Source organism: Actinomadura oligospora ATCC 43269 (assembly GCF_000518265.1).
Lineage (GTDB): Bacteria > Actinomycetota > Actinomycetes > Streptosporangiales > Streptosporangiaceae > Spirillospora > Spirillospora oligospora.
In genome coordinates, this window is the sequence record NZ_JADG01000018.1 from 56,331 (window position 1) to 110,614 (window position 54,284).

Genomic DNA, 54,284 nt, shown 5'->3' on the forward strand with positions numbered 1-54,284 from the left:
AGCACCTGCTTTACAGGCAGGCCCGACTCTCCTGCTTCGGCGCCACCCCTGGCGTGCCCTCGATGGGATTCGAACCCATACCATCCCGGCCCTCAACCGGACGCCTCTACCAATTGGACTACGAGGGCGTAGTGCGGCTCCGGGGATTCGAACCCCGATCCTCCGGCTCCTGAAGCCGACGTCTCTGCCTGTTGGACTAGAGCCGCGCACGTTTGGTGGAATTTCGGCGTCACCGGGGCGCGGGCCGGAGTCAGGAAGTGGGATACCGGCCGGTGCGAGCGTGTGACGCCCTGGGCAGTCGATAAAGCTCAAGCATCAGCCGGTCCTCCCCTCAGAAGTTTCGTTGTCCGTTGCGGACGTGACCTACAGTGCCATCGCGCACCTTGGCGCGCAACGCATTAACGCCCCGCCGTGGAAGGGCGTTAACCGTGGGGTACCGGTCAGCAGCAGTACACGTTGTCGGCGGCGGCGGGGGCCGCGCTCACACCGGTGACCGCGGCCGTGAAGCCGACGCTCATCAGGACCGCCAGGAGGGCGGCGGTGATACGACGACGCATGGGGACTCCCTTGCCAGATCGGGCGCGTTGCCACACACGCTAAGCCAGGTATATGCCCTGATCAAGGGGGCAATTCCGGTGGCCACTCCCGGTGTTCGCCAGGTGTTTATGCGTGACGCATCCTGTGGAGAAGCAAGCGGAATCCGGCGGTTGTGTCAGAGGTCTAGGGTGAGGCGGCCTTTTGTGGCTCGGGAGACGCAGGTGAGCATGGTGTTGTCGCCGGGTGGGTCGGAGGGGGCTCGCTGGTCGACGTCGCCGGACAGGACTCGGACCTTGCATGTGCCGCAGAAGCCCTGGCGGCAGGAGTAGGCGACGTCGGGGAGTTCTTCCTTGATGACGTCCAAGGCCGAGCGGGTCGGGGGGACGTTCAGGACGCGGCCCGAATGCGCGAGTTCGACTTCGAAGGCGCGGCCGTTGGTGATGGGGGCGGGGGCGAAGCGTTCGTAGTGGAGGGTCGCGTCGGACGGGAAGGCGGCGCGGATGGCGTCGATCATGGGGGCCGGGCCGCAGACGTGGACGGCGGTGCCGGGGGTGGCGTCGGCGAGGAGGTCCCCGGAGGACGGGATGCCGTCGGTGTCGTCCGTCCGGATGGTGATGCGGTCGGCCGGGAGTTCTGCCAGTTCGTCCAGGAAGGGGAGGGTTTCGCGGGTGCGGCCGGTGTAGATGAGGCGCCAGTCGGCTCCGGCCCTGTGGGCGGCCTGGACCATGGGGAGGACCGGGGTGACGCCGATGCCGCCCGCGATGAACAGGTAGCGGTCGCGGGGGATCAGGGGGAACGCGTTGCGCGGGCCCTGGATCCTGAGGACGTCGCCCTCGGTGATCTCGTCGTGGATCTCGACGGAGCCGCCTCCGCCGTCCGGGAGGCGGCGGACGGCGATGCGGTAGGCGCGGCGGTCGGACGGGTCGCCGCACAGGGAGTACTGGCGGCGGCGTCCGGACGGAAGGTACAGGTCGAGGTGGCAGCCGGGGTGCCAGGCGGGCAGGACGGCGCCGTCCGGGGCGGCGAGGGTGAGGGCGACGACGTCCTCGGCGACCTTCCGGACGGATCGGACGACCAGGGCCGTCGAGCGGTCGACCTCGCGGACCGGCGGCAGGACGGGCGGGCGCAGCGAACGCACCCGCTGGATGCCGGTGAAGAAGGCGTTGAGCGCGACCCAGAACGGGTCGCGGGCGCGGCGTCCGTACAGGTCGGCGGGGTAGGGCATGCGGCTCATCGCAGGGCGGCCTGCGCGGCGGGGGACGAGGCGAGGTAGGCGATGGCCTGCTCGGTGGAGCCCTCGTTGAGCGGGCTGTAGCCGCGGCGCAGGTAGCGGCCCACGGACGCGCCGACCATGCGGCCGCTCGGGGTGAGCCCTGCGAGCCCGGTGCGGCGCATGTGCCGGACGCCGCCCTTGATCCGGCCCTGGACGATGGGGTCGGCGGCCATGAGGTAGCGGTGTCCGCGCTGCCAGAGCGAGGTCAGCATGGTGATCGACTCGGCCATCGCGCGCAGCCGGACGGAGTAGCGGCCGTCCAGGTGCATGAACAGCTCGTGCGCGACGTGCCGGTGTTCGACCTCCTCGGCGCCGTGCCAGCGCAGCAGGTCGAGCATCATCGGGTCGGCGCCCGCGCGGTCGAGTTCCTCGGCGTTCAGGATCCAGTCGCCGAGGACGCCGGTGAAGTGCTCGATCGCGGCGATGAGGGAGATCCGCTCGTTGAGCCAGGCGCGGCGGCGGTCGCCGGTGAGGCCGCGGTCGCCGAGCATGCTCTCGAAGAAGAAGTCGACCTGCCGGACGAACGGCCGCACGTCCAGGCCCTGCTCGACGAAGTGGTCGAGGACGGCCTCGTGGGACGCGGCGTGCATGGCCTCCTGGCCGATGAAGCCGAGGACGTCCTCGCGGAGCCGGTCGTCCCGGACGAGCGGGACGGCCTCCTTGAACACCCGGACGAACCACTCCTCGCCGGCCGGGAGCAGCATGTGCAGCACGTTGATCAGGTGGGTCGCGACGGGGTCGCCCGGGATCCAGTGCAGCGGCACCGTGGACCAGTCGAAGCGCACGTCGCGGGCCTGCAGGACGAGGTTGTCCGGCTCCCCGAGCTGGGCGGTCATGGGCGGCTCCGGCGGGACGGCGGGTCTTATTGACGAACTGTCCAGAAAGGTACCCCGGGCGCTCGACCGGTGACAACGTATCGATCAGGTGAGGCACATCACCCGGGAACGTGAGGTGTGCCGTCCCGCATCGCGGGGAAGCGGTGGCGGGCGGCGGTGGTGCCGCGGGTCATGCGGGTGATGTCGGCCTCGGGCAGGGTCTCGGTGTCGTCGTCGATGACGACCTCCCAGCGGCAGTGCGGGACGCGTCCGGCGGGGTTCCGGGGCGGACGGTGGACGGGCCGGATGCGCGCCTTCGGGTTCACGGCCTGCGCGGTGATGTCGAACGTGCCGTCCTCGATGGTGTGGCACATGCCCGTGACCGAGCGTTCGCCGAACGGCTCGACGTCGAGCAGCGCGCCGCACGAGCGGAGCTGGAAGAACCCGTGGGTCTCGTCGATCAGCTCGTACTCGACGTCCATGTAGTGCTGGGCGAATCCGGGGTCGAGCTGCAGCACCTTGAAGATGGCCGAGACGCCGTCGCCCTCGATCCGCATGATCTCGCGGATGCGCTGCGTGTAGATCGGGCTCGCGCCCTTCCACTCCTCGATGGCGATCTCCTCGACGGCCTCCTGCCCGTAGCGGAGGCCGACGGCGGTCAGGCAGGAGCGGTCGAGCAGGTGGACGATCAGCGCGTACTCGCGGACGAGCCGGACGAGCGCCTCCCGCGACAGGTCCTCGAAGCGGAAACCGGGGTCGAAGTCGCCCGAATAGTCCGTGCGGTACTTGCGTTCGGTCATGGCCTGAAATGTAGTCTGGACAGGTGTCCAGAACAACCGATCGCTTGTTCGGTAACGCCCCCTCTCCCCTCCTCCTGGACGGCCGTCTCGTCCCCGGCTCCGGCGGCGCGTTCGACACCGTCGATCCCGCGACGGGCCAGGTCATCGGGCAGGCCGCCGACGCCACCGCCGACGATCTCGACCAGGCGCTGACCGCCGCGCGGCGCGCGTTCGACGCGTCCGGCTGGTCGTCCGATGTGAAGTTCCGGGCCCACTGCCTGCGGCAACTCCGGGACGCCCTGCGACGCCACTCCGACGAACTGCGCGAAATGACCATCAGCGAAGCGGGCGCACCGCGCTTCCTGACGTTCGGTGCGCAGCTCGACGCCCCGGTCGCGGACCTCGGCTGGTTCGCCGACCTCGCCGAGTCCTACGCCTGGGAGACCGACCTCGGACGCGCCGAGCCGATGGGCATGGCGTCGCACCGGCGGATCGTCCGGGAACCGGCCGGGGTCGTCGCGGCGATCACGCCGTGGAACTTCCCGCACCAGATCAACCTGGCGAAGGTCGGCCCGGCGCTGGCGGCGGGCAACACCGTCGTGCTGAAACCCGCGCCGGACACGCCTTGGTGCGCGGCGGCGCTCGGCGTGCTCGCGGCCACCGAGACCGACCTTCCACCCGGCGTGCTGAACGTGGTCACATCGTCCGACCACGCGATCGGCGCGCGCCTCGCCGCGGACGAGCGCGTCGACCTGGTCTCGTTCACCGGCTCGACCGACACCGGACGGGCCGTCATGGCGTCCGCCGCGACGACGTTGAAGCGGGTGTTCCTGGAGCTCGGCGGCAAGTCCGCGTTCATCGTGCTGGACGACGCGGACCTCAGGGCGGCCTGCTCGTACGCGGCGTTCGCGGGCGTCACGCACGCCGGACAGGGCTGCGCGATCACCACGCGCGTCCTCGTCCCGCGCGACCGGTACGACGAGGCCGCCGCGATCATGGCGAAGACGCTGACGCGGCTCGGGCCGGGCGATCCGTCCGACGACGGGACGATCTGCGGGCCTCTGATCTCGGCGCGGCAGCGCGACCGGGTCGAGGCGTACCTGCGGCTCGCGCTCGACGAGGGCGGCGCGTTCGCGTGCGGTGGCGGACGTCCCGACCGCGACGGCGGCTTCTGGATCGAGCCGACGCTGGTCACGGGCCTGACGAACGACAGCCGCACCGCGCGCGAGGAGATCTTCGGGCCGGTGCTGGTGCTGCTGCCGCACGACGGTGACGACGACGCCGTCCGGATCGCGAACGACTCACCGTTCGGGCTCTCCGGCGCGGTGCACGGAAGTCCGGAGCGCTCGAACGCGGTCGCCGCGCGCCTCCGCACCGGGACGGTCAGCGTGAACGGCGGCGTCTGGTACGGCGCGGACGTCCCGTTCGGTGGATACAAGCAGTCCGGAATCGGCCGCGAGATGGGCGTGGCCGGGTTCGAGGAGTACCTGGAGACCAAGGCGATCGCCGAAGGGGCGTGACGATGGGCGACACGATGGGACGGTTCGAGGGAAAGGTCGCGATCGTCACCGGCGCGGCGGGCGGGATCGGCGCGGCCTACGCGCGGGCGCTCGCCGCCGAGGGCGCGTCGGTCGTCGTCGCCGACGTGAACGACGCGGGCCAGGACGTCGCGGACGAGATCAAGGGCCTGTTCGTCCACGCGGACGTGTCGGACCCGGCGTCCGTCCAGGCCATGACCGACGCGACCGCCGAGCACTTCGGCGGCGTCGACCTGCTGGTCAACAACGCCGCGATCTTCGGGACGATGAGGCTCGACTTCCTGTTCACCGTCGACTGGGACTACTACAAGCGGTTCATGGCGGTGAACATGGACGGCGCGCTGCTCTGCACCCGCGCGGTCATCCCGCACATGCAGGCGCGCGGCGGAGGCGCGATCGTGAACCAGTCGTCCACGGCGGCCTGGCAGTACTCCGGGTTCTACGGCCTGGCGAAGGTCGGCGTGAACGGCCTGACGCAGCAGCTCGCGCACGAGCTCGGCTCGATGGGCATCCGGGTGAACGCGATCGCGCCCGGCCCGACCGACACCGAGGCGAACCGGACCGTCGTCCCGGGGACCATGGTGCAGAAGATCGTCCGGGACCGCCTCGCCCTCAAGCGCATGGGCACCCCCGAGGACCTGACCGGCATGTGCCTGTTCCTCCTCTCGGACGAGGCGCGCTGGATCACCGGGCAGATCATCAACGTGGACGGCGGCGAGGTGTTCCGGGCATGACGGTCGGCTTCGTCGGACTCGGCCAGATGGGCGCGCCCATGGCGAAACACCTGGTCAAGCGCGGTCTCATCGTCTACGACACCCGGCCCGAGGCCCTCGCGCCACTCGTCGCCGAAGGCGCGAGAGCGGCGGCCGACATCACCGAACTGGCCGCCGAATCAGACCTCGTCTCGGTCATGGTCCGGGACGACGCGCAGGTGAACGAGGTCGCCGCCGAAGCCCTCCCCGCGATGCGGCCGGGCGGCGTCCTGGCGATCCACTCCACGATCCGCGCCCGCACGGCCGAGGACCTCGCCGCCCGCTCCGACACCGTCCACGTCGTGGACGCGCCGGTCAGCGGCGGTTTCATGGGCGCGGCGGACGGCACCCTCGCCGTCATGGTCGGCGGCTCGGACGAGGCGTTCGACGCGTGCCGCGAACCGTTCGGCGCGTGGGCCGACCTCGTCCTGCACATGGGTCCGATCGGGGCCGGAACCCGGACAAAACTGGCCCGCAACCTGCTGCATTTCACCGCGTTCACGGCGGCGGCCGAGGCGCAGCGGCTCGCCGAGGCGTCGGGCGTGTCGCTGCGGAAGCTCGCCCGGATCGTCCGGCACACGGACGCGATCACCGGCGGCGCGGGCTCCATCATGCTGCGCCCCACGACCGCTCCCCTCGCGGGCGACGACCCCTTGCGACCGATCCTCGACCACGTCCGCGCGCTCGGCGAGAAGGACCTGACGTTCGCCCTCGAACTCGCCGCCGAGCTGGACGTCGACACCCCGCTCGCCCGCCTCGCCCTGGCCCGCCTCGCGACCGGCCTCGGCCTCGCCCCGGAGGACCACGATGGATGAACGCCGCGCCCGCGGCCTGGCCAGAATGCGCGAGGTCTACGGCTGGGAGGTCGGCGACGCGCCGGGCGACTTCTTCGGCATCACCGTGGACCACCTCTTCGGCGACATCTGGACGCGTCCGGGCCTGTCCCTCCGCGACCGGCGTCTCCTCCTCATCGGCATGCTCGCAGGTCAGGGCCTCAACGACGTCCTGGACATCCAGATCCCGGCGGCCCTGGAGAGCGGCGACCTCACCCCGGACGAACTCCGCGAGACCGCCATCTTCCTGACGCACTACATCGGCTGGCCGCTCGGCTCCAGGCTGGCGGTGCAGGTCGACACCCTTGTCGCCAAAAGACAGAAACACCAAGCCTCCGAGTAAGGAGAACCTCACCGTACAAACCAGAACGAAAGGAGCGTCCCGGGCGTCCAAGGCCCATGCGTGCCCTGGCTTGTGGTTCCGCGCTCATGGCCGCGACGCTCACCCTGACGGCCTGCGCCTCCTCGCCGATCCGTTCCGGCCCCCTGCGGCCTCCACCGCTCAAGCTCGTGGCCTACGACTCGTGCGACGCGCTCCTGCACGACCTGCGCGAGTCGGCTCCACAGACCCCGGGTCCGGTCGCCCCGCAGCCACCAGGCAGAGTTGAAGTCCCTGATGGGACGGGCGACGCCTACGCCGCCGCACCCGCCCCCAACGGTCCCGCGCACTCCGGCACCAACACCTACGAGCCCGACGCGGACGAGCCCGACACCGTGAAGACGGACGGCCGCCGCATCGTCACGCTCGCGGGAAACCGGCTCCACATCATCGATGCCGCGAGCCGGACGCTCACCGCGCGCCTGTCCCTGCCGGAGGCGCAGCCCGGCTCGTTCACCGGGCACGACGGCCAACTGCTGCTCAGCGGCGACCGCGCGCTGGTGATCTCCTCACGGACCCTGTTCCCGCCACCCGGCGTCATCACGCCACGCGCCTCCACACCCGACACCATGCCGCCCCGGCCACGCGTCCAGACGATCCTCACGCTGGTCGATCTGCCCGGAATCCCGAAGGTCGTCGGGACGATGACCGTGAACGGCTCGTACGTGGACGCCCGGCAGACCGGCTCGACGATCCGGCTCGTCGTCCGCTCAACGCCGAGCGTGGCCGTCCCCCTGAGCACACCGCAGAACCAACCGCGCGACCCGTCCCCGCCCCAGCGACCACGGCTGGACGACTGGCTCCCCACCGCGACCGTGACCGCGCCCGGCGTGCCGCAAAAGCAGTATCAGGAGCCCTGTGACCAGGTGAAACGTCCGTCCGCGCCGACCGGCGGCGGCCTGCTCAGCGTGCTGACCGTCGATCCGGCCAAGGGCTTCGCCGACCCGCAGCCGATCAGCGTCCTCGGGGACGGCCAGACCGTCTACGGCAACGGAAAGACCCTGTACGTCGCAGGCTCCTCGTTCGGCGGGCCAGGCCGGACCCACCTCCACCGCTTCGACGTCGGCGGAAGCGGACGGCCCCGTTGGGTCGCGTCCGGGGTCGTCCAGGGAACCCTTCTCAACCAGTACGCGCTGTCCGAGTACCAGGGCGTCCTTCGCGTCGCGACGACGGCCGGCGACGTCAGTGGCATCAGCACGTTCACCCGGAGGGGCGACCGCCTCACCCAGATCGGCCGGCTCGGCGGCCTGGGCCGGAACGAGCGCCTCTACGCCGTCCGCTACCTCGGACGTATCGCCTACGCCGTCACCTTCCGCCAGGTCGACCCGCTCTACGAACTCGACCTCGGCGACCCCGAACACCCCCGCAGCCTCGGTGAACTCAAGGTCGACGGCTTCTCGTCCTACCTGCACCCGACCCCGGACGGCCACCTGATCGGCGTCGGCCAGAACGTCACCGGACGCGGAACCCCGACCGGAACGCTGGTCTCGGAGTTCGACGGATCCACCCCGCCGCGCCGTATCGCGTCCCACACCGAGAAGGGCAGGCTTCCCTCCACCGGCATGGACCCGCACGCGTTCCTCTACTGGCCCGCGACCGGCCTCACCGTGATCCCGACCCAGCCGATCGGAGCGCCCTCCCCGCCCGGCGGCGCGGTCGCGCTGACCATCGACGCCCGGGGCATCCGTCCCGCCGGTTTCATCCGACAGGACCTGGTGAGCCGCGCCGTGGTCGTCGGCGACACGCTCTGGACGTTCTCCGACCAGGGCGCGCTCGCGTCCGGCCTCACCGACCTGAGGAAGCGCGCCTGGCTCGGGTACGCCTAGCGACCCGCTAGCGGAGGCCGACCTCGCGGTCCAGCGCGGTCTGGATCAGCCGGTCGACCAGGGACGGGTAGTCCAGCCCGGTCGCGGCCCACATCTGCGGGAACGCCGACGTCGGGGTGAAGCCGGGCATGGTGTTGATCTCGTTGAGGACCCAGCGGCCGTCGGTCGTGTAGAAGAAGTCGACACGGGCCAAGCCCTCGCAGTCGAGCGCCTCGAAGGCGCGGACGGCGACGCGGCGGACCTCGTCGATCGCGTCGGCGGGCAGGTCCGGCGGGATGGACAGGGACGTCGAGCCGTCCAGGTACTTGGTCTCGAAGTCGTAGAAGTCGTGCTGGTTGGCCATCCGGATCTCGGCGGGCACGCTGGCCTCGGCCGGGGCGTCGCCGACGCCCTGCAGGACGCCGCACTCGATCTCGCGGCCCTCGATCGCCGCCTCGACGATCACCTTCGGGTCGTGCTCGCGGGCGGTCTCGATCGCCGCCTCGATGTCGGCCTCGTCGGCGACCCGGGTGATGCCCATGCTGGATCCGGCGCGCGCGGGCTTGACGAAGACCGGCAGGCCCAGCTCGGCGATCTCGTCCAGCTTGCGCTTGCGCTCGCGCCGCCACTCGCGGTCGGTCATCGTCACGTACGGGCCGACCGGCAGGCCCTGCGCCTGCCAGACCAGCTTCATGAAGCCCTTGTCCTGCCCGACCGCGCTCGCCAGCACGCCCGCGCCGACATACCGGACGCCCGCCAGCTCGAGCAGGCCCTGGAGCGTGCCGTCCTCGCCGTAGGGTCCGTGCAGCAGCGGCAGAACGACGTCGACCTCGCCGAGCGTGCGCGGGACCTCGCCGGGCTCGACGACCAGCAGGCCGCGCGACTCGGGGTCGAACGGCAGCGCGAGCGCGCTGCCCTCGGTTCCCACCTCGGGCAGGCGGCCCTCGGTGATGGCCAGGTCGAGATCCGCCGGAGGCAGGACCCACCTTCCGTCACGGGCGATTCCGACCGGGACGACCTCATAACGGTCGCGGTCGATCGCGGCCATCACCGCACCCGCGGTGACGGCGGAGATGGCGTGCTCGGAGCTCCGCCCGCCGAACACCACCGCCACCCGGACCTTGCGTGAAACCTGGGACATGGTGTCCGACCCTACCGGTGATCAGGCGGTATCGGCCACGCCCGTGATCGTTTCCGGCACCGCACCGGCACGGTCCCGCGCCGCGCCGGTCTCCCGGCCGGTCACGCGGGCGACGGTGTCGAGGGCCTTGCCGACGTCGCGGACGAGGTCGGCCGCGTCCTCCAGCCCGACGGTGAACCGGACGGCGGCCGGGTCGGCTCCGGGCGTGCCGGTCGCGGCGTGCGCGACGGTCGTCCGGACGCCGCCGTCCGCGCCCGCGACCAGCGCGAGCCGGACCGCGTCCACGAGCGCCTGACCTGCGGTGAGACCGCCGTGCGGGATGACCGTCACCACTCCCCCGAACCGCGTGCCCTCCGGCCCGGAGTCGAACAGGCGGCGCGCGGCCTCGTGCCCCGGGTGCTCCGGCAGCCCCGGATACGCAACCGACCGGACGGCCGGGTGCTTGACGACCGCGGCGGCGAACACGCTCGCCGTGTCGCACTGCCTCCGGACGCGCAGGGGCAGCGTCTCCAGGCCCCGCCGCAGCAGGAACGCCTCGTCCGGGGCCAGCGACGAACCGGTCTCCACCCGGACGCGCCGGACGACCGTCATCACGTGCGCGCCGCCGACGACCACGCCGCCGGACGCGTCGCCATGCCCGCCCAGGCTCCCGGACGCGTCGTGCACGACAAGATCGGCGCCGTGCTCCAGCGGACGGCACACCACCGGCGTCGTCCGGGACGAGTCGACCGCGAGCAGCGCCCCGCGCGCGTGCGCGAGCTCGGCGAGTCCGGGCAGGTCGGCGACACCGAGATCGGGGTCGGACAGCGTCTCCGCCCACACGAGCCGCGTCGTCGGACGCATCGCCGCCGCCATCTCGGACGGCTCGGCGAACGTCGTCTCCACACCGAAACGCGCGAGCAGCCCCGTCAGCACGGACCGCACCGGCCCGTGAACCCCAGCCGGGGCCACGACATGCACATCGGACGTCGCGCAGGCCAGCAGGACGCCCGTTACGGCCGCGGCCCCCGACGGGAACGCCTCGGCGACGACCGGACCGTCCAGGCCCGCGCCTTCCAGCGCGGCGACGGCGGACGCGAACGCCAGCGCCGACGGGTTGTCGACCGGTTCGGCGGCGGTCTCCGACGCGGCGAGCTCGGCGTGCTCGGCCGCGCCCGCGTAGGCGAAGGCGGCCGTGCGCCACACGGGCGCGCCGACCGGGGCCTGCTGCGGGACGGCCGCTGCGGCAGGTGCGCGGCGCGGGTGTTCTCACCCTGCCGGGAACCAGAGGGACTACGCATCGTCCCCAGTGTGTCACGGACAGTGCTAATCCTGCTTGGGCGTCACGCCGTAACGCTCGGGTTTCGGTGACCGGGTGATCAGCGCGAGGCCCGCCTCCTTGACCGGCTTGCCCTCGTGCACCACCGCGACCACCTCCTCGGTGATCGGCATCTCGACGTCGTTCCTGCGGGCCAGCTCCAGCACCGCCTTGGACGACTTGACGCCCTCGGCGGTCTGCTTGGTCACCGCGATGACCTGCTCGGGCGTCATGCCGCGGCCCAGGTTCTCGCCAAAGGTCCGGTTCCGGGACAGCGGCGAGGAGCAGGACGCGACCAGGTCGCCCATCCCGGCGAGGCCCGCGAAGGTGTGCTCGTCCGCGCCGAGCGACGCGCCCAGCCGGGCGATCTCGGCGAGCCCGCGGGTCATCAGGACGGCCTTGGTGTTGTCGCCGAAGCCGAGCCCGACGGCCATCCCGACGCACAGCGCGATCACGTTCTTCACCGCGCCGCCCAGCTCCACGCCGATCACGTCGGTGGAGGTGTAGGTGCGGAAGTACGGGGTCATCGTGGCGGCCTGGAGCCGCTCCGCGCCCGCCATGTCCAGGCAGGCGGCGACGGCCGCGCCGGGCTCGCCGACGGCCAGCTCGCGGGCCAGGTTCGGGCCGGAGAACACCGCGACCCGCTCCTGCGGCACGCCCGCGACCTCCGCGATCACCTCGCTCATCCGCTCGGCGGTGCCGAGCTCGACGCCCTTCATCAGGCTGACCAGCAGCGCGTCCGGCGGCAGGAACGGGACCCAGGTGGCGAGGTTGGCGCGCAGCGTCTGCGCGGGGACCGCGATCCCGACCACGTCCGCCCCGGCGAGCGCCTCGGCGACGTCGGTGGTGGCGCGCAGGTCCTCCGGGAGGGGGATGCCGGGCAGGTAGTCCGGGTTCTCGTGCCGCTCGTTGATCGCCTCGACGATCTCCGGACGGCGTCCCCAGAGCGTCACCTCGCTCCCCGCGTCGCACATCAGCTTGGCGACGACGGTCCCCCACGAGCCGGCCCCGAGCACGGCGCACCGGAAGGTCACTTGCCCTCCCCCCGCTCCGCGGAGGCGATCCCGGTCTCGGCGGCCCCGGTGGGCTTCGTCGTGCCGTCCGGCTCCCGCCCGGCGGCGCGGCGGCGCTCCTCCAGGACCTTGTGGTGGTCGTAGAGCTCGGCCGGCGGCTCCTCGCCGCGCAGTTCGCCGAGCAGGTCGGTGATCTGGCGCATGATGTCGTCGGTCGCGGCGCGCAGGGTCTCCTTGGAGAGTTCCTCGCCCTCGTACTTCGACAGGTCCACCGGCGGCCCGGCGATCACGCGCATGGTCTTACGGGGGAACGGGTGGAAGCCCTTCTTCAGCCGTCCGCGCAGCCCGGTCGGCTCGCCCTTCTTGTACGGGAGCAGCTCGTGCGCGCCCCAGTTCGCCACCGGGACGACCTTCGCGCCGGTCTTCAGCGCCATCCGCGCCACGCCGGTCTGCCCGGTCATCGGCCACAGCTCGGGGTCACGGGTGCAGCTTCCCTCGGGATAGAACATCAGGCACTGGCCGTTGCGCAGGGCCTCCTCGGCGTCCCGCAGGGCGAGGGCGGCGTCGGCGCGGTCGCGGTAGACGGGGATCTGGCCCGTCCCGCGAAAGACCGTCCGGACGATCGGGACGTCGAAGAGCGTCGACTTGGCGAGGTACACGGGGTAGCGGCCGGACTCGTAGACGAAGTGCGCGAGCGCGAGCGGGTCGGACTCGGAGACGTGGTTCGCGGCGATGATCACGCCGCCCTCCCCCGGCACGTTCTCCCGGCCCCGCCAGTCCCTCTTGAGCAGCCCGAACAGCAGCGGGCGAAGGATGACGATGGTCAGCTTGCGCCAGCCGGGCGAATAACGGTGCCCCATGCCCGTCCCTCCTGGTACCAAAACCCGCGCCGGGATGAACGCGGGGTGTCCTCAAGTGTCGCGGTTGCGAGCGCATAAAGTCGAATGGCCATGTCTACAGCAGAACGTGCCGTGCCCCGCCCCGGCTGGACCCTGGTCGTCCCGGTCAAGGTGCTGGCCAGGGCGAAGACCCGGATGGCGGACGGCGCGGGCCGTCACCGCGAGGCGCTGGCGCTCGCGGTGGCGGGCGACACGGTCGCGGCGGCGCTCGCCTGCGACCGCGTCCGGGCTGTGATCGTCGTCACCGACGACCCGCTGCCCGCCGCCGAACTCGCCTCCCTGGGCGCGACCGTCGTCCCGGACGAACCGGACGCGGGCCTCAACCCCGCCCTGGTCCACGGCGCCGGACGGGGCCGCGAGCTCCACCCGGACGCGGGCGTCGGCGCGCTCTCCGCCGATCTCCCGGCCCTCCGCCCCGCCGAGCTCGGCCGGGCGCTGGACGCGGCGTCCGCGACCGCCGAGGCGTTCGTCCCGGACACGGCCGGCATCGGCACCACCCTCTACACGGCCCGTCCGGGCGTGCCGTTCGCCCCGGCGTTCGGCGGCGACTCACGGACCGCGCACCGCGCCCGGGGCGCCCGCGAGCTGCTGCTCGAGGACATCGACAGCGTCCGCCGCGACGTGGACACGCCCGCCGACCTGCGGGACGCCCTCAGGCTGGGCGTCGGCCCCCGCACGGCGGCCGTCGCGGCCCTGCTGCCCGAACCCGTGACCGGCAGCTAAGGGCGTGTCAAAGCCACCTGCACGCCGCTCGCCACGGGCGCCGACTTTGAGGACCCGTCCTGCGCGTGTCACCCCGCGGCCGGGACAGTAGGGTCGGGGCCATGCAGGCGACGGTGCGCGTGTACGACCCCGAGACCCGCTCCGGCAGCGTCCTGCTGGACGACGGGTCCGCGCTGGACTTCGGCGCCGAGGCGTTCGACGCGGGCGGCCTGCGGCTGCTGCGCCTCGGCCAGCGCGTGAACCTCGCGGTCGGCCCGGACGGCCACGTCACCGCGATCACCCTCTCCACCTTCCCGCTGCCCTGACACCCCGCGTTCCGGCTGCCGGACCGGCCGCCGGAACGCCCTGACACGCATCGACGCCCGGCCCCGCCTGAGCGGAACCGGGCGTCGTCGCACGCGGGTGGCGCTTACTTCTTGCCGGCCACCAGGTTCTTGAAGTCGGCTCCGGCCTTGAACTTCGGCACCGACGTCGCGGGAACCTGGATGGTCTTGCCCGTTGCGGGGTTCCGGGCCGTGCGGGCAGGCCGGTCGGCCTTCTCGAACGAACCGAACCCGGTGATCGCGACCTTGTCGCCCTTGGCGACCGAGGTCTGGATCACCTCCAGGAACGCGTCGACGAACTCGGCGGCTTCCTTCTTGTTGCTGCTCATCCGCTCAGAGAGGGCGTCGACCAGCTCACGCTTGTTCATGGGTTACTCCTCTAGTTCCCCCCTTGCCCGAACGAAACTAAGGGAGCCATGGCACCGACACAATCACCTGAACGCGAGAGTTCCCGTGTCGCAGGCGTTTTGGTCGGTCTCGCCCCCGTCTCACGCGGGCGCCGGACCGGATCCGGCCACGGGGAACGCTAGCGGGCTTCCGGGGAAGACGAGAAATCGGCGGCACGTCCGGAAAGGAAGGCGTCCAGCCTGCGGGCGGCCAGGTCAGCGTCACGTTTGGCCAGATCGGTGATCGCCAGGAGCTGCCGTATGAGCCGCCTCCGGTCGTCCGCGGGCAGCGGCGCGACCCGCCGGTGCGCCTCCCGGAGCCGCTCGGCGAGCCGGGTCAGCTCAGGGTCGTCCCAGGCGGGTCCGTCCCACGGATCGCCGCTCACAGCGGGCTTCCTGCCACGCTCGGCCCCCTTCGCGAACACGTCCGGCCTGCCCCGCACACCACGAATTCTCGTCGGTGCGGGGGCAGGCTCGTGCGCGCGGGGTGCCGTCAGGAGGCGACGCCGCAGGTCAGCGATGTGAAGGTCAAGAAGTCGTCGGGAGCAGGGCCGGACGGCGCTCTTCGAATTCGGTGATCTGATCGGCGTGGCGCAGGGTCAGTCCGATGTCGTCCAGGCCCTCCATGAGCCGCCAGCGGGTGTAGTCGTCGATCTCGAAGGACGCGACGACGTCCCCGGCCCTGACCTCGCGGTTCTCCAGGTCCACGACGATCTCCGCCTGCGGGTCCCGCTCGGCGCGGGCCTGGATCGCCTCGACGGTCCCGGCGGGCAGGACGACCGGCAGCAGGCCCATCTTGGTGGAGTTGTTCCGGAAGATGTCGCCGAAGCGCGGCGCGATCACGACCCGGAACCCGTACTGCTGGAGGGCCCAGACGGCGTGCTCGCGGGACGACCCGGTACCGAAGTCCGGCCCGGCGACCAGCACGGACGCGCCGTCGTACTCCGGCTTGTTCAGCACGAAGTCCGGGTCCTCGCGCCAGGACGAGAACAGGCCCCGGTCGAATCCGGTGCGGCTGACCTGCTTGAGCCAGACGGCCGGGATGATCTGGTCGGTGTCGACGTTGCTGCGGCGCAGCGGGACCGCGCGCCCGGTGTGCGTGACGAACTTCTCCATGGTCCTTGGTGTCCTTACAGGTCGGCGGGCGCGGCCAGGCGGCCGGTGACGGCGGTGGCGGCGGCGACGGCGGGGCTCACCAGGTGGGTGCGTCCGCCGGGTCCCTGCCGTCCTTCGAAGTTGCGGTTGGACGTGGAGGCGCTGCGCTCGCCGGGGGTGAGCTTGTCGGGGTTCATCGCCAGGCACATCGAGCAGCCCGCCTCGCGCCACTCGGCGCCCGCCGCCGTGATCACCTCGTTCAGGCCCTCGTCCTCGGCCTGCTTCTTGACCTTCATCGAGCCGGGGACGACCAGCATCCGGACGCCGTCCGCGACCTTCCGGCCGGACAGGACCGACGCGACGGCCCGCAGGTCCTCGATGCGGCCGTTGGTGCAGGAGCCGACGAAGACCGTGTCGACCGCGATGTCGCGCAGGGGCGTCCCGGCGGTCAGGCCCATGTACCGCAGGGCCCGCTCGGCGGCCTGGCGGTCGGTCGGGTCGGCGATGGCCGCCGGATCCGGCACGGAATCGCCCAGCGGGAGGCCATGGCCCGGGTTGGTGCCCCAGGTGACGAACGGGGTCAGCTCGGAGGCGTCGATGACGACCTCCTTGTCGAACACGGCGTCGTCGTCGGTGCGCAGGGACGTCCAGTACTCGACGGCCTCATCCCACGCCTCGCCCTGAGGCGCGTGCGGACGGCCCTTGAGATAGGCGAACGTGGTCTCGTCCGGGGCGATCATCCCGGCGCGGGCGCCCGCCTCGATGGACATGTTGCAGACCGTCATCCGGCCCTCCATCGACAGCTCGCGGATCGCCTGGCCGCGGTACTCGATGATGTGGCCCTGGCCGCCGCCGGTGCCGATCCTGGCGATGATCGCGAGGATCAGGTCCTTGGCGGTCACGCCGTCCGGCAGCGAGCCGTTCACGGTCACGGCCATCATCCTGGGCTTGACCTGCGGCAGCGTCTGCGTCGCGAGGACGTGCTCGACCTCACTGGTCCCGATGCCGTGGGCGAGGGCGCCGAACGCGCCGTGCGTGGAGGTGTGCGAGTCGCCGCACACGACCGTCATGCCGGGCTGGGTCAGGCCGAGCTGCGGGCCGATGACGTGGACGATGCCCTGCCCGTCGTCGCCCATCGGGTGCAGCCGGACCCCGAACTCGGCGCAGTTCTTGCGCAGCGTCTCCACCTGCGTCCGCGACACCGGGTCGGCGATCGGCGCGAGCAGGTCGGTCGTCGGGACGTTGTGGTCCTCGGTCGCGATCGTCAGGTCCGGGCGCCGGACGGGACGTCCCGCCATCCGCAGGCCGTCGAAGGCCTGCGGGCTGGTGACCTCGTGGACGAGGTGGAGGTCGATGTAGAGCAGATCCGGTTCGCCCTCAGCACGTCGCACGACGTGCGCGTCGTACACCTTCTCGGCCAATGTGCGGCCCATCGCTCCACCTCACCTGTCGTCCTGCCGGACGCGCCCATGCGCCCGGCGACCTTGTTCCGCCCCGACTTGCATCTCACATCGCGAGACGGCAATATCAAGACATGGACAACTCTAGCGGAGTCGGCGTTCTCGACAAAGCGGTTCTCGTGCTGAACGCCCTGGAAGCCGGGCCGGCCTCCCTCGCCCAGCTCGTCCAGACGACCGGCCTGGCGCGGCCGACCGCCCACCGGCTCGCCGTCGCGCTGGAGCACCACCGGCTCGTCCACCGGGACACCCAAGGCCGGTTCATCCTCGGGCCAAGGCTCGCCGAACTGGCCGTCGCGGCGGGTGAGGACAGGCTCCTCGCGATCGCCCAGCCCGTCCTGGCCCAGCTGCGCGACATGACCGGCGAGAGCGCCTCGCTGTTCCGCCGCCAGGGCGACGTCCGGGTCTGCGTGGCCGCGGCGGAACGCTCCAGCGGCCTGCGCGACACGATCCCGGTCGGCGCGGCGCTCCCGATGACCGCCGGTTCGGCCGCGCAGATCCTGCTCGCCTGGGAGGAGCCGGACCGCCTGCACCGCGGCCTGCGCGGCGCGAAGTTCGAGGCCACCACGCTCGCCCAGGTCCGGCGGCGCGGCTGGGCGCAGAGCGTCGGCGAGCGCGAGCAGGGCGTCGGGTCGGTCTCCGCTCCGATCCGGGGCGCGGGCGGCCGGGTGATCGCCGCCGTCTCGGTCTCCGGCCCCCTGGAGCGCCTGACCCGCACCCCCGGACGCCTGCACGCCGCCCCCGTGACCGGCGCCGCCGAGAAGATCAGCGACGCCATGCGCCGCACCACCAACTGATCCAGCCGAGCGCCCCCGGGTTCGCCCGGCCCCCGCGACGACGCCGGGCCCTCCCCTGGGGGCCCGGCGTTCACGCGTTCTTCGAGGTCAGGCGCCCACGACGCCGTCGATGCCCTCGCGGAGGAAGTCGGCGTGGCCGTTGTGGCGGGCGTACTCCAGCAGGACGTGCACCATCACCATGCGCAGGGAGACCCTCTTGTCCCAGCGCGGCTGGAAGCCGGTCACGTCCAGGGACTCGGCCTCACGCTCGATGCGGCGTGAGGTCTCCGCCTCGTCCCGCCAGGCCTTGAACGCCTCCGCGCCGGTGCCCGTGCTCGCGTCGTAGGCCGCCTGGAAGTCGAAGAGTTCGTCCGACCAGACCATGGGCGCCTCGGCGTCCTCGAAGACCCGGCGGAACCAGGCGCGCTCCACCTCCGCCATGTGCCGGACGAGCGCGAGCAGGGAGAGCGTCGAGGGCGGCATCGAGGTGCGCCGCAGCTCCTCGTCGGAGAGGCCCGCGCACTTCATGGCCAGGGTCGCGCGGTGGTATTCGAGGTAGGCCCGCAGCGTGTCGCGCTCGTCACCGGTGATCGGCGGGGCCACCCGGTCGTCGTCGGTCATGCCAGGTCCTCTCCATGGTCGGGAAACCGTCATGATCGCAACAGCGGGGGCGGCACGGACCAGACGGCGATAAGCGAAGTTTGTCAGCTTGTGCCGTTCCGGTATGCCGGGACGGCGCCGTCGCTTGTTGGATAGTGCCGGTATTCAATGCCCCTCCTGCTGGATAGTGACGATATCCAGACTCGGCAGGCATCAAGGCGAGGGGCGTGGAACGGGTGCAGATCTCCGAACTCAGCGACCGCAGCGGGCTGACCGTTCAGACGATCAAGTTCTACATCCGCGAGGGCCTGATGCCGAAGGGCACCTCCACCACCGTCACCCGCGCCGAGTACGACCAGCGGCACCTGGAGCGGCTGCGGCTGATCCGCGCGCTGCGCGAGGTCGGGGACCTGCCGGTCGCGTCCATCAAGAAGATCGTCGCCTCCATGGAGGACGAGTCGGTCGGCCTGCACGAGCTGTTCGGCACCACCCAGTACGCGCTCGGCCCGCACATCGTCCCGCCGAACGACCCGCACTGGCGGGCCGCCCGCGAGGACGTGGACATGCTCGTCCGCGAGCTCGGCTGGGAGGTCGGCGACCGCGCCCCCGCCCGCGCGCTGCTCGCGCAGACCTTCGTGGCGCTGCGGCGGCTCGGCTTCCCGGTCACCCTCACCGACCTGCGCCCCTACGTCACCGCCGCGACCTCGGTCGCCGAGCACGAGATCAACCGGGTCGCGCTCGACAACCCGCGCACCCTGACCGTCCACGCGATGCTCGCCTCGACCGTGATCTACGAGCAGGTCCTCACGGCGCTGCACCGCCTCGCGCAGGAGGACGTCTCGGCCCGCCGCTTCGCGACCGGCCCGTCCTGACCCGGCCGCCTCCTGACCGGCGCGTGCGGAGCGCGCGGGAAACGCCATTCCGGCGCGGTTTCGGCCGCCTTGCGCGTCTCGCCTGACCTGGGGACGAGCAGGCTTTCCCGCTACTGTGGCGCGCGCCACTTCGACACTTTTCCCGTATATCGAGTCGGAATTCTCGCCACGTTCCTGGACGTAATATGTGAATTCCCGGATCGAAAGAGGCGAAGTGATCGGCCGATGAGCGCCCAGGACACCCCCGACCAGCCGTCCCGCTGGACCGAGCGCCTGCTCGCCGAGGGCCGCGACCCAGACCCCCGGTTCACCCTCGCCAACGAGCGCACGTTCCTGGCCTGGATCCGCACCGCGCTCGCCCTGATCGCGGGCGGCGTCGGGCTCGCGATCAGCGGCCACCTGCTCAGCACCCCGCTCCGCGACGGCCTCGCCGCGGCGTTCGCGGCGGTCGGCGCGCTGGTCGCGGCGACGGCGTTCCGCCGCTGGCTGCGCACCGAGCGGGCCCTGCGCCGGGACGAGACGCTCCCGCCCCTGGTCCTCGCGCCCCTGATGTCCTACGGGCTCGCCGCCGCGGCCGTCGCCGTCCTGGTCGCCCTCCTCGCCACCCGATGACCGCTCCGGGCGCTCCCCGCACCGCGCCGCCCGGCCTGTGGGATCCGGGGGCGCAGCCCGAACGGACCTCCCTCGCCTGGACGCGGACGACCGTGGCGTTCATGGGCGCCGGCCTGCTGTGCGTGCGGCTCGCGCCGAATGACCTGGGCGCGGCGCTCGCGGCCGTCGCGGTGTTCGGGCTGGCCGCGCTGCACGTCCACCGGACGCGCCGGAAGCGGCGGGGGCGCGGACGGCGGCTGCGCGAGGGCCGCACGGTCGCCGATCCCGCGTCCGTCCTGCTGCTGACCGGCGTGACCGTCCTGCTCGGCGTCACGGGCGTCGTCTTCGCCCTGCACTGAGCCCGTGGGCTGAGTCATGCGTGCCACGCATGGGAGCCATGTGAGATCTTCGCTGGTGGTATGGCTCGGCCGGGCCTAGCGTCGTCGACGTTATGACACGTATCGCCTTTCTCGGCCTGGGGCGCATGGGCGCCCCGATGGCCTCACGACTGCTCAACGCCGGCCACGACCTGACCGTCTGGAACCGCACGCCCGAACGCGCCGCGCCGCTCGTCGAACGCGGCGCGACGCTCGCCGCCACGCCCGCCGAGGCCGTCGCCGGACGCGACCTCGTGATCACCATGCTCACCGACGCCAAGGCCGTCCACGACGTGCTGCCGGACGCGGGGATCGCGCCCGGGACGCTGGTCGCCGAGATGTCCACGATCGGCCCGGACGCCGTCCGCGAGCTGCGCGAACGGCTGCCGGACGGCGTCGCGCTGGTCGACGCGCCGGTGCTGGGCACGATCCCGCACGCCGAGGCCGGCGAGCTGGTGATCATCGCGGGCGGGACGGACGCCGACGTCGAACGCGCCACGCCCGTGCTCGGCGTCCTCGGGACCGTCCGGCACGTCGGGCCGTCCGGACGCGGCGCGGCGGCGAAGCTCGTCGTGAACAGCGGGCTCGTCGCCGCGTTCGGCGCGATCGCCGAGGCCGTGGACCTCGGGGCGCGGCTCGGGGTCGGCCGCGAGACCGCCCTCGAGCTGCTCGGCATCGCGCTCCCGCAGGCCGAGCGGACCCGCGTCCGCCGCCCGGACGCGCCGGTCACCTTCACCGCCGGGCTCGCCGACAAGGACCTCGGCCTCGCGCTGGACGTCCTCGGCCCGGACGCCCCCGTCCTCACCGCCGCCCGCACCCACACCGCGGACGCCGTCGCCCGCGGCCTCGGCGACGCCGACATCACCACGCTCGTCCCGGGCGAGGAGACCTCCTGATGCGCGTCACGATCGACAACCCGCCCACCGTTCCGGCGACCAACGGCTACTACTCGCACGTCGCGCACGTGACGTCCGGCCCGCTGCTGTTCCTGTCCGGGCAGGTCGCGTTCGGCGAGGACGGCGAGATCGACCGCCCCGGCGACATGACCCGGCAGTCCGAGGTGATCATGTCGATCATCGAGCGGCTGCTCGCCGCGCACGGCGCGACCTTCGCGGACGTCGTCAACGTCCGGACGTTCGCGACCGACCTGTCCCGGCTCGGCGAGTACGGCGAGGTCCGCCGCCGCCACTTCCCGAAGGAGCAGCCGACCAGCACGACCGTCGAGGTGTCCCGCCTGTTCCACCCCGACGCCCTGCTGGAGGTCGAGGTCATCGCCGCCCCACCGGCCGGGAACTAGACGAGCAGGTCGGCGGACGCGGCGCGCAGATCGTCCAGGAACGCGGTGACCGCGGGGGCGCGGCGGGCGTGCCGGGCGACCGCCGCGTACACCGTCCGCCGGGGCTGGGCCTGGGCGTCCGCGACGGACAGGGGCTTCAACGCCACGTCCTCGCGGACGCCCCCGACCGCGAGCGCGGGCACGAACGTCACCCCGAACCCGGCCGAGACCAGGCCGAGCTTGGACGTCCACTCCGCCACCCGCAGCCTCGTCTGAGGGACGAACCCGGCCGGGGCGCAGCGGGCGTGCAGGGCGGCGACGGCGGCCTCGTCGTCCGCGACGATCCACGACTCGTCCGCCAGCTCGGCCAGCGGGACCGTCCTCCGCCGCGCCAGCCGGTGCCCGCGCGGCAGCGCGACCAGCAGCGGATCATCGCCCAGGACGACCAGGTCCGCGGACGCGATCTTGTACTTGTGCGTGCTGACCACGGCGAGGTCGAGCTCCCCGGCGTCCAGCGCGGGCAGCAGCCGCTCGGTCAGGCCCTCGCGCAACCTGATCTCCACGCCCGGATGCCGCTCCCCGAACCGGGTCAGGGCCCGCGGGACGAGCACGGCGTTCGCCGTGGAGAACGCGCCGAGCCGCAGCATCCCCGCGTCCGCCTGGCGCAGGCTCTCCAGGGCGCGGGCGGTGTCGGCGTACCGCTCCAGCAGGGCGCGCGCGTGCGGGAGCAGGTACTCCCCCGCCGGGGTCGCCCGGACGCCCCGGGCGCCGCGGGCGAACAGCTCGACGCCGCACGCCTCCTCCAGCGTCCTGACCTGTCGCGACACGGCCGACTGGGTGTAGCCGAGCGCGCCCGCCGCGGCCGTGAACGAGCCCAGTTCGGCCACGGACGCGAACGTCCGCAGCAGCACGGGGTCCAGGGCTTCGGCGCGCATCGGACGCAGCATACGGCGGCGCGGACCGCGCAACCCCACCCCATACCCCACCGTGAATGTGTGAAATTGCGGGCGACTTGGTACCCTCAAGCGTCACTTTCCGTGATATTCGCAGCTCGTGTTAGGTACGCCCGTGTCCGAGTCCCGACCTTTCGCCAGCCTCACCACCGACTTCGGCGCCGCCTACAGCGGCACCTGTGTCGGGGTCATGTACGCGATCGCCCCTGAGGCCAACGTGCTCGTGCTCAGCGACGAGGTCACGCCCTACCGGATCGTCGAAGGCGCGATGCTGTTGCGGCAGGCGCTGCCCTACCTGCCGGTCGGCGTGCACGTCGGGATCATCGACCCGGGCGTCGGCACCCCGCGCCGTCCCGTCGCCGTCGCGACCGGACGCGGCGACTTCCTGGTCGGCCCGGACAACGGCCTGCTGGTCCCCGCGGCCGAGGCGCTCGGCGGCGTCACCGCCGCGCACTACCTGGAGAACCCCGCCTACCGGCAGCAGTCGATCTCCACGACCTTCCACGGCCGCGACATCTTCGCGCCCGCCGCCGGGCACCTGCTCGCGGGCGTCCCGATCGCCGACCTCGGCCCCGCCGCGGACGCCCTTCTCCCCCTCGACCTTCCCTCCCCGGTCGTCGCGGACGGTTCGCTCACCGCGTCCGTCCTCTACACCGACCAGTTCGGCAGCCTCGTCCTCGGCGCCGAGCCCGCCGAGCTGAGCGCCGCGTTCGGCGAGCTGCCGTTCGGCACGCCGCTCGCGCTGTCCTGGGACGGCGGAGCCGCCGAGGTCCCGTTCGAGGAGACGTTCGGCAAGGTCACCGTGGGCGACCCGCTGGTCTGGGTCGACTCGTCCGGACGGCTCGGACTCGCCGTCAACCAGGGCTCGGCCGCCGAGCGCTTCGGCCTCGCCGACGGCATGTCCCTGACCCTCGCCCGAGCGTCCTGATCCCGGGCCGGGCACCGCGCCCGCGCCCGTACCGGCTCCCGCCGTAACCGCAAGCCAACAACTCCCGATATCGCCGCAACCGATATCGCCGCAACCGATCCGTCGCATCGCTGGAGGCACGCCTTGGCCCGTCGTCCCTTGCTGACCGCCCTCGCGGGGCTGGCCGCGCTCACCGTCGCCGCGACGGCCTGCGCACCGCAGAAGGAGGACACCTCCGCCGACAAGACGCCGGTGTCCGCCGCGTCCTGCACCAAGGACAAGCTGAAGCTGGTCAAGTCCGGTCAGCTCACGGTCGCGACCGACAAGCCCGCCTTCGAGCCCTGGTTCAAGAAGGACGACCCGACCAACGGCGAGGGCTACGAGAGCGCCGTCGCCTACGCCGTCGCGGAGAAGCTCGGCTTCGCCAAGACCGAGGTCAAGTGGGTCACCGAGTCGTTCGACGCGTCCTACGCGCCGGGCCAGAAGAAGTTCGACTTCGACATCAACCAGATCTCGGTCACCCCGGCCCGCGAGAAGGCCGTCACCTTCTCCGACGGCTACTACGACGTCCAGCAGGGCGTCGTGACCATGAAGAACGGCAAGTTCGCCGGGGTCACCCAGATCTCCGAGCTCAAGGACGCCAAGATCGCCGTCCAGGTCGGCACCACCGCGCTCGCGGCGGTCCGCGACCAGATCAAGCCGGGCAGCCAGCCGAAGGTGTTCAACACGCAGATCGACGCAGTGAACGCGCTGAAGAACAAGCAGGTGGACGCGCTCGTCGTGGACCTGCCGACCGCGTTCTACGTCACCGCCGCGCAGGTGGACGACTCCAAGATCGTCGGCCAGCTGCCGCAGAGCGCCGGCAACAACGAGCACTTCGGCCTGCTGCTGCAGCAGGGCAACTCGCTCGCCGGCTGCCTCAACCAGGCGATCGGCCAGCTGAAGTCGTCCGGCGACCTGGCCAAGCTGCAGCAGCAGTGGCTGACCGCCGCGGCGGGCGCGCCCGTCCTGAAGTGACACCGGTGATCTCCGACTCGACGGCCGCCGCCCCTCCCGTGGCGGCGGCCCCCGGACCAAGGACGGTGGAACGGTGACAGCGCCCGCCGACACCTGGGTGAAGAGCGAGCGGCAGCTCGCCCGCGAACGCGCCCACCGCCGCGCGGGCCTCCGCCACGGCTCGATCGCCGCGGCCTCCACGATCCTGTGCGTCGCGGTCGTGGCGGTCGTCGTGCTGTCCTCGCCGGGCTGGCCGCGCGTCCACGAGACGTTCTTCAACTGGGGGCAGTTCACCGAGGCGCTCCCGGACGTCCTCAGCGGCTTCTGGCTGAACGTCAAGATCTTCCTGATCGCCGAGCCGGTCATCCTGGTGCTCGGCCTGCTGGTGGCCCTCGCGCGCGGGCTGCGCAGCCCGCTGTTCTTCCCGGTGCGGATGCTCGCGGTCGCCTACACCGACGTGTTCCGCGGCATCCCGACGATCCTGCTGGTGTACCTGGTCGGGTTCGGGCTTCCGGCGCTGAAGCTGCAGGGCCTGCCGAGCGACCCGGCCGTGCTGGGCGGGCTGGCGCTCGTCCTGTCGTACGGCTCGTACGTCGCCGAGGTGTTCCGCGCCGGGATCGACTCGATCCACCCGAGCCAGCGCGCCGCCGCCCGGTCGCTCGGCCTGTCCCAGGCGCAGGCGCTGCGGTTCGTGGTGCTGCCGCAGGCCGTCCGGCGGGTCGTCCCGCCGCTGCTGAACGACTTCGCCTCGCTGCAGAAGGACACCGCGCTGGTCGCGGTGCTCGGCCCGCTGGAGGCGCTGCGGCAGGCGCAGATCCACTCGGCCGACACCTTCAACTACACGCCCTACCTCGCCGCCGCCGTGCTGTTCATCGCGCTGACGGTGCCGATGGCCCGGTTCACCGACCACCTCGCGGTCCGCGCCGAGCGGCGCCGCGCCCCCGGAGGCAAGTGATGAGCCGTCCGCTGCTGGAGATCGAGGGCCTCTGGAAGACCTACCACGCGCACCCGGTGCTGCGCGGCGTCGACCTGAACGTGGACGCCCACGAGGTCGTCTGCCTGATCGGCGCGTCCGGCTCCGGCAAGTCCACGCTGCTGCGCTGCGTGAACCTGCTGGAGGACGTGGACGACGGCGCGATCGTCCTCGGCGGGGACGAGATCACCGCGCCCGGCACCGACCCGGACGAGGTGCGCAAGAAGATCGGCATGGTCTTCCAGTCGTACAACCTGTTCCCGCACATGTCGGTGCTGGACAACATCACCCTCGCGCCCGTCCGCGTGCACAAGCGGAGCAGGCGTGACGCGCAGGAGCGGGCGCGCGAGCTGCTCGACCGGTTCGGCCTGGCCGACAAGGCGGGCGAGTACCCCGACCGGCTGTCCGGCGGGCAGCAGCAGCGGGTCGCGATCATCCGCGCGATGGCCTGCGACCCGAGCCTGCTGCTCCTGGACGAGGTGACCTCCGCGCTCGACCCCGAGCTGGTCACCGAGGTCATGGGGATCATCCGGGAGCTCAAGGAGCAGGGCATGACGATGGTCCTGGCGACCCACGAGATGGGGTTCGCCCGGGACATCGCCGACACCGTCTGCTTCCTCAGCGACGGCGTCCTGCTGGAGCGCGGCCCGGCCGAGCAGATCTTCAGCGACCCGCAGGAGCCGCGCACCCGCGAGTTCCTGCGCCGCGTCCTCGCCTCCGGCCGCCTCTGAACGCCGCCGCCTCCGAACGCCGCCGCCCCGGACGGCTCCGGCCCGCCGGGCCGGCGGCACTTGTGAACTGGGAGGATCGGGACATGGATCTCGACGTCGTCGCCTGGGTGCACGTCGCGGACGGGCGGCTGCTGGCCGTCCGTTCCCGCGGTCGTGACCTGCTCTACCTCCCCGGCGGCAAGCGGGAACCCGGCGAGGACGACTGGACGGCCGTCGCCCGCGAGGTCCGCGAGGAACTCGGGCTGGAGCTGGACGAGGCGTCCTTCCAGGAACTCGGCGTCGTGCGGGCCGCCGCGCACGACCAGCCGCGCTTCTCGCACGTCCGGATGGCCTGCTTCACCTCGGGCCACTTCGGCGAGATCACCGCGACCGGCGAGGTGGACGAGTTCCGCTTCGTCGGCCCCGAGGACCGGGACCTGCTGGCCCCGGCGTCCGCCGCCGCGTTCGATCTCGCCGCCGAGCACGGACTACTTTGATCGTCGGCCGCGACACGCGGCAACATTGATTGACCGGATCCCCTCCGCGCCCCACACTAAACCCGTCAGCAACTTAAAGTTACAGAATGAGCTGACGTCAAGATCCGGCCAACCGGGGGTTCCCATGCACGACCACATCGCCAACGCCGCCGGGCGGCTCGGCTCCGCCGACACCCTGCCGGGCCTGCTCGCCGCCGCCATCCACGGCCTCGAACTGGTCGCGCGCACCGCCACCGCGCTCGCCGACCCGTCCCGCGGCCCCGTCCGCCCCGGTCTCGACACCGCCCTCACCGAGGCCAGCCAGGCGTGGTGGGCGCTGTCGGCCGCGCCGACCGTCCAGACCCCCGAGGCGGGCTGCCCGCGAGGGGGCACGGGCAGCGGCGCGACCGTGGACGCCCTGCGCCGCTTCTGCCTCCAGCTCACCTCGGCCCTGGTCGCCGCCACGGCCCACACGCTCGACCCCGCCGACCGCATCGCCTGCCTCAAGGCCGCCCGCCACATCGCCCGCGTCCACGTCGTCCTGAACTGACCCGCACCCCCGCGCGACCACCCCAGGACGACGACCCCGCACACCGCGTGACCAACGCACCACGACAACCGCACGCACGGCAGACGGCACGCGGCCCGAACGTGCGCGGGTCCGGGCTCCACGACCGGACTCCGCGACAGGACGGCGCGGCCGGAACCGGCGGCCGTCCAGGGCGTGGACGGCCGCCGGTCCGCGTTCAGGCGATCTCTTCGACCTCGGCGGGCGCGCTGTTGCGGCGGGTCGCCGCCGCGCGTTCGGCGTCGGCCTTCGCGGCGGCGAGGATCATCTCGTCCACGAGCCAGCGGGACTGCGGCGACAGGTCGACCAGGGCGCGCAGCACCTCGGTGCGGACCACGCCCTCCTCCACCTCACGGCGCAGCGCCTTGAACGTCAGGTCGTCGTCGATCGGGCCCGCCTCGGACGCGAAGCCGAAGTAGCCGATCGGGACGCCGAAGAACGTCGCCAGCGCGGTGAGCGTGCGCAGCTGCGGGTTGTCCTGGCGACCGGTGCGCAGCTTCCACACGGTCGTGGACGAGATGTCCTCACCGGTCGCGTGCGCGATCGCACCGGCGGTCTCGACGTTGTTGCGCGGCGCGGGCGCGTCCGCCGGCCACATGTTCTGGATCAGCCACTCGACCTTGTCGGCGAGCATCGCGCCCGGGGTCGGCGGCTTCGTCTCGCCGTCGGCTCCGTTGTCCGGGTTCTCCATGCACCATCCCCTTCGCTCAGGCAACGACTTTAGTTGACCCGTACGCCAATCGTCAGCAAGGACACATCTCAGGTGACGATGAGTATCAAGAGGATCACAGATCGCGACCCGCCGGGCGACTTGCGGGACGACCCGCCGTCCGGCCTGCTTTCATCGTCCTCCGAGCAGGTCCGTCCCGGGGGAGGTACCCGCCTGTGAGGGAATCCGTCGCGGTGCTGGCGGTCGGCGCGGCGCTGACGCTGTCACCCATGCCCGCGCTGTTAGCGTCCACGCCCGCACGGGCGTCGACCGTCGCGCCCGTGCCCGCGCACACCAGCTGCACCGGCCTGACGGGGGCGGCCGCCGCCTTCTTCAACCAGTCGGCGCTGTGCCACAATCTCAGCCAGGACCTCCTGGACGGCCGCCCCGACAAGTTCGGCACCGAACTGCGCGACTCGCTGCGCCGACTGACGCCGCCGGGCCGCATGTACCGTCCCGAAGCGCGGCACCGCGTCGTCGTCCCGCACCAGAGGCCGCCCGCGCGGCCCTCGGAGCGTCCGCGGCGACGTCCCGAGCCGAAGGCCGCCGCGCCGAAGAGCATCGACCGCGACGCCCACGCGCCCGACCCCTTGCCCCTCGACATCGTCCGGCCGCGAGCCACCCCCTCGCACAGCACGGTCCCGCACAGCGCGCGGCCGGTGGCGCCTCAGCCGTCCGCCAACGCGCGGGCGGTGCCCGAAGGCGAGGAGACGCAGTCGTTCGGCATGCTGTCCGTCCTTTTGGCCGGCCTGGTGATGTGCGGTGTCTTCCTGATGCGTCGGCGGGCCATGCCCGTCCTGGCGTCCGCGATCCAGAGTCCGCTGCGCCTGCGTGCGCCGCGTCTGCACCGGCGGGCCACACCACGCGACGCCGAGGACGCGAGTCCCGGCACACCGCCGCCTCCCGTTCCCGCCGTCGCCGCTCACCACGTGCCGCCCGCGCGGCCCGCGCCCGACGGTGTGACGTCCCCCGTCACGGCGGTCCAGGTCGCTGCCGAGCTGGCCCGGCCGTCCGGTGTCGGGCTCGTCGGCGACGGCGTGGACGGCTTCGTCCGCGCCGTCGTGACCGAGCTGGTCACGCGCGACGGCCCGCGCGCCCGCGTCGTCCTGTCGCGCACCGAACTCGACCGGCTCTACGGCGGCGCGTTCGACGAGCCGCTGCGTTCGGCCCTTGAGCCCGAGCTGCGCGTGTGCGAACTGCTCGAGGACGCGATCGAGCACCTGGAGCTGGAGATGCTCATCAGCGACGCCGAGCAGGCGAACCCGGACCTCAGCCCCACCCGCGGCGTCGGCATGCCGACCATCTACTGGATCGCGACGCCCGGCCACGACGACGACGTCGTCCTGCCGCTGGTGCGACGAGGCCCGGCGCACCGCCCCGTGGGCATCATGTTCGGAGTCTGGACGCACGGCCGCACCTGCTCGGTCGACGCCGACGGAACACTCACGGCCCCGACCGGCCCGCGCCGCGTCCCGCTGCTGACGGTGGACGAGTCGCTCGCCGCCCTCCGCGCCCACGCCTCGACCGAACGCACCGGCTGGCTCTGACCACGCACCCGCCTCCGCGACCCGGGCGTCCTCGGTCAGTCCTGAGCGCTGACCGGCTCCGACCGAGCGCTCCGACGACCTCGGAGCGCTCCCCCACCCGGGCCCGCGGGAGGCACGGAAACGCCGGTGGGCGGCGGTGTGAAATGCGTCATCGAATGATCAGGCGATGATCGGCGGAAAACACGAACGAGGCCCCGGTCGAGATGACCGGGGCCTCGTTGTTCGCGCGTACCCCCGAGCGGATTCGAACCGCCGTTACCGCCTTGAGAGGGCGGCGTCCTAGGCCACTAGACGACGGGGGCCTGCGCGACACCGATCTCCGCTTCCGCGAGATCGGGATCAGCTGGGGTACCAGGACTCGAACCTAGACTAACTGAACCAGAATCAGTCGTGCTGCCGATTACACCATACCCCAGTGCCGTGAGCTTCCCTTTGGCCCTTCCGGGCTTCCGTTTCGCTCGCGCCTCGAAAAGAATACAGGAGTCTGCGGGTAGTGCCAAAACGAATAGCGGAGCCGCCCGACCAGCGTGTTCCAGGCGTGCCGGCGCGGCCCGGAACCCCCCGGGCGTTCCGGCCCGCACGGGTGGTTCGGAGGGCGGTCAGCGGCCGAAGTCGGGCGGTCCGATGTGCTCGCCGGCCCACTCCCCGAGGGGGCTCAGCAGGCGCCAGGCGTCCCGCACGCGGTCCACGACCTCATGGGTGCCCATCCATGCCTCGGCGGGCCAGCCCTGGCGCGCGTAGAGGCGCGTGTGGCGCAGCAGGTCGATGCGGGGATGGTCGGCGTCGAAACCGCGCGGACGCGTCTTCAGCGTCTCCCCGGCGATCTCCATGCCCGCCTTCTCCAGGTCGTCCAGCAGGGCTTCGAGCGCCTTGCCGGACGCGGGGGCGTGGACGGCCGCGCGAAAGCGCTTCAGCCGCTCGCCCTGCATCGAGTACATGCCGCCCGCGACCGCCATGCCGTCCGCGTCGATCTCGACGTAGAGGGGGTTGTCGTGGGCGATCGCGCCCTGGTGGTCCTTGTAGGGCGTCTTGTCCTTGCTGAAGCGGACGTCCCGGTACGGGCGGAACAGCTTGATCTCGCCGAACTCGGGCTCCAGCTCGTCCAGGAGGGCGAGCATGGGCCCGCGGACGTGCCGCTCGTAGCGCTCCTTGTTCGCCGTCCAGTAGTCCTTGCTGTTGTCGGCGAGGAGCCCCTCGTAGAAGGCGAACGCCTCCTCGTCGAAACCGTCGAAGCTCATGGGTCCTCCAGGTGGGAACGCGGACGGCGTCCCCGGGACGTGCCCGGGGACGCCGTGGGCCGGTGGTGTTCCGGCCGGGCCGCCGGGCGCGGTCAGTCGCGCGCGACGACGCGGTTGGAGAGCGTGCCGATGCCCTCGATCTCGACGGTCACCTCGTCGCCGATCTCCATCGGCCCGACGCCCGCCGGGGTGCCGGTGAGGATCACGTCGCCGGGCAGCAGCGTCATGACCTGGGTCACGTACTCCACCAGCGCGGCGATGTCGTGGGTGAGCTCGGAGGTGCGGGCCTCCTGCCTGACCTCGCCGTTCAGCCGCGTGGTGATCGCCAGGTCGGACGGGTCGAGCTCGGTCTCGATCCACGGGCCGAGCGGGCAGAACGTGTCGAAGCCCTTGGCCCGCGTCCACTGGCCGTCCTGCTTCTGCAGGTCGCGGGCGGTGACGTCGTTCGCGCAGGTGTAGCCGAGGATGACGTCCTGCGCGCGGGAGGCCGGGACCTCGCGGCACAGCCGCCCGATCACCACGGCCAGCTCGCCCTCGTAGTCGACCCGCTGGGACAGCTTCTCCGGGTAGGCGACGGCCTCGCCGGAGCCGATCACGGCCGTGGACGGCTTGCTGAAGATCACCGGTTCGGCGGGCGGCTCGCCGCCCATCTCGCGGGCGTGCTCGGCGTAGTTCTTGCCGATCGCGATGACCTTGCTGGGCAGGATCGGCGCGAGCAGGCGCACGTCGGCCAGCGGGAAACGCTGCCCCGTGAAGGTCAGCTCTCCGAACGGGTGTGCCGCGATGGCGGCGATGGTGTTCTCTTCGACCACCCCGAAGGACATGCCTTCACCGGTGGAGAACCTCGCGATACGCATGTTCAGCAGCCTAATCGGCGCGCGGACTCAGAATCCGCACGCCCGTCCGGCGAGCTGGCAGCCCTCCGGCCGCGCGGGCAGCCCGGTGGCCCCGAACCGGACCGTCCAGCTTCCGCCGGGCGGGATGGCGACCGTCCCGTCGATCTCCACGTGCGTCCCGCCGTGGACGAGTTCGGCTCCCCAGATCGCGTGGACGTCGGCGCGCGGCGTGTCGAACGTGATCTTCCATCCGGTCAGCGGGGTGGTTCCGGGGTTGGTGACGACGAACTGGCCCTCGAAGTACCCCTGGCTCTGCTGGACGATCTGGTAGCTGATCCCGTTTCCCTGCGCGACCTGGCCGGCCGGCGCGGGTTCGGGGCCGCCGGTCGCGGGCGGCACCGCCCCCGGCGTCCCGGCGGGCGATTCCGAGGGCGCGACGGATGGCGGCGGCGACGGTGTGGCGGTCCCGGACGGCTCGCCGGAAGGCTCATCAGAGGGCGAGGCGCCCGGCGTCGACGACGACGTCGGCTCCAGTGACGCGGTGGCCGTGGCCGAGGAGTCCGGCGTGGTCGCCGATTCGTCGTCCTTGCCGGACGATCCGCCCAGCAGCATGGCCGCTCCGACACCGGCCAGTACGAGCACCACGCCGACGACGAGCGCCACCAGCGCCCAGGGGCGCCGCTTCTGGCCCGACGGACCGGACGGGCCGGATGGGCCCGGCATGGGGGTGCCTGTCGGAGCCGTGACACCGCCGAGGGCCTGGGCTGGGCTGGGCGCCTGGGCTGGGCTGGTCGCCGGGCCGCCTGCGGGGGCGGTCGGCGGGATGCCGAAGGCCGCCTTGGAGCCGGACGGCGGGGTGCCTCCGGCCACGCTCCGGTCGCCGGTGTGCGGTCCGGAGGAGGAGCGCGAGGGAGGGCCCGCTGCGGGAGCGCTCCGCGCGTCCGGTGCGGAGGGCATTGGGGGTGCGGACGGAGCCGGAGGGATGCCTTCTGCGCCCAGTGCGACGGCGACCTCGCCTGAGGGGGCTCTTGCGGGTGGGGTCGGCTGCGCGGGCGGGTCCGTCATCGTGGACGGCTCGTGCGGCCGGGGCGCTTCGGCTGCGTCCTCAGCAGGGCCTGCGGCCTCGGCGCCGAAGATGGCCGTCCAGTCGTCATCGTCGGCTTCCGGGGCGGGCTCGCGCTCGGGCTCCGAGGGGGCGGTGTCGTTCGGCGCCGGGGACGCGAAGGGGACCGAGTCCGAGTCCTCGCGCCTGGGGATCGGGATATCGGTGATCGTGACAGGCGCGGGCACGGGCGCGGGATCGTCGGTGGGCTCGGAGGGTCCTTCGACGTCATCGATCTCGGAGAGGTCGGTGACGGTCGCGGTGGGCGCCGGGACGTCGTCGATCTCGGGGAGGTCGGTGACGGTTTCGATGGGCGTCGGGACGTCGTCGGCCTCGGGAAGGTCGGTGATGGTGGCGGTGGGCGCCGGGACGTCGGTGATCGTCTCGTCCGGGGACGCGTCGGTGGTGGCGTCCGGCGGGACGTCGTCGACCTCCATGTGATCGTCCACCGGCGGGTCGTCGGTGGGCAGGGGGTCGATCAGGGTCTCGTCGGGAGTGGGGCCGGGGGCGGCGGATCGCCGCTTGGGGACCGCGAACTCCGCGGTGTTCGTGTGGTCCGGGGGGACGTACCCCGGGGAATCGCCGCTCACCTGGTCACCTCTCCAGCGTGTGGTCTCACTGGATGCGACGGTCCGCGGGGCGTTCCGGTTCGCCCGGAACGCGATCATTCTGGACGCCGGAGCGGCTACTCCTCCGAGCCGCGGCGGGCGGCGCGGCGCTGGTGCCGGTTGAGCATGTCGGTGATCAGGCCGATCGCGTCCGGGGTGGTGGTGTCCGGGGCTCCGCTGAGCCAGCGGGTGGCCTCGGCGAGCAGGTCCTCGGCGGCGTCGCCCGCGCGGCGCTCGTCGGCGAGGCGGCCCAGGACGTCGCCGAGGCGCAGGGCCGCTCCGGGGCTGCCGGCCTCGGCGGCGCGGCGGTACCAGGACGCGGCCTGTTCGAGGTCGCCGTCGCGTTCGAAGGTCTCCCCCAGGCCGTGGGCGACGCCCGCGAACGGCTCGTCCTCGACGGTCCGTACGGACTCGGGACGCCAGGTTCGGGCGGGCATGGGATTCTCCGGGGCGGCTCTGGGAAGGGGCGCGCGCGCCGCGTGTGCCGCGGCGCGCGATCTCGGGTAACTCATGGTGGCCGTCCGGCGCCGCCTTCGCCACCGGTTTGGGCATGTTCACCGGCATTTCTGGTGTTCGTGCGACTACAGTGCGCTAAATCACCTGGTCAGGCGACGAGGTCCTGGTAGTCGGGGTGCTTCTCGATCCAGCCCTTGATGAACGGGCAGAGCGGGATGAGGGTCCGGCCACCGGCGCGGACGTCGTCCAGGGCGCCGCGGGCGAGCGCGCCCCCGACGCCCTGCCCCTCGAAGCCGGGGAGGGTCTCGGTGTGGGTGAAGACGACGATCCGGCCCTTGGCGCGCAGTTCGTATTCGGCGAACCCCGCGAGCTCCCCGTCCACGGTGATCTCGTAGCGGCTCTGGTCGGGGGCGTCCTTGACGATTTTGTTCATGCCCGATCAATGCCCGGACGGGCATGAAGATTCCCGTCCGGGACGCGATCAGCCGGCGGGCTCGTGACCGGCGTGGAGCAGGCAGTACGTGACGGCCTCCTCCAGGGCCTGCCAGGACGCGGCGATGACGTTGTCCTCGACGCCGACCGTGCCCCACTCACGCTCGCCGTCGCTGGACTCGATGAGGACGCGGGTGCGGGCGTCGGTGCCGTGCGTGCCCTCCAGGATGCGGACCTTGTAGTCGGTCAGCTCCATGCGGGCGAGCTCGGGGTAGAGGCGGCCGAGCGCGAGGCGGAGCGCGTTGTCGAGGGCGTTGACCGGACCGTTGCCCTCGCCGGTGGCGATGATCCGCTCCCCCTTGGCGTACAGCTTGACGGTGGCCTCCGACACCATGGAGCCGTCCGGGCGGCGCTCCACGATCGTCCGCCACGACTCGACGTCGAAGTGCCGGGGGCGGACGCCGGTGAGCTCCTCGCGCAGCAGCAGCTCGAAGGACGCGTCGGCGGCCTCGAAGGTGTAGCCGGTGGACTCCAGCTCCTTGACCTTGGTGACGACGGCCCCGGCGCGTTCGCCGGACAGGTCGTAGCCGAGCTCGCGGCCCTTCAGCTCGACCGACGCGCGTCCGGCCATGCTGGAGACGAGCATCCGCATGTCGTTGCCGACGGCGGCGGGGTCGATGTGCTGGTAGAGGTCCGGGTCCACCTTGATCGCGGACGCGTGCAGCCCGGCCTTGTGCGCGAACGCGGACAGGCCGACGTACGGCTGCTGCGAGCCGGGCGCGACGTTGGTGACCTCGGAGACGGCGTGGGCGGTGCGGGTCATGAGCGCGAGCTGCTCGTCCGAGACGAGCCTCATGCCGCGCTTGAGCTGCAGGTTCCCGACGAGCGTGAAGAGGTTGGCGTTGCCGCTGCGTTCGCCGTAGCCGTTGGCGCAGCCCTGCACGTGGGTCGCGCCGGCGCGGACGGCGGCCAGCGTGTTGGCGACCGCGCAGCCCGAGTCGTCGTGGCAGTGGATGCCGACGCGCGCGCCCACGGACACGACGTCGTGGACGACCTCGGCGAGCTCGTCCGGCAGCATGCCGCCGTTGGTGTCGCAGAGCGCGACCACGTCGGCGCCCGCCTCGGCGGCCGTCCGGACGACCTCCAGCGCGTACGCGCGGTTGGCGAGGTAGCCGTCGAAGAAGTGCTCGGCGTCCAGGAACACGCGTCGGCCCTCCGCGCGCAGGTGGGAGACCGTGTCGCGGATCATCGCGAGGTTCTCCTCCAGGGTCGTGCGGAGGGCCAGCTCGACATGCCGGTCGTGGCTCTTGGCCACGAGCGTCACGACGGACGCGCCCGAGTCGCGCAGAGCGGCCACCTGAAGGTCGTCGGCGGCCTTCACACCGGCCCGGCGGGTCGCGCCGAACGCGGTGAGCTGCGCGTTCCTCAGCCCCAGCTCTGTTCGAGCGCGGCGGAAGAACTCGGTGTCCTTGGGGTTGGCCCCGGGCCAGCCGCCCTCGATGAAGCCGACGCCGAGCGCGTCGAGGTGACGCGCGACGGCGAGCTTGTCGTCCACGGAGAGGTTGAGCCCCTCCTGCTGCGAGCCGTCACGCAGCGTGGTGTCGTACACGTGAAACGCGTCGCCCTGCATCTGTGAACCCTTCGAGGGACGACGGGACCGCGCCGGAAAACAGAAAGACCCCTCACGGACGTGAGAGGTCTGCGCGCCGGCGGTGTTCCGTCAGTTGCCGGCGCGCCAGCCGATAATCACGAGGCTGTCGCGCATGATGCCCTGAGCATGCCACAGCCGTCTCAAATTCGCCAACTCGTGTCTCATATATCGAGACGACTCCTGGTCGCGGGCATGAGAAAGCCCCGCGCGGCGGCGGAGGACGCCGGGCGGGGCCGTCTCGCGAACGGGTCGGCTCACGACCTTGGGGCCGTCTCGGAACCGGCCGCGTACCGGCCTCGGAGGCGGGCCGTCTCGGAGGCGGCCGTCTCTCAGGCGGGGCCGAGGGGGCGGACGAGGGGGCTGACCAGGTCAGGCGATCTTGTGGATCCAGCCGTACGTGTCGGGGCGGCGTCCGAACTGGATGCCGATCAGCTCCTCGCGCAGGCGCATGGAGATCGGGCCCGGCTCGCCGTCGCCGATCGCCCACGCGCGGTCGGCGCCCTTGACCGCGCCGACCGGGCTGATGATCGCGGCGGTGCCGCAGCCGAACACCTCGGTGAGCTCGCCGGACTCGCAGCCGTGCTGCCACTCGTCGATGTTGATCTTGCCCTCCTCGACCTGGATGCCGAGGTCGGGGGCGAGCCTGAGCATCGAGTCGCGGGTGATGCCGGGCAGCAGGGTGCCGGTGAGCGCCGGGGTGAGGATGCGCGGCTGCGGGCCGGAGCCGTAGACGAACATCAGGTTCATCGAGCCGACCTCCTCGACCCAGCGGTGCTCGACGGCGTCCAGCCAGACGACCTGGTCACAGCCGTTCTCGACGGCCTGGGCCTGCCCGGCGAAGGACGCGGCGTAGTTCCCGCCGGTCTTGGCCGCGCCCGTGCCGCCGGGGGCGGCGCGGGTGTAGTCCTGGGACAGCCAGACCGTGACCGGCTTGATGCCTCGCGAGTAGTAGTTGCCGGACGGCGACGCGATGATCATGAAAAGGTACTCGTTCGCCGGCTGGTTGACGCCGAGCAGCCGGGTCGTGGCGAACATGAACGGCCGCAGGTAGAGGCTGTGGCCCTCGGTCGTCGGGACCCAGTCGCGGTCGGTGGAGACCAGCAGGTCGATCGCCTCGACGAACAGCTCCTCGGGGATCTCCGGCATGGCCATGCGCTGCGCGGAGGCGTTCATCCGGGCGGCGTTGGCGTACGGGCGGAAGGTGACGATCGAGCCGTCCGCCTGGCGGTAGGCCTTGAGGCCCTCGAAAAGCTCCTGCGCGTAGTGCAGGACCTGGGAGGCCGGGTCCAGCGTGATCGGGCCGTAGGGCTCGAGCTTGGCGTCGTGCCAGCCCTTGTCCTTGTGGTAACGGATCGTGATCATGTGATCCGTGAAGTGCTGGCCCCATCCGGGATCGGCCAGAATTCCCGCGCGGTCCTCCGCCGAGACGGGGTTCTCGTTGCGCGTGATCTCGAAGTCGAGTGTGCTCATCGTGGTAGTCCTCTCCCGGATCGCCAGGCGGCACCGTTGCCGTCCGACCTTCCCTAGTGCCTATTGTCGTACTTCGTCCGGACCTGGTTAACGACCTGGCCGGATGGACTTGCCGAAGACGGCGGCACGATGAGAAAAAACCGGGCGCGCCGTCCCTGGCGCGCCCGGTCATGGCTGGTCGGCGAGCGCGCCTACCCGGCTACTCGCTTGGCGATGGCGTCACCGATCTGCGCGGTGGAGCGGACGCCCGCCCCCGCGCGCTCGATGAGGTCCTCGGCCACGGCGGACTCGACCCGGCGCGCGGCCGCGGTCTCTCCGAGGTGGTCCAGAAGCATCACGACCGACAGGATAGTGGCTGTCGGGTCCGCCTTGCCCTGCCCGGCGATGTCCGGGGCGCTGCCGTGGACCGGCTCGAACATCGACGGGGCGGTGCCGTCCGGGTTGACGTTGCCGGACGCGGCGAGCCCGATGCCGCCCGCGACGGCGGCGCCGATGTCGGTGATGATGTCGCCGAAGAGGTTGTCGGTGACGATCACGTCGAACCGCTGAGGCTGGTTGACGAAGTACATCGTCGCCGCGTCCACGTGGCAGTAGTCGGTCTCGACCTGCGGGAACTCCTCGCCGACGCGCCTCAGCGTCCGCTGGTAGAGATCACCCGCGTAGGCGAGGACGTTGTCCTTGTGGACGAGGGTCAGTTTCTTGCGCGGGCGGGCCGCGGCCTGCTGGAAGGCGTACCGGACGACCCGCTCGACGCCGAAGGCGGTGTTGACGCTCTCCTGGGTGGCGATCTCGTGCGGGGTGCCCTTGCGGATCACGCCGCCGGTGCCCGCGTAGAGGCTCTCGGTGCCCTCGCGGACGACCAGCATGTCGATGTCGTCCGGTCCGACGCCCGCGAGCGGCGAGGACGCGCCGGGCAGGAGCTTGACCGGGCGCAGGTTCGCGTAGTGGTCGAACTCGAACCGGGTGCGGAGCAGCAGGCCGCGCTCCAGCAGGCCGGACGGCACGGACGGGTCGCCGATCGCGCCGAGCAGGATGACGTCCTGGTCGCGCAGCTCCGCGAGGACCGAGTCCGGAAGGACCTCGCCGGTGCGGTGGTAGCGCGCGGCGCCGAGGTCGTACTCGGTCTGCTCGAAACTCAGGTCGTGGGCGGGGGCGACGGCGTCGAGGACCTTCAGCCCCTCGGCGACGACCTCCGGGCCGATCCCGTCACCGGGAACGGCCGCGAGTCGGATGCTGCGGGAAGCCATGCGCAGACTGTACCGCATTGTCTCACTCAATGGTCGTCCATCTCAATAGGTGAGACACCTTGGGAGCTGTGGCACTTGACGTCGAAACCCCCCGAAGGGGACGCTTCGGGTGACAAGTTCACATCGAGGCGACGGTGCGCAGGAACCCGGTGAGATTCCGGGACGGTCCCGCCACTGTGACCAGGAAGTCTCCCCCCGCAACTGACCACGGCCGGACACGGCTGGAAGGTCGGCGGGAGGCGCTGATCTGGGAGTCAGGACACTGACCCGTCGTCCTCCCGCTACCGGGGCGAGTGCACCCCGTGAGGAGACCCTGATGGCTCAGACCGCCCTTTCCCGGCAGTCCGCCGTTCCGCAGCCGGCGCCGCTGCGGATCCCCGTCCGCGACATCGTCCCGTGGGCGGTGCTCGCGGCCGTCCTCGGGCTCGTGCTGATCTACTTCGTCGGCGCGGAGCAGGGCGCGACGTCCCTGATCTCCGGGTCGTGGGTGCACGAGTTCACGCACGACGGCCGGCACCTGCTCGGCTTCCCCTGCCACTGATGGCGTCCCACGATGCCACCGCGTCCCCGGCTCCGCTGATGACCATGCGCGCCCTGCTCGTGCGGGGCATGGCCGTCGGGATCGCCGGGGCCGCCCTGGCGCTGGTCGTGGCGTGGATCTACGGGGAACCACAGGTCGGGGCCGCGATCTCCTTCGAGGAGGCGCACGCCGACCACTCCGGCGGGCATGAGGCCGAGGTGGTCTCCCGGGCCGTCCAGAAGAGCCTGGGGCTCGTGACGGCGGTCGGGGTCTACGGGGTCGCGATCGGCGGGATCTTCGCGATCGCGTTCGCCTTCGCCTACGGACGGCTCGGCGCGCTTCACGCGCGGGCGACGGCGGCGCTGGTGGCGCTGCTGGGATTCGTTGCGGTCGAGGGCGTGCCGTTCCTGAAGTACCCGGCGACTCCCCCGGCGGTCGGGAACCCGGACACGATCGGCGGCCGGACGGCCCTGTACTTCGGCATGGTCGCGATCGGGATCGCGACCGTCGTCGGGGCGGTGGTCGTCTGCCGGCGGCTGGCGCCGAGGGTCGGGGCGTGGAACGCGGTGACGCTGTCGGCCGTCGCGTTCGTGCTGGTGAACGCCGTTCTGTTTCAGGTCACGCCCAAGCCGGACGCCGTCCCTTCGGGCTTTCCGGCCGAGACGTTGTGGGACTTCCGCATCGCCTCGCTGGGGATGCAGGTCGTCCTGTGGGCGACGCTCGGGCTGCTCTTCGGGTGGCTGACCGAGCGGGCCGCGCGGAAGTGAGGAGGTGGGGCCGACGGGTTCGTCGGCCCCACCTCCAGCCTGAATCGGCACGCCTTCGCGGCTTCGGTCAGAGGTGGCGGGCCAGTTCCCACGGGTCGTGGGCGGAGAACACCTCGACCTCGTCGCCGTGGTCGCGGACCAGTTCGCGCAGGCGGGCCTGCGTGCCGAGCCTCAGGTCGGCGTGGACCTGGGACGTGGTCTGGACGACGTCCATGACCGGGTGCGGCTCCTTCTCGTCGCGCATCTCGCGGTGGTAGTAGTACGCGTCGCCGCAGTGGAGGAGCCAGCGGTCGGCGTCCTGGACGGCGATCCCGGCGTGGCCCGCCGTGTGGCCTCCGAGGGGGATGAGCCTGATCTCGGGCGGCAGGCCGTCCAGGGGGACGGACGTGAAGCCGAACCACCGGTCGTCGGACGCGCCGTCGTAGGTGACCCACCTGGGGCCGTGCGCCCAGTGCGCCGGACGGTAGCGGGTGGCGGCGTCCGCGGCGAGCGCGGCGTCCCGCTCGGCGGCCAGGACGTGGACGGCGGCGTCCGGGAAGTCGGGGAGGCCGCCGCAGTGGTCGACGTCCAGGTGGGTGAGAACGATGTTCCGCACGTCGGACGGGTCGTAGCCGAGGGCCTCGACCTGACGGACGGCGGTCTCCGACTCGTCCAGCGTGGGCCCGGCCATCGCGATCCAGCCCGCGTCGAGGGAGCCGTGCGGGTCGCGGACGTCGCCGAGCCCGAGCCCGGTCTCGACCAGGACCAGGCCGTCGGCGTCGGTCTCGACGAGCAGGCAGTGGTTGACGGCGTGGGCGGGCTGGGGGCCGTCGTAGGTCGCCTCGACGGTGCGCATGGAGCCGCAGTTCAGGTGGTGGATCCTCATGCGGGCTATGCTGCGACTTGAAGCGCGGTTCAAGTCAAGGAGGCGACCGTGGACGGTTCGCTGCTGGACATCGGCGAGGTCGCGCGGCGCTCCGGGCTCGCGCCGTCCGCGCTGCGGTTCTATGAGGCCAAGGGCCTGATCGAGCCCGCCGGACGCAACGGGCACCGGCGTGCCTACCATCCCGACGTGCTGGTTCGGCTCGGGATGATCAACTGCGCGCGCAGCGCCGGGTTCACGGTCGCCGAGGTCGCGAGCTTCCTGGCGGCCCGTCCGGGGGACGGCGTGGGTGAGCGGATGACGGCGAAGGCCGAGGCCCTGGACGAGCAGATCGCCCAGCTCACGCGCCTGCGCGACAGCCTCCGGCACGCGGCGGTGTGCGATCACGACCCGGTCGTCGACTGCCCCGACTTCAGGCGCGCCATCGGCCGCGTCCCGGCCGGGGGTTAACCGGGGGTCAGCCGGGCCGCCGCCCCAGGAGGGCGCAGTCTCCGCACATCTCGCCGCCGGGCGGGACCTTGTAGTACAGGCAGCAGCTTCGGCGGACGTAGCCGCGCGACGTGAACCCGCCCGCCGCATCCAGGGGCGGGTGGGACAGGACGGCTCGGACGAACGGGACGAGGGTCGGGGCCAGATCGGGGGCTATGCGGGCCGCATAGAGGGTCCCGGCCAGCGCGGACGCCGCGTTTCCCCAGATCAGGCCGTCCGCGAGCTTGACCACCTTGTTCATCGTGTCGCGCAGAGGCCGAAGCTGGCCGTCGGCCACCGTCTCGAACGCGTCGGCCGGGGTCGCGGGCCGTCCCGTGGGGTTCGCCAGCCACAGGGCTATGGGGGCGCCAGGGGCCCATCGCCAGTGCAGGGACGCCAGGTCGGGGACGACCCCGAGGGCGGCCGACGCCACGACCGGGGACCACAGGCGGGACGCGATGCCCTGGAACAGGATGCTCGCGGCGACGCGGCGGTCGGTCGTGCCGAGGCGCTGCGCGTACTGGTCGATGAGTCCGTTCAGGCGCTCGGGGTCGGTTTCGGGGAGGGGACGCCAGGTCGGGTCGACCTCCTCGTCCGGGTCGGTCGAGACGGCGAAGTACGGGCCCAGCGTGGCGGCCCGGCGGAGTGCCTCCTTGACGTCGTCCATCAGCCGACCGCCGGTTCCGCGACCTTGCGGTGGAAGACGAGGTCCATCGCGGTGCTGACGCCGATCGCGAGCGCGCCGAGGACCGTCGCGTCCGCGCCCAGGGCGGACGGCTCGACCGGTGGCGGGTCCAGTGGCGTCATGGCGGCGAGCCGTTCGCGGACCGCGCCCAGCAGGACGTCCTGGCCGTGCCGGACCAGGCCGCCGCCGATCACCACCAGGCGCGGGTCGAGGACGGCGATCACGCTGGCGAGGGCACGGCACACGTTGCCCGCCTCGTACTGGACGGCCTCGACCGCGAGCGGATCCCCCGCGCGGGCCGCGTCGTAGACCCCGGCCGTGGTCAGCTGGCCGTCCATGCCGAGGCGGCGGGCCGTGGCGACGAGACCTGCGGCGGAGAGCACGCTTTCCAGCATGCCGTGTCGTCGCGCCTCGGGCGCGCGCGTGAGCGGGTCGGTCTCGACGAGGGGCAGGAAGGCGACCTCGCCCGCGGCTCCCCGCGCCCCTCGGAAGAGCCTGCCGTTCAGGACGATGCCCATGCCGATGCCCGTCCCGACGGAGAGGAACACGAAGTCGGAGACGCCGCGTCCGAGGCCGTGGGCCTGCTCGCCAAGGGCGGCGAGCGCGATGTCGTTCTCGATGAGGACGGGCGCGGGCAGGCGTTCGACCAGGTCGCGGGTGATGCCCGGGGCGTCCCAGCCGGGCAGGTTCGGGGCCAGGCGCAGCCGGTGCGCCTCGGTGTCGTGGACACCGGGCGTGCCGATCACGATGTGGGTCAGGTCGGCGGGCGCGCACCCGGCCTCGGCGGCGAGCTCGTCCACGAGGGAGACCAGCTGCCGGGTCAGGTCGGCGGGGCCGCTCGCACGGGACCGGATGTCCCTTCTGACCAGCACTTCTCCGTCCAGGCCGCAGAGCGCGGCGCGGACCCATTCGCGGCCGACGTCGATGCCGACGGCCCGTCCGGCGTCGGGATGGATCTCGTACAGCATCGCGGCGCGTCCGGCGTTGCCCGTGCGGTGCCCGACCGTCCGGACGAGCCCGGCGCGTTCCAGGTCGGCCAGCGCGAGCGACACCGTCGGTTTCGACAGTCCGGTCTCGCGCGCCACCTCCGGACGGGACACCGGGCCGAGCTCCCGGATCCGCTCGTACACCGCCCGCTCGTTCATCACCCTCAGCACACTGGTGGTGCTGGCCACCGGCCTGCCGATCGCCGCCGTCACGCTGCTTCCCCCAACTGGTCCCCCCAACGCTCCGTCCGCCGGGACGCACCACGTCCCAGACCGGATGGTCGCATGCCCTTGTTTTGTTAGGAAGCCTCTCTTACTTTCAACTCAACGGCCAGCCACCAGAAGGCGGTGCGTGCCATGCACCTCAACACCCTCCAGACCAGGACGCCGCACACCAGGATCCGGCTGCGAACCCCACGGACCGCCGCGGTGGCGGTCACCCTCCTCGTCGCCCTCGCGGGCTGCGGCGGAGGAGGCGGCGACGGAGGCAAGCGCAAGGGCGCGCCGTCCGCCGACACCGCGACCATCGCGCTGCTGCTCCCCGAATCCAAGACCACCCGGTACGAGGCGTTCGACCGTCCGCTGTTCCAGGAGCGGGTGAAGCAGCTCTGCCCCCGCTGCACCGTCCTCTACTCCAACGCCGACCAGGACCCGGCCCGGCAGCAGAACCAGGTCGAGTCCTCGCTGACCCGGGGCGCGAAGGTGCTCGTCCTGGACGCCGTGGACGCCAAGGCCGTCGCGCCGCAGGTCAACCAGGCCGGACGGCGGCACGTCCCGGTCATCGCCTACGACCGGCTCATCACGAACGTGCCCTACTCCTACTACGTCTCGTTCGACAACGTCCGCGTCGGCCAGATGCAGGGCCAAGCACTCCTTGACGCCCTGAACGCGCGGCACACGCTGGGCAAGGGCCGCATCGTCATGCTGAACGGCGCGCCCACCGACCCCAGCTCGGCCGACTACAAGAAGGGCGCGCACAGCGTCCTGGACGGCAAGGTCCCGATCGGCCGCGAGTACGACACCCCCGACTGGAGCCCCGACAAGGCGCAGCAGGAGATGGAGCAGGCCATCACCGCGCTCGGCCGCGACTCGATCGTCGGCGTGCTGTCGGCGAACGACGGGATGGCGGGCGGCGCGATCACCGCGATGCGGCGCGCGGGCTACCGGCCGATCCTCCCGATCACCGGGCAGGACGCCGAGCTGGCGGCCGTCCAGCGGATCATCGGCGGCGAGCAGTACATGACCGTCTACCTGAACATCAAGGCGCAGGCGTACAAGTCGGCCGAACTGGCCGTCGCGCTGGCCCGCGGGCAGAATCCCGCCGCGCCGGCGACCGTGCCGAACGGCTCGGGGAGGGTTCCGGCGTTCCTGCTGTCCCCGACCGCCGTGACCTCCGCGAACATCAAGGACACGATCATCAAGGACGGCTTCTACACCGCCTCCCGGCTCTGCTCTGACAGGGCACGCGCCTGCCGGGCAGCAGGGCTCCAATGACCGCCCCCGCCCCTTCCGCACCCGTGCTGTCGGCGCGCGGCGTCGGACGCTCGTTCGGGGCCGTCCGGGCCCTGGACGACGTGACGCTCGACCTGCGCGCCGGGGAGGTGACCGCGCTCGTCGGCGACAACGGCGCGGGCAAGTCCACGCTGGTGAAGATCCTGTCCGGGGTCGTCGTACCGGACGCCGGGCGGATCGTCCTCGGCGGCGAGCCGGTCCGGATCGTCCGGCCGCACGACGCCCGCGCGCTCGGCGTCGCGACCGTCCACCAGGACCTCGGGCTCTGCGAGAACCTCGACGTCGTCGCGAACCTGTTCCTCGGCGCGGAGCCGCACCGCTGGTCGCTGCTGCGCTCGCTCCGGATGGAACGCGCCGCGCGCGACCTGCTGGCGTCCCTGGACGTCCGGATCCCGGATCTGCGCACCCCGGTCGCGTCCCTCTCCGGAGGCCAGCGGCAGTCGGTCGCGATCGCCCGCGCGCTGCTCGGCGAGCCCCGCGTCGTCCTGCTGGACGAGCCGACCGCCGCGCTCGGCGTGGAGCAGACCGCGCAGGTCCTGGCCCTGATCCGCCGCCTGCGTGATCGCGGGCTGGCCGTCCTGGTCATCTCGCACAACCTCGCGGACGTCCGGGCCGTGAGCGACCGCATCGCCGTCCTGCGCCTGGGCCGCGACGCGGGCGTGTTCCGCACGGCCGAGACCGCCACCGAGACCGTCGTCGCCGCCATGACCGGCGCCGGGGCCGCCGCATGACCCGCACACCCCACGCCACGGAGGACACGAGGTGAACCCGTCACTCGACCTGCCCGGACTCGGTGACCGGAGGCTGCGGCTCCCGCGACCGTCCGGAGGCGATCCGGGCGCGCTGCCGGTCGTCGCCGGGCTCACCCTGATCGCCGTCGTGTTCGGCTCGCTGAACGGCCACTTCCTGTCCAGCGAGAACCTCACCAACCTCGCGCTCCAGATGGCCGCGACCGGGACCATCGCGCTGGGGATCGTCCTGGTCCTGCTGCTGGGCGAGATCGACCTGTCGGCCGGGTCGGTGAGCGGGCTGACGGCCGTGGTGATGACGGTGCTGAACGTCCGCGAACACGTGCCGTCCGGGCTCGCGGTGCTGCTCGCGCTCGGCGCGGCGGCGCTGGTCGGGCTCACGCACGGGCTGATGTTCACCGTCCTGCGGATGCCGTCGTTCGTGGTCACGCTCGCCGGGCTGATCGGCTGGCAGGGCCTCATGCTGTACCTGCTCGGCCGCGACGGGACGATCAACCTGCCGTTCGACGGACCCGTCTCCACGCTCAGCGACACGTGGCTGCCGACCTGGCTGAGCTGGGCTTTCGTCATCGGGGCAGGCACGGTCTACCTGGTCACGGCGCTGCTCGTCCGGCGGGCGAGGGCCCGGACCGGGCTGCCGGTGTCCGGGCCGGTCCCGCTCGCGCTGCGCACCTTCGGGCTGGTGGCGGTGCTCGCGGCGGCCGTCGCGGTCATGTCGGGCGACCGGGGCGTCCCGCTGACCCTGGTGATCTTCGGCGGGCTGGTCGTCCTGCTGGACCTGGTCCTGCGCCTCACCCTGCCCGGACGCTGGGTCTACGCCGTCGGCGGGAACGCCGAGGCGGCGCGGCGCGCCGGGATCGCGGTGGCGCGCGTCCGGCTGCTGGTCTTCGTCGCGTCGTCGGTGCTGGCCGGGGCGGGCGGGATCCTCGCCGCGAGCCGCCTGTCGGCGGTGAACCAGAGCTCGGGCGGCAGCGACATCCTGCTGAACGCGATCGCTGCGGCCGTCATCGGCGGGACGAGCCTGTTCGGCGGCCGCGGACGGGCCTACGCCGCGCTGCTCGGAATCCTCGTCATCCAGTCCGTCGCGAACGGGATGCTGCTGCTCAACGTGGACTCCTCGGTCCGCTTCATGGTGACGGCCGGGGTGCTGGCGCTCGCCGTCGCGATCGACTCGGCCGCGCGCGGCGGACGCCGGTGAGCGCCGGGTTCGTCCTCGGGATCGACTTCGGCGGCACCAAGATCGCGATGGCGACGGCCGGACCGGACGGAGCCGTCCTGCGGACCGTCCGGCTGGCGACCCGGGCGGAGGACGGCGCGGACGTCGTCCTCGGGCGGGCCCTGGACGCCGCGCGCCGCCTCGCCGAGGAGACCGCGCGGGACGAAGGACCCCTGGTCGCGGCCGGTGTCGCCACCTTCGGCGTCGTCCGGGGCGACCGCGTGCTGCTCGCGCCGAACGTCCCGGGCTGGGAGGACCTGCCCCTCCCCCGGCTGCTCAACGACGGGCTGGACGCTCCGGTCGTCCGGCTGGACAACGACGTCAACGCCGCGACGGCCGCCGAGCTGCGCTGGGGCGGCCTCGCCGGGACCGACACCGGCCTGTACGTGAACCTCGGCACCGGTCTCGGCGCGGGCGTCGTCGCAGGTGGACGCGTCGTCCGCGGCGCGAACGGCGCGGCGGGCGAGATCGGCTACCTGCTCCGCTCCCCCGGCGAACCGGGCCACGGCGCGGGCCGCGCGCCCCTGGAGGAGCACGTGTCGGGCGGCGGGCTGGCGCGGCGCGCGTCCGCCCTCGCCGGGCGGGAGATCACCGCGCCCCAGCTGTTCGGGCCGTCGGTCCCCGCCGAGCTGCGCGTCCTGCGCGACCGGGCGCTGGGCGACCTCGGCATGGCGATCGCCAACCTCGCGATCACCCTCGACCCGGAACGGGTCGTGCTCGGCGGCGGCATGGCCGCCGAACCGGCCCTGGTGTCCCGGCTGGAGCACCTGCTGGCGCGGGCCGTGCCGTTCCCTCCGGCCCTGAAACCCGCCCATTTCGGCGCGGACGCCGCGCTGCGCGGAGCCCTCGCCCTCGCCCTGGACTCCCTGTAGCGGAGACGGGCGGTAATGGAACCGGCCAGGGTCAGAGACCGCGGCGGTCCAGCGCCGTCTGCAGGGCGCGCTTGGCCTCCTCGGCCGCGTCGTCGGACAGGGCGGCAAAGATCTGGGACTGCATGGCAGAACTCCGAAGGTCGCTGGTGATGTGAGCGCGGGGACGGCTCGGGGAGCGTGGTTCGCACGTCCCCGGGTCCGGTCGGAACCCGCTGGCGGCAGCGGAGGATGTCCACGGAACGCCGCATTCGTCCCTTGCGACGTTACCTCCGGATCGGCGATCTGTCTTGACCGCTGGCCATTCGTCCCACACTCTGAGACGACATATGGGGTGAACTGCACAAACAGAACGGGCGGGTGGCCGAAGCCACCCGCCCGTCAGAGTCGCGCGTCAGGTGCGCGCCAGCGTCCCAGGCTCAGGAGTCCAGGTCCGCCCGGCGGCCCATGTCGGCGCCGACCTCGGCGGCGATGGCGTCCACCAGCTGCGCCGGAATCGCCTCGTCCACGGTCAGCGCGATCAGCGCCCGGCCGCCCTTGACGTCCCGGCCGACCTGCATCCCGGCGATGTTGACGCCCGCGTCGCCGAGCAGCTTGCCGACCACGCCGACGATGCCCGGACGGTCGCTGTAGGAGAAGAACGCCATGTGCGCCGTGGGCAGCAGCTCCATGTCGTAGCCGTTGATCTCGATGATCCGCTCGTGGTGCTTCGGGCCGGTCATCGTGCCGGACACCGAGATCACCGCGCCGTCGGCCATCGTGCCGCGGACCTGGACGACGTTGCGCCAGTCCGGGCTGTCCTCGGAGGTGGTGAGCGACACCTCGACGCCCCGGTCGCGGGCCAGCAGCGGCGCGTTGACGAAGGTGACCGACTCGGTGACCACGTCGGCGAACACGCCCTTGAGGGCGGCCAGCTCCAGCACCTTCACGTCGTGGCCGGTGATCTCGCCGCGGACGACCACGTCCAGGCGCACCGGGACGCCGCCCGCGAGCGCGGTGAAGATCCGGCCCAGCTTCTCGGCCAGCGGCAGGCCCGGCTTGACGTCCTCGGCGACCGCGCCGCCCTGGACGTTCACCGCGTCCGGCACGAACTCGCCGGACAGCGCCAGCTTCACCGACCGGGCGACCTGCGTGCCCGCCTTCTCCTGCGCCTCGTGCGTGCTCGCGCCGAGGTGCGGGGTGGCCACCACGTTGTCGTGCACGAACAGCGGGCTGTCGGTGCAGGGCTCGGTGGAGAACACGTCCAGGCCCGCGCCCGCGACCCGGCCCTCCTTGAGCGCCAGGTCGAGCGCCTCCTCGTCCAGGATGCCGCCGCGGGCCGCGTTCACGATCCGGACCGACGGCTTGACCATGCGCAGCTCGCGGTCGCCGACCAGGCCGAGCGTCTCGGGCGTCTTCGGCAGGTGGACGGTGATGAAGTCGGACTCGGTGAGCAGCTCGTCCAGCGTGACCAGCTTGACCCCGAGCTGGGCCGCCCGGGCGGCCTGCACGTAGGGGTCGAACGCGATCACGTTCATGTCGAACGCGGCCAGGCGCTGGGCGACCAGGACGCCGATGCGGCCGAGGCCGAGCACGCCGACGGTCTTGCCCTGCAGCTCGACGCCGGTGTATTTGGACCGCTTCCACTCGCCCTGCTTCAGCGCCGCGTGCCCCTGCGGGACGTTGCGGGCGATGGCGAGGAGCAGCGCGATCGCGTGCTCGGCGGCGGTGACGATGTTGGAGGTCGGGGCGTTCACGACCATGACGCCCGCCTTGGTGGCGGCCTCGACGTCCACGTTGTCGAGGCCGACGCCCGCGCGGGCGACCACGCGGAGCCTGGTGGCGTGCTCGAACACCTCGGCGTTGACCTTGGTGGCGGAGCGGACGATCAGCGCGTCGACGTCGGTGATGGCCGGGAGGAGGGCGGCACGGTCGGCGCCGTCCACGTGACGGACCTCATAGTCGTTCTCGAGGACCGCGAGGCCGGCCGGGGAGAGTTCTTCTGCGACAAGGACGACAGGCTTGCTCAAGGAACAGTCCTTCGATGGTGGATGGTGCACGTGCTGTGCGCGAACATCGCGAGCTCACCCCGTCGTGCCCTCGCCTGCTCCCCGAGTCTATAGGGACCCCGGAGGCCGGGACGCGACCCCCACGACACTCGCCGGTAACCGTCCCATGACCGCCCCTTGACCCACCTGAATGCCCATCTGACCTGTGAGAACACCACCGGCCCGACCGCTGCTCGCGGTCGGGCCGGTGGCCGGGGGGGGGGAGGGAGGGGAGGACCCGAGGATCAGTGGCCGGGCGCGGCGGCCGGACGGCCCGCCGTGTACAGCCAGGTCTTGATGACGTCGTCGATGTTCTTGCCGGAGACCTTCTCGACGTGCCGGACGAACTGGGCGATGGTCGCGTCGCCGCCGCCCTTCCGCGCCTGCCACGTCCTCAGCGCCTTGAAGAACGCCTTGTCGCCCACCCGCAGCCGGATCGCGTGGACGGCGAGCGCGCCCCGGTCGTAGACCTGGTCGGCGAACGGGTCCTTCGCGCCGGGGTCGCCGGGCAGCAGGTCCCACCAGGCGTCGCCCGCCGGGTGCGCGTCGTAGACCTTGTCGGCCTCCTTCTGCGCGGTGGACTCACCGGTGTGGTCGGCCCACAGCCACTCGGCGTAGGTGGCGAAGCCCTCGTTCAGCCAGATGTCCTTCCAGTCGTGGACGGACACGTTGTCGCCGAACCACTGGTGCGCGTTCTCGTGCACGACGACGCTGTAGTTCGGCTTGCCCTTGGCGAAGAACTTCGGGCTGTAGAACGGCCGCGTCTGGGTCTCGATGGCGAACCCGGCCTTGGTGTTCGGGACCGTCCCGCCGACGGCGTCGAACGGGTACCGCCCGAACAGGGAGCTCTCCCACTTCAGGATCTCGGGAGTGCGCTTCAGGCTGGTCAGCGCGTCGGCCTTGGTGGCGGCGGGCAGGTCCGAGGCGATCGCGTACTCGTACGGCAGGCCGTTCGGGGTGCGCCCCTTGACGGTGTCGAACTTCCCGACCGCCAGGGTCGCCAGGTAGGTGGCCTGCGGACGGTTCTCGCGCCAGCCGTAGGTCGTCCAGCCGCCCTTGCTGCGGACGCCGGTCGACACGCCGTTGCTGATCGCCTGGTGGTCGTCCGGGACGGTCACCGAGACGTCGAAGGTGGCCTTGTCACGCGGGTGGTCGTTGCTCGGGTACCACCACCAGGCGACCTCGGGCTCGTTCGCCGCGACACCGCCGGTCGTGGTGCGCTGCCAGCTGGTGAATCCGTTGATCTTCACCGAGGACGGGACGCCGCCGTAGGTGACGACCGTGGTGAACTCCCCGCCCTTGCGCAGCGCCTTCGGCGGCGTGATCACGAGCTCGTGGGCGCCCTCGGCGGTGAACTTCGCGGGCCTGCCGTCGACCGTGACCTTGCTGACCGACAGGCCGAAGTCCAGGTTGAACCGGGTCAGGCCCTGCGTCGCGCGGGCCTTGAGCGTCGCGACGCCGTCCAGCCGATCGGTCTCCGGCTGGTACCGGAGCTTGAGCCCGTAGTGCGAGACGTCGTAGCCTCCGTTGCCATAGTCCGGGTAGTACGGGTCACCGGCACCCGGTGCTCCCGGCCCGGCGGCCGGCGGGGTCGCCTGCACGGCGGCCTGCCCGCTGAGCAGGACGCCGACGGCACCGGCCGCCGCGATCGCGGCGCGCGCGCTGCTGCGCATTCGCACTCCTTTGTGAGAAGGGGGATTGTTCGCTTAACCTACTGGAAAAGTAGGAAATACCTGGGAGCGACACTCGTGATCTTGGTCACGTTTGCGCAAACGGGAAACCCAGCCCAGGTCAAGCCCCGCGCTCAGCGGCCGGGCGCGGGCTCAGGCGCGCGGGCGCAGTCTCGCGGGCTCAGCGATGCGGGTCAGGCGGCTTCGGGCTGGGCGGCGAGGATGGACGCGACGCGCTCCGCGTCCCGGACGGCGATGTGCGGGACGTCCACGAACACCCGCATCGGCCCGGCCGGAAGGCCCAGCTCGTCGGCGACCCGGAGCTGCACCTCGCGCAGCGGGACGTAGGAGAGGTACGCCCGGTGCACGTCCTGCGAGCGGTACATGGCCGTCATGACCAGCCGGTACGCACGAAGCCGGAACGCGAGGGCCACCAGGCACGGGACGGTGTCGGCGGTCTCCCCCGGATCGGTCAGCGACACCCAGGCACTGGTCGTCCAGGGACGCGCGCGCAGGAGCGCGGCGGCCCAGTGCAGCTGGTCCACGCCGTGCCGGTCGCGCAGGCGTCCGCCGATCCCGTCGGCCGCCTCGGCGCGCTCACGCGGCATCCGCGACCAGTGCGCGATCCGGGCCCGGTCGCCGTACTCGCCGAGCACCGGATCGTCCCAGCTCAACGACGCGATCTCGAAGAGGACGGGCGGGCCCTCGATGATCGGCCCGCGGTCCTCCATGCCCGCCTCGCCCGCGCGCCAGACGTGCCGCAGCAGTCCGATCCACGCCTGCCCGCACGTCCCCCAGCGCTGGAGGTCGTTCCCCGCCACAGGGACCACCTCACACCCCCGCCGAGGATTCCGGACGGACCGCAAGGAATTGCAGAGAATTACCTTCTCGCCCGCCGCGTCGCCGGCAGTTGTTCACCATCCGAGCGGACCGGCCCCACCCCCTGGCCCGGTCCGCGAAAGCGCCTGTCATCACTCTCGCCCCACTGCCGCTCGGGGCGCGGCCACAATCGCAGGTTCGCGCCGGTGCGCCGAATCGCCGCGGCCGTAGCGGCTTGACTTCAGTATCCGACAGAGAACCTCAAAAAGGTAGATTCCCCTCGCCATCGGGTTCGGGAAATCTTTACGCGCCGTGCTGACTGGGCTGTATCGGACGTCCCGTCCAAGAGCCCGGTCAGAGCCCGTCCGGGAGCCCGCCCGGCGGGGCCGTCCGGGGCTACCGGTGCAGGACGACGTAGCCCTCCCGCGAGAACACCGTCCGGTAGCCGTCCCGCGCGAGTCGCGCGACCCGCTCCCGCTGCTCGTCCACCGAGGTGAAGGGGAACTGGGCGTAGGCGACGTCCCCGACGACCCAGGGGGCCCAGCGGGGCGTCCGGTCCCAGAGCAGGACGCGGGTGCGGCCGGACAGCGCGGGCCCGGCGTGGTTGACCGCCTCGACCTCCACCCCGGACGGCACCCGCGCCACGGCCGCCGCGGCGGCCAGCTCACGCGCGCCCCGCTCGTAGAGGGACCCGTCGGCGAGCGACCGGAACGCGAACGCCGGGACGGTCACGACCGTCCCCACCAGCATCCCCGCGACCAGCCACGATCCGGCACGTTCCGGCACCGGCGCGCCGTTCCACGCGAACCCGCTACGACTCCGCAGGTGGTCACGGACGCGGTCCGCGCCGTCCACCCCCGCGAGGACGAGCACCGCGATGAGGAAGGCGTTGTAGTGGTAGTGCGGCGCCCACCAGTTGTCGAACTTCCCGGACAGCATCCGCTCCAGCAGCGGCGGGACGACCACGAGCGTCAGCGGCGACACCAGGGGCAGCGCCAGGAACGGCAGGACGAGCAGCGTCATCGTCGCGAGCTTCACCGGCGGCGTGCCGAGCGCCGTCACCGCGTCCCACGGATGCGTCAGGACGTGCAGCGCCGCGCTCCTCATGTCGTTCCCGAAGTCGGTGTACGCGAAGTAGTAGCTCCCGCTCCCGCCGAACGCCGGGATCAGCACGCGGGACGCGACGACCGTCGTCAGCAGCCCGAGGACGACCAGCGCCGCCCCCAGCGGACGATCGCCGCGCAGCGCCCACGCGCGGTCGAGGCGGGTCGTCGGCCGCAGCGCCAGCAGGGTGAGGCCGAACCCGGCGACGAGCAGGCCGGTGTCCTCCTTGACCAGCAGCAACAGGACGGCCGCGACCGCCGCCCTTCCCCGGCGTCCCGCGTCGAACCGCTCGATCGCGAGCGCCGTCAGCAGCGGCGCGAACGCGACCTCGTGGAAGTCGAAGCGCAGCGCCTCGGCGATCGGCCACGACAGCGCGTACGCGAGCGACGCGCACACCGCGGCGGCGCGGCCGAGGCGGCGTTCGGTGAACCTCCAGATCGGCACGATCGCGAGCGCGAACAGCACGGCCTGCGTGATCAGCAGCGTCGCCGGGCCGTCGTGCAGCCGGTAGAGCGGCGCGATCAGCGCCAGGATCGGCGAGAAGTGGTCGCCGAGGATCGAGAAGTCCGGACCGAACCCGTTGTGCACGCCCTTGACCGGCGCGACCGGGGGCCCGAGGCGGCTGTAGGAACGGACAGCCTGGTCGAAGATGACCAGGTCGTAGGTGCTCGTCCGGAACATGCGCAGGCGCAGCAGCGCGAACGTCGCGTAGACGCCCGAAGCGAGGACGACCACGAAGGCGAGCAGCACGGGGGCCGTCCGTCCGCCCGGCCGGACGCGTTCCGCGGTCGTGTCACTCGCCGTCACCGGAACAGCCACCAGCGGGACGCTACCAGCGCACACGTCCCGCTCACGACGACTTCGCCGCTTCGGACCGTCCCCGACGGCGACCCCCGCACCCCCGAAACCGGCGACCGCCGCCCCGCCGCGGAGGACACCAGAGCGCCCCGACACGCTGTGACGATTTCACGGTACGCGGTCGCCCGGCCCTTTAACGTAACCGTGGAACCCGGCCGACCTGGAGATCCCGTGACCCCGGACCGCACGATCAGTGTCCTGCACGACATCCTGCGCGCGTACGACCACCGCTTCCTGGACCTCGACCGCGAGAACCGGGACCGGCTCATCGACGGCACCCGGCGGTTCCTCGGCGAGTCCGGGCTGAGCGACGACGTCCGCTCCGCGCTGCCCGCGTCGTACCGGCTGCGCGCGTTCTGCATCCAGCGCGGCCTCCGGGACGAGCTGGAGCGGCTGATCCGGGACGAGGCGGCGGGCAGCCCCGGCGGCGCGGTCGTGGTCGGCGGACGCGTCTACGCCATGTACCCCTACCTGCGCGGAGTCCCCCGGCAGGACGCCGACATCACCGCCGAGGTCGGCGTCGAGCACCGGCTGGACGCGGCGGTCTGGAAGGACGGCCGGATCCGCGTCACGGGCCACGCCGCCGTCGAACGCGTCGAGACCCACCGCACCTCCGTCGACCTGGTGATGCGCGAGCGCGCCGAAACCCCCGAACGCACCGAGCACAGGATCGCCGCCCGGGCGGACGGCAACGGCTTCGAGGCGTTCGCCGACCCGTCCGTCCTCGGTCCGGGGCACTGGGACGTCCACGTCGCC

General features: G+C 72.1%; 57 protein-coding genes, 5 tRNA genes and 1 riboswitch (2 of these 63 cut by a window edge). Of the genes, 28 read left to right on the forward strand and 34 right to left on the reverse strand.

The window, feature by feature from the left end:
• The 6 genes from P696_RS0126355 to P696_RS48245 all read right to left on the reverse strand — a co-directional run.
• Window positions 1–49 (reverse strand) — tRNA-Tyr (locus P696_RS0126355) (it extends 34 nt beyond the left edge of the window).
• A gap of 5 nt (window positions 50–54) precedes the next feature.
• Window positions 55–128: transfer RNA gene (locus P696_RS0126360), tRNA-Leu, on the reverse strand.
• Window positions 129–132: 4 nt separating this feature from the next.
• Window positions 133–206: transfer RNA gene (locus P696_RS0126365), tRNA-Leu, on the reverse strand.
• Between the two features lie 506 nt (window positions 207–712).
• On the reverse strand, window positions 713–1,762 hold the full coding sequence (locus P696_RS0126375; protein ID WP_211245868.1) for a PDR/VanB family oxidoreductase: 1,050 nt from the start codon (window positions 1,760–1,762) through the stop codon (window positions 713–715).
• Between the two features lie 5 nt (window positions 1,763–1,767).
• Window positions 1,768–2,646 carry a metal-dependent hydrolase gene (locus tag P696_RS0126380; protein ID WP_026414674.1) on the reverse strand — a complete coding sequence of 293 codons (879 nt, stop codon included), beginning with the start codon at window positions 2,644–2,646 and terminating at the stop codon, window positions 1,768–1,770.
• A gap of 98 nt (window positions 2,647–2,744) precedes the next feature.
• Window positions 2,745–3,425 carry a hypothetical protein gene (locus tag P696_RS48245; RefSeq protein ID WP_051468200.1) on the reverse strand — a complete coding sequence of 227 codons (681 nt, stop codon included), beginning with the start codon at window positions 3,423–3,425 and terminating at the stop codon, window positions 2,745–2,747.
• A gap of 23 nt (window positions 3,426–3,448) precedes the next feature.
• Here P696_RS48245 and P696_RS0126390 point away from each other — a divergent pair, with 23 nt between their 5' ends.
• The 5 genes from P696_RS0126390 to P696_RS0126410 all read left to right on the forward strand — a co-directional run bounded on the left by P696_RS0126390 (window position 3,449) and on the right by P696_RS0126410 (window position 8,732).
• A complete protein-coding gene (locus tag P696_RS0126390; protein ID WP_064744121.1) occupies window positions 3,449–4,924 on the forward strand; it encodes an aldehyde dehydrogenase in 1,476 nt (491 codons plus the stop codon).
• A gap of 2 nt (window positions 4,925–4,926) precedes the next feature.
• Window positions 4,927–5,676, forward strand: a complete 750-nt coding sequence (locus P696_RS0126395; protein WP_245627814.1) for an SDR family oxidoreductase — start codon at window positions 4,927–4,929, stop codon at window positions 5,674–5,676.
• Window positions 5,673–6,509 (forward strand): NAD(P)-dependent oxidoreductase, encoded by an 837-nt coding sequence (locus P696_RS0126400; protein ID WP_026414677.1) that lies wholly within the window; start codon window positions 5,673–5,675, stop codon window positions 6,507–6,509. The genes P696_RS0126395 and P696_RS0126400 overlap by 4 nt, the downstream gene beginning before the upstream one ends.
• A complete protein-coding gene (locus P696_RS0126405; protein WP_026414678.1) occupies window positions 6,502–6,870 on the forward strand; it encodes a carboxymuconolactone decarboxylase family protein in 369 nt (122 codons plus the stop codon). The genes P696_RS0126400 and P696_RS0126405 overlap by 8 nt, the downstream gene beginning before the upstream one ends.
• A gap of 86 nt (window positions 6,871–6,956) precedes the next feature.
• On the forward strand, window positions 6,957–8,732 hold the full coding sequence (locus tag P696_RS0126410) for a beta-propeller domain-containing protein (protein ID WP_051468201.1): 1,776 nt from the start codon (window positions 6,957–6,959) through the stop codon (window positions 8,730–8,732).
• A 7-nt stretch (window positions 8,733–8,739) separates the two neighbouring features.
• Here the strand turns inward: P696_RS0126410 and P696_RS0126415 are convergent, their stop codons facing one another.
• The 4 genes from P696_RS0126415 to P696_RS48255 form a co-directional block, all read right to left on the reverse strand.
• Complete coding sequence (locus tag P696_RS0126415) at window positions 8,740–9,852, reverse strand: D-alanine--D-alanine ligase family protein (RefSeq protein WP_026414680.1); 1,113 nt, start codon at window positions 9,850–9,852, stop codon at window positions 8,740–8,742.
• A gap of 21 nt (window positions 9,853–9,873) precedes the next feature.
• Complete coding sequence (locus tag P696_RS48250) at window positions 9,874–11,037, reverse strand: trans-sulfuration enzyme family protein (protein WP_064744122.1); 1,164 nt, start codon at window positions 11,035–11,037, stop codon at window positions 9,874–9,876.
• Window positions 11,038–11,157: 120 nt separating this feature from the next.
• Window positions 11,158–12,183 (reverse strand): NAD(P)H-dependent glycerol-3-phosphate dehydrogenase, encoded by a 1,026-nt coding sequence (locus P696_RS0126425; RefSeq protein ID WP_026414681.1) that lies wholly within the window; start codon window positions 12,181–12,183, stop codon window positions 11,158–11,160.
• Window positions 12,180–13,022, reverse strand: a complete 843-nt coding sequence (locus P696_RS48255) for a lysophospholipid acyltransferase family protein (protein ID WP_051468202.1) — start codon at window positions 13,020–13,022, stop codon at window positions 12,180–12,182. Before P696_RS48255 ends, P696_RS0126425 begins: the two co-directional genes overlap by 4 nt.
• Window positions 13,023–13,112: 90 nt before the next feature.
• Here P696_RS48255 and cofC point away from each other — a divergent pair, with 90 nt between their 5' ends.
• Entirely contained in the window at window positions 13,113–13,784 is a 672-nt protein-coding gene (gene cofC, locus P696_RS0126435; protein ID WP_425394165.1) for a 2-phospho-L-lactate guanylyltransferase, read from the forward strand.
• 101 nt (window positions 13,785–13,885) lie between these two features.
• Window positions 13,886–14,089, forward strand: coding sequence for a hypothetical protein (locus P696_RS0126440; protein ID WP_026414683.1), 204 nt, complete (start codon window positions 13,886–13,888; stop codon window positions 14,087–14,089).
• 104 nt (window positions 14,090–14,193) lie between these two features.
• Here P696_RS0126440 and P696_RS0126445 read toward each other — a convergent pair whose 3' ends face one another.
• The 4 genes from P696_RS0126445 to leuC all read right to left on the reverse strand — a co-directional run bounded on the left by P696_RS0126445 (window position 14,194) and on the right by leuC (window position 17,021).
• On the reverse strand, window positions 14,194–14,475 hold the full coding sequence (locus P696_RS0126445; RefSeq protein WP_026414684.1) for an HU family DNA-binding protein: 282 nt from the start codon (window positions 14,473–14,475) through the stop codon (window positions 14,194–14,196).
• Window positions 14,476–14,633: 158 nt separating this feature from the next.
• On the reverse strand, window positions 14,634–14,879 hold the full coding sequence (locus tag P696_RS0126450) for an SCO5555 family protein (protein WP_026414685.1): 246 nt from the start codon (window positions 14,877–14,879) through the stop codon (window positions 14,634–14,636).
• Between the two features lie 142 nt (window positions 14,880–15,021).
• The gene (gene leuD / locus P696_RS0126455; protein WP_026414686.1) at window positions 15,022–15,609 is read right to left on the reverse strand and encodes a 3-isopropylmalate dehydratase small subunit; all 588 of its coding nucleotides are present in this window, start codon (window positions 15,607–15,609) and stop codon (window positions 15,022–15,024) included.
• A 14-nt stretch (window positions 15,610–15,623) separates the two neighbouring features.
• Window positions 15,624–17,021, reverse strand: a complete 1,398-nt coding sequence (gene leuC, locus P696_RS0126460) for a 3-isopropylmalate dehydratase large subunit (protein WP_026414687.1) — start codon at window positions 17,019–17,021, stop codon at window positions 15,624–15,626.
• Window positions 17,022–17,122: 101 nt separating this feature from the next.
• Between leuC and P696_RS0126465 the strand changes: the two genes are divergently transcribed.
• Window positions 17,123–17,842, forward strand: a complete 720-nt coding sequence (locus P696_RS0126465) for an IclR family transcriptional regulator (protein ID WP_026414688.1) — start codon at window positions 17,123–17,125, stop codon at window positions 17,840–17,842.
• 87 nt (window positions 17,843–17,929) lie between these two features.
• On the opposite strand, the gene P696_RS0126470 is transcribed toward P696_RS0126465, so the two are convergent.
• On the reverse strand, window positions 17,930–18,442 hold the full coding sequence (locus P696_RS0126470; protein WP_026414689.1) for a DinB family protein: 513 nt from the start codon (window positions 18,440–18,442) through the stop codon (window positions 17,930–17,932).
• 206 nt (window positions 18,443–18,648) lie between these two features.
• On the opposite strand from P696_RS0126470, the gene P696_RS0126475 reads away from it, so the two are divergent.
• From P696_RS0126475 to P696_RS58355, 5 genes are all read left to right on the forward strand, one after another.
• Window positions 18,649–19,293 (forward strand): MerR family transcriptional regulator, encoded by a 645-nt coding sequence (locus P696_RS0126475; RefSeq protein ID WP_245627815.1) that lies wholly within the window; start codon window positions 18,649–18,651, stop codon window positions 19,291–19,293.
• 225 nt (window positions 19,294–19,518) lie between these two features.
• Entirely contained in the window at window positions 19,519–19,905 is a 387-nt protein-coding gene (locus P696_RS0126480) for a YidH family protein (protein ID WP_026414691.1), read from the forward strand.
• Window positions 19,902–20,243, forward strand: a complete 342-nt coding sequence (locus P696_RS48260) for a DUF202 domain-containing protein (protein ID WP_034487022.1) — start codon at window positions 19,902–19,904, stop codon at window positions 20,241–20,243. The genes P696_RS0126480 and P696_RS48260 overlap by 4 nt, the downstream gene beginning before the upstream one ends.
• A 92-nt stretch (window positions 20,244–20,335) precedes the next feature.
• A complete protein-coding gene (locus P696_RS48265) occupies window positions 20,336–21,157 on the forward strand; it encodes an NAD(P)-dependent oxidoreductase (RefSeq protein ID WP_084338173.1) in 822 nt (273 codons plus the stop codon).
• On the forward strand, window positions 21,157–21,558 hold the full coding sequence (locus tag P696_RS58355; RefSeq protein WP_026414692.1) for a RidA family protein: 402 nt from the start codon (window positions 21,157–21,159) through the stop codon (window positions 21,556–21,558). The genes P696_RS48265 and P696_RS58355 overlap by 1 nt, the downstream gene beginning before the upstream one ends.
• On the opposite strand, the gene P696_RS0126500 is transcribed toward P696_RS58355, so the two are convergent.
• Window positions 21,555–22,472 carry a LysR family transcriptional regulator gene (locus P696_RS0126500; RefSeq protein WP_051468225.1) on the reverse strand — a complete coding sequence of 306 codons (918 nt, stop codon included), beginning with the start codon at window positions 22,470–22,472 and terminating at the stop codon, window positions 21,555–21,557. The two genes, P696_RS58355 and P696_RS0126500, sit on opposite strands and share 4 nt — an antisense overlap.
• Before the next feature lie 133 nt (window positions 22,473–22,605).
• Between P696_RS0126500 and P696_RS0126505 the strand changes: the two genes are divergently transcribed.
• The 6 genes from P696_RS0126505 (at window position 22,606) to P696_RS0126530 (ending at window position 27,102) form a co-directional block, all read left to right on the forward strand.
• Window positions 22,606–23,418 (forward strand): SAM hydrolase/SAM-dependent halogenase family protein, encoded by an 813-nt coding sequence (locus P696_RS0126505; RefSeq protein ID WP_026414694.1) that lies wholly within the window; start codon window positions 22,606–22,608, stop codon window positions 23,416–23,418.
• Between the two features lie 123 nt (window positions 23,419–23,541).
• Window positions 23,542–24,414 (forward strand): ABC transporter substrate-binding protein, encoded by an 873-nt coding sequence (locus P696_RS0126510; protein ID WP_026414695.1) that lies wholly within the window; start codon window positions 23,542–23,544, stop codon window positions 24,412–24,414.
• Window positions 24,415–24,487: 73 nt separating this feature from the next.
• Window positions 24,488–25,348 carry an amino acid ABC transporter permease gene (locus P696_RS0126515; protein WP_026414696.1) on the forward strand — a complete coding sequence of 287 codons (861 nt, stop codon included), beginning with the start codon at window positions 24,488–24,490 and terminating at the stop codon, window positions 25,346–25,348.
• Window positions 25,348–26,097 (forward strand): amino acid ABC transporter ATP-binding protein, encoded by a 750-nt coding sequence (locus tag P696_RS0126520; RefSeq protein WP_026414697.1) that lies wholly within the window; start codon window positions 25,348–25,350, stop codon window positions 26,095–26,097. The genes P696_RS0126515 and P696_RS0126520 overlap by 1 nt, the downstream gene beginning before the upstream one ends.
• An 83-nt stretch (window positions 26,098–26,180) precedes the next feature.
• The gene (locus P696_RS0126525; protein ID WP_034487024.1) at window positions 26,181–26,573 is read left to right on the forward strand and encodes an NUDIX hydrolase; all 393 of its coding nucleotides are present in this window, start codon (window positions 26,181–26,183) and stop codon (window positions 26,571–26,573) included.
• A gap of 124 nt (window positions 26,574–26,697) precedes the next feature.
• Complete coding sequence (locus P696_RS0126530) at window positions 26,698–27,102, forward strand: hypothetical protein (RefSeq protein WP_026414699.1); 405 nt, start codon at window positions 26,698–26,700, stop codon at window positions 27,100–27,102.
• 196 nt (window positions 27,103–27,298) lie between these two features.
• Here the strand turns inward: P696_RS0126530 and P696_RS0126535 are convergent, their stop codons facing one another.
• Complete coding sequence (locus P696_RS0126535; RefSeq protein ID WP_051468205.1) at window positions 27,299–27,811, reverse strand: helix-turn-helix domain-containing protein; 513 nt, start codon at window positions 27,809–27,811, stop codon at window positions 27,299–27,301.
• A gap of 194 nt (window positions 27,812–28,005) precedes the next feature.
• Here P696_RS0126535 and P696_RS0126540 point away from each other — a divergent pair, with 194 nt between their 5' ends.
• Window positions 28,006–29,376, forward strand: coding sequence for a hypothetical protein (locus tag P696_RS0126540; protein ID WP_026414701.1), 1,371 nt, complete (start codon window positions 28,006–28,008; stop codon window positions 29,374–29,376).
• Window positions 29,377–29,605: 229 nt separating this feature from the next.
• Here P696_RS0126540 and P696_RS0126545 read toward each other — a convergent pair.
• From P696_RS0126545 to P696_RS0126590, 10 genes are all read right to left on the reverse strand, one after another.
• Window positions 29,606–29,678 (reverse strand) — tRNA-Glu (locus tag P696_RS0126545).
• Between the two features lie 41 nt (window positions 29,679–29,719).
• Window positions 29,720–29,791: transfer RNA gene (locus P696_RS0126550), tRNA-Gln, on the reverse strand.
• A gap of 184 nt (window positions 29,792–29,975) precedes the next feature.
• Entirely contained in the window at window positions 29,976–30,614 is a 639-nt protein-coding gene (locus P696_RS0126555) for a DUF2461 domain-containing protein (RefSeq protein WP_026414702.1), read from the reverse strand.
• Window positions 30,615–30,706: 92 nt separating this feature from the next.
• On the reverse strand, window positions 30,707–31,471 hold the full coding sequence (locus P696_RS0126560; RefSeq protein ID WP_026414703.1) for a fumarylacetoacetate hydrolase family protein: 765 nt from the start codon (window positions 31,469–31,471) through the stop codon (window positions 30,707–30,709).
• 27 nt (window positions 31,472–31,498) lie between these two features.
• Entirely contained in the window at window positions 31,499–33,142 is a 1,644-nt protein-coding gene (locus P696_RS0126565; RefSeq protein WP_157429927.1) for a cellulose binding domain-containing protein, read from the reverse strand.
• Window positions 33,143–33,237: 95 nt separating this feature from the next.
• Window positions 33,238–33,597, reverse strand: coding sequence for an SEL1-like repeat protein (locus tag P696_RS0126570; RefSeq protein ID WP_026414705.1), 360 nt, complete (start codon window positions 33,595–33,597; stop codon window positions 33,238–33,240).
• Between the two features lie 167 nt (window positions 33,598–33,764).
• Complete coding sequence (locus P696_RS0126575; protein WP_026414706.1) at window positions 33,765–34,049, reverse strand: GNAT family N-acetyltransferase; 285 nt, start codon at window positions 34,047–34,049, stop codon at window positions 33,765–33,767.
• Window positions 34,050–34,097: 48 nt separating this feature from the next.
• Entirely contained in the window at window positions 34,098–35,678 is a 1,581-nt protein-coding gene (gene cimA, locus P696_RS0126580; RefSeq protein ID WP_026414707.1) for a citramalate synthase, read from the reverse strand.
• A gap of 390 nt (window positions 35,679–36,068) precedes the next feature.
• Window positions 36,069–37,169 (reverse strand): branched-chain amino acid aminotransferase, encoded by a 1,101-nt coding sequence (locus tag P696_RS0126585; protein WP_026414708.1) that lies wholly within the window; start codon window positions 37,167–37,169, stop codon window positions 36,069–36,071.
• Between the two features lie 191 nt (window positions 37,170–37,360).
• Complete coding sequence (locus P696_RS0126590) at window positions 37,361–38,416, reverse strand: 3-isopropylmalate dehydrogenase (protein ID WP_026414709.1); 1,056 nt, start codon at window positions 38,414–38,416, stop codon at window positions 37,361–37,363.
• A 97-nt stretch (window positions 38,417–38,513) separates the two neighbouring features.
• A riboswitch (cobalamin riboswitch) is annotated at window positions 38,514–38,701 on the forward strand.
• Between the two features lie 31 nt (window positions 38,702–38,732).
• Here P696_RS0126590 and P696_RS0126595 point away from each other — a divergent pair.
• Window positions 38,733–38,957, forward strand: a complete 225-nt coding sequence (locus tag P696_RS0126595; protein ID WP_026414710.1) for a CbtB domain-containing protein — start codon at window positions 38,733–38,735, stop codon at window positions 38,955–38,957.
• Window positions 38,957–39,703: a CbtA family protein gene (locus P696_RS0126600; protein ID WP_211245869.1), complete on the forward strand. Its 747-nt coding sequence runs from the start codon at window positions 38,957–38,959 to the stop codon at window positions 39,701–39,703. The genes P696_RS0126595 and P696_RS0126600 overlap by 1 nt, the downstream gene beginning before the upstream one ends.
• A 67-nt stretch (window positions 39,704–39,770) precedes the next feature.
• On the opposite strand, the gene P696_RS48270 is transcribed toward P696_RS0126600, so the two are convergent.
• Window positions 39,771–40,568 (reverse strand): MBL fold metallo-hydrolase, encoded by a 798-nt coding sequence (locus tag P696_RS48270; RefSeq protein WP_034487028.1) that lies wholly within the window; start codon window positions 40,566–40,568, stop codon window positions 39,771–39,773.
• A 48-nt stretch (window positions 40,569–40,616) separates the two neighbouring features.
• Here P696_RS48270 and P696_RS0126615 point away from each other — a divergent pair, with 48 nt between their 5' ends.
• Window positions 40,617–41,015, forward strand: a complete 399-nt coding sequence (locus P696_RS0126615; protein ID WP_026414712.1) for a MerR family transcriptional regulator — start codon at window positions 40,617–40,619, stop codon at window positions 41,013–41,015.
• Between the two features lie 7 nt (window positions 41,016–41,022).
• On the opposite strand, the gene P696_RS0126620 is transcribed toward P696_RS0126615, so the two are convergent.
• Together P696_RS0126620 and P696_RS0126625 are read right to left on the reverse strand one after the other, a co-directional pair.
• On the reverse strand, window positions 41,023–41,700 hold the full coding sequence (locus P696_RS0126620) for a (2Fe-2S)-binding protein (RefSeq protein ID WP_051468206.1): 678 nt from the start codon (window positions 41,698–41,700) through the stop codon (window positions 41,023–41,025).
• A complete protein-coding gene (locus P696_RS0126625) occupies window positions 41,700–42,917 on the reverse strand; it encodes an ROK family transcriptional regulator (protein WP_051468207.1) in 1,218 nt (405 codons plus the stop codon). Before P696_RS0126625 ends, P696_RS0126620 begins: the two co-directional genes overlap by 1 nt.
• Window positions 42,918–43,061: 144 nt before the next feature.
• Between P696_RS0126625 and P696_RS0126630 the strand changes: the two genes are divergently transcribed.
• The 4 genes from P696_RS0126630 to P696_RS0126645 are packed head-to-tail and all read left to right on the forward strand — an operon-like array spanning window position 43,062 to window position 47,053.
• Entirely contained in the window at window positions 43,062–44,198 is a 1,137-nt protein-coding gene (locus P696_RS0126630) for a sugar ABC transporter substrate-binding protein (protein ID WP_084338175.1), read from the forward strand.
• A complete protein-coding gene (locus P696_RS0126635; protein WP_026414716.1) occupies window positions 44,195–44,947 on the forward strand; it encodes an ATP-binding cassette domain-containing protein in 753 nt (250 codons plus the stop codon). Before P696_RS0126630 ends, P696_RS0126635 begins: the two co-directional genes overlap by 4 nt.
• Before the next feature lie 31 nt (window positions 44,948–44,978).
• Entirely contained in the window at window positions 44,979–46,163 is a 1,185-nt protein-coding gene (locus P696_RS0126640) for a sugar ABC transporter permease (RefSeq protein WP_026414717.1), read from the forward strand.
• Window positions 46,160–47,053, forward strand: coding sequence for an ROK family protein (locus tag P696_RS0126645; protein WP_026414718.1), 894 nt, complete (start codon window positions 46,160–46,162; stop codon window positions 47,051–47,053). The genes P696_RS0126640 and P696_RS0126645 overlap by 4 nt, the downstream gene beginning before the upstream one ends.
• Before the next feature lie 416 nt (window positions 47,054–47,469).
• Here the strand turns inward: P696_RS0126645 and serA are convergent, their stop codons facing one another.
• The 4 genes from serA to P696_RS48280 all read right to left on the reverse strand — a co-directional run bounded on the left by serA (window position 47,470) and on the right by P696_RS48280 (window position 53,489).
• Window positions 47,470–49,059 (reverse strand): phosphoglycerate dehydrogenase, encoded by a 1,590-nt coding sequence (gene serA, locus P696_RS0126655; protein WP_026414719.1) that lies wholly within the window; start codon window positions 49,057–49,059, stop codon window positions 47,470–47,472.
• A 263-nt stretch (window positions 49,060–49,322) separates the two neighbouring features.
• A complete protein-coding gene (locus P696_RS48275; RefSeq protein ID WP_064744123.1) occupies window positions 49,323–50,750 on the reverse strand; it encodes a M1 family metallopeptidase in 1,428 nt (475 codons plus the stop codon).
• Window positions 50,751–50,941: 191 nt separating this feature from the next.
• The gene (locus P696_RS0126665) at window positions 50,942–51,568 is read right to left on the reverse strand and encodes a thymidylate synthase family protein (protein ID WP_245627816.1); all 627 of its coding nucleotides are present in this window, start codon (window positions 51,566–51,568) and stop codon (window positions 50,942–50,944) included.
• Window positions 51,569–51,962: 394 nt separating this feature from the next.
• On the reverse strand, window positions 51,963–53,489 hold the full coding sequence (locus tag P696_RS48280) for a DUF2079 domain-containing protein (RefSeq protein ID WP_157429928.1): 1,527 nt from the start codon (window positions 53,487–53,489) through the stop codon (window positions 51,963–51,965).
• A 210-nt stretch (window positions 53,490–53,699) separates the two neighbouring features.
• Between P696_RS48280 and P696_RS0126675 the strand changes: the two genes are divergently transcribed.
• Window positions 53,700–54,284: the 5' portion of a hypothetical protein gene (locus P696_RS0126675; RefSeq protein ID WP_026414721.1), read on the forward strand. It continues 210 nt past the right edge of the window; the window shows 585 of its 795 coding nt (coding positions 1–585); the start codon lies at window positions 53,700–53,702; its stop codon lies off the right edge, out of view.

What these genes read in the sequence shown, in the direction of transcription:
- P696_RS0126375 (WP_211245868.1), bottom strand. Translation starts at nt 1,762, where the DNA reads ATGCCCTACCCCGCCGACCTGTACGGACGCCGCGCCCGCGACCCGTTC.
- P696_RS0126380 (WP_026414674.1), bottom strand. Translation starts at nt 2,646, where the DNA reads ATGACCGCCCAGCTCGGGGAGCCGGACAACCTCGTCCTGCAGGCCCGC.
- P696_RS48245 (WP_051468200.1), bottom strand. Translation starts at nt 3,425, where the DNA reads ATGACCGAACGCAAGTACCGCACGGACTATTCGGGCGACTTCGACCCC.
- P696_RS0126395 (WP_245627814.1), top strand. Translation starts at nt 4,927, where the DNA reads ATGGGCGACACGATGGGACGGTTCGAGGGAAAGGTCGCGATCGTCACC.
- P696_RS0126400 (WP_026414677.1), top strand. Translation starts at nt 5,673, where the DNA reads ATGACGGTCGGCTTCGTCGGACTCGGCCAGATGGGCGCGCCCATGGCG.
- P696_RS0126405 (WP_026414678.1), top strand. Translation starts at nt 6,502, where the DNA reads ATGGATGAACGCCGCGCCCGCGGCCTGGCCAGAATGCGCGAGGTCTAC.
- P696_RS0126410 (WP_051468201.1), top strand. Translation starts at nt 6,957, where the DNA reads ATGGCCGCGACGCTCACCCTGACGGCCTGCGCCTCCTCGCCGATCCGT.
- P696_RS0126415 (WP_026414680.1), bottom strand. Translation starts at nt 9,852, where the DNA reads ATGTCCCAGGTTTCACGCAAGGTCCGGGTGGCGGTGGTGTTCGGCGGG.
- P696_RS48255 (WP_051468202.1), bottom strand. Translation starts at nt 13,022, where the DNA reads ATGGGGCACCGTTATTCGCCCGGCTGGCGCAAGCTGACCATCGTCATC.
- cofC (WP_425394165.1), top strand. Translation starts at nt 13,113, where the DNA reads ATGTCTACAGCAGAACGTGCCGTGCCCCGCCCCGGCTGGACCCTGGTC.
- P696_RS0126440 (WP_026414683.1), top strand. Translation starts at nt 13,886, where the DNA reads ATGCAGGCGACGGTGCGCGTGTACGACCCCGAGACCCGCTCCGGCAGC.
- P696_RS0126445 (WP_026414684.1), bottom strand. Translation starts at nt 14,475, where the DNA reads ATGAACAAGCGTGAGCTGGTCGACGCCCTCTCTGAGCGGATGAGCAGC.
- leuD (WP_026414686.1), bottom strand. Translation starts at nt 15,609, where the DNA reads ATGGAGAAGTTCGTCACGCACACCGGGCGCGCGGTCCCGCTGCGCCGC.
- leuC (WP_026414687.1), bottom strand. Translation starts at nt 17,021, where the DNA reads ATGGGCCGCACATTGGCCGAGAAGGTGTACGACGCGCACGTCGTGCGA.
- P696_RS0126465 (WP_026414688.1), top strand. Translation starts at nt 17,123, where the DNA reads ATGGACAACTCTAGCGGAGTCGGCGTTCTCGACAAAGCGGTTCTCGTG.
- P696_RS0126470 (WP_026414689.1), bottom strand. Translation starts at nt 18,442, where the DNA reads ATGACCGACGACGACCGGGTGGCCCCGCCGATCACCGGTGACGAGCGC.
- P696_RS0126480 (WP_026414691.1), top strand. Translation starts at nt 19,519, where the DNA reads ATGAGCGCCCAGGACACCCCCGACCAGCCGTCCCGCTGGACCGAGCGC.
- P696_RS48260 (WP_034487022.1), top strand. Translation starts at nt 19,902, where the DNA reads ATGACCGCTCCGGGCGCTCCCCGCACCGCGCCGCCCGGCCTGTGGGAT.
- P696_RS48265 (WP_084338173.1), top strand. Translation starts at nt 20,336, where the DNA reads ATGACACGTATCGCCTTTCTCGGCCTGGGGCGCATGGGCGCCCCGATG.
- P696_RS58355 (WP_026414692.1), top strand. Translation starts at nt 21,157, where the DNA reads ATGCGCGTCACGATCGACAACCCGCCCACCGTTCCGGCGACCAACGGC.
- P696_RS0126500 (WP_051468225.1), bottom strand. Translation starts at nt 22,472, where the DNA reads ATGCGCGCCGAAGCCCTGGACCCCGTGCTGCTGCGGACGTTCGCGTCC.
- P696_RS0126520 (WP_026414697.1), top strand. Translation starts at nt 25,348, where the DNA reads ATGAGCCGTCCGCTGCTGGAGATCGAGGGCCTCTGGAAGACCTACCAC.
- P696_RS0126525 (WP_034487024.1), top strand. Translation starts at nt 26,181, where the DNA reads ATGGATCTCGACGTCGTCGCCTGGGTGCACGTCGCGGACGGGCGGCTG.
- P696_RS0126530 (WP_026414699.1), top strand. Translation starts at nt 26,698, where the DNA reads ATGCACGACCACATCGCCAACGCCGCCGGGCGGCTCGGCTCCGCCGAC.
- P696_RS0126535 (WP_051468205.1), bottom strand. Translation starts at nt 27,811, where the DNA reads ATGGAGAACCCGGACAACGGAGCCGACGGCGAGACGAAGCCGCCGACC.
- P696_RS0126555 (WP_026414702.1), bottom strand. Translation starts at nt 30,614, where the DNA reads ATGAGCTTCGACGGTTTCGACGAGGAGGCGTTCGCCTTCTACGAGGGG.
- P696_RS0126560 (WP_026414703.1), bottom strand. Translation starts at nt 31,471, where the DNA reads ATGCGTATCGCGAGGTTCTCCACCGGTGAAGGCATGTCCTTCGGGGTG.
- P696_RS0126570 (WP_026414705.1), bottom strand. Translation starts at nt 33,597, where the DNA reads ATGCCCGCCCGAACCTGGCGTCCCGAGTCCGTACGGACCGTCGAGGAC.
- P696_RS0126575 (WP_026414706.1), bottom strand. Translation starts at nt 34,049, where the DNA reads ATGAACAAAATCGTCAAGGACGCCCCCGACCAGAGCCGCTACGAGATC.
- cimA (WP_026414707.1), bottom strand. Translation starts at nt 35,678, where the DNA reads ATGCAGGGCGACGCGTTTCACGTGTACGACACCACGCTGCGTGACGGC.
- P696_RS0126585 (WP_026414708.1), bottom strand. Translation starts at nt 37,169, where the DNA reads ATGAGCACACTCGACTTCGAGATCACGCGCAACGAGAACCCCGTCTCG.
- P696_RS0126590 (WP_026414709.1), bottom strand. Translation starts at nt 38,416, where the DNA reads ATGGCTTCCCGCAGCATCCGACTCGCGGCCGTTCCCGGTGACGGGATC.
- P696_RS0126595 (WP_026414710.1), top strand. Translation starts at nt 38,733, where the DNA reads ATGGCTCAGACCGCCCTTTCCCGGCAGTCCGCCGTTCCGCAGCCGGCG.
- P696_RS0126600 (WP_211245869.1), top strand. Translation starts at nt 38,957, where the DNA reads ATGGCGTCCCACGATGCCACCGCGTCCCCGGCTCCGCTGATGACCATG.
- P696_RS48270 (WP_034487028.1), bottom strand. Translation starts at nt 40,568, where the DNA reads ATGAGGATCCACCACCTGAACTGCGGCTCCATGCGCACCGTCGAGGCG.
- P696_RS0126620 (WP_051468206.1), bottom strand. Translation starts at nt 41,700, where the DNA reads ATGGACGACGTCAAGGAGGCACTCCGCCGGGCCGCCACGCTGGGCCCG.
- P696_RS0126630 (WP_084338175.1), top strand. Translation starts at nt 43,062, where the DNA reads ATGCACCTCAACACCCTCCAGACCAGGACGCCGCACACCAGGATCCGG.
- P696_RS0126635 (WP_026414716.1), top strand. Translation starts at nt 44,195, where the DNA reads ATGACCGCCCCCGCCCCTTCCGCACCCGTGCTGTCGGCGCGCGGCGTC.
- P696_RS48275 (WP_064744123.1), bottom strand. Translation starts at nt 50,750, where the DNA reads ATGCGCAGCAGCGCGCGCGCCGCGATCGCGGCGGCCGGTGCCGTCGGC.